General features: G+C 46.8%; 51 protein-coding genes, 12 tRNA genes and 4 pseudogenes. 24 read left to right on the forward strand and 43 right to left on the reverse strand.

Translation table 11 applies throughout. The features are described from left to right. Positions 1–116: 116 nt before the first annotated feature. A pseudogene (locus HPY31_RS07495) lies at positions 117–1526 on the reverse strand (helix-turn-helix domain-containing protein). 255 nt (positions 1527–1781) lie between these two features. After that, a pseudogene (gene istB / locus HPY31_RS29165) lies at positions 1782–2320 on the reverse strand (IS21-like element helper ATPase IstB). Between the two features lie 22 nt (positions 2321–2342). On the opposite strand from istB, the pseudogene HPY31_RS29290 reads away from it, so the two are divergent. Further along, positions 2343–2441, forward strand: a pseudogene (locus HPY31_RS29290) (DUF4062 domain-containing protein); the annotation flags it as partial. A gap of 41 nt (positions 2442–2482) precedes the next feature. Here the strand turns inward: HPY31_RS29290 and HPY31_RS07505 are convergent. The 4 genes and pseudogenes from HPY31_RS07505 to HPY31_RS07520 form a co-directional block, all read right to left on the reverse strand. Further along, positions 2483–2682: pseudogene (locus HPY31_RS07505) on the reverse strand (phage tail protein); the annotation flags it as partial. Positions 2683–2747: 65 nt separating this feature from the next. Then, the gene (rlmH, locus tag HPY31_RS07510; protein WP_048035457.1) at positions 2748–3227 is read right to left on the reverse strand and encodes a 23S rRNA (pseudouridine(1915)-N(3))-methyltransferase RlmH; all 480 of its coding nucleotides are present in this window, start codon (positions 3225–3227) and stop codon (positions 2748–2750) included. A 4-nt stretch (positions 3228–3231) separates the two neighbouring features. Beyond that, positions 3232–3498, reverse strand: a complete 267-nt coding sequence (locus tag HPY31_RS07515) for a CxxH/CxxC protein (protein ID WP_253901711.1) — start codon at positions 3496–3498, stop codon at positions 3232–3234. A 547-nt stretch (positions 3499–4045) separates the two neighbouring features. Beyond that, the gene (locus HPY31_RS07520) at positions 4046–5284 is read right to left on the reverse strand and encodes a S1C family serine protease (RefSeq protein WP_172139792.1); all 1239 of its coding nucleotides are present in this window, start codon (positions 5282–5284) and stop codon (positions 4046–4048) included. 265 nt (positions 5285–5549) lie between these two features. Here HPY31_RS07520 and HPY31_RS07525 point away from each other — a divergent pair, with 265 nt between their 5' ends. After that, entirely contained in the window at positions 5550–5786 is a 237-nt protein-coding gene (locus tag HPY31_RS07525) for a hypothetical protein (RefSeq protein ID WP_172139794.1), read from the forward strand. Here HPY31_RS07525 and HPY31_RS07530 read toward each other — a convergent pair. The 6 genes from HPY31_RS07530 to HPY31_RS07555 all read right to left on the reverse strand — a co-directional run bounded on the left by HPY31_RS07530 (position 5781) and on the right by HPY31_RS07555 (position 13122). Continuing rightward, the gene (locus tag HPY31_RS07530) at positions 5781–6569 is read right to left on the reverse strand and encodes an MBL fold metallo-hydrolase (RefSeq protein WP_015894070.1); all 789 of its coding nucleotides are present in this window, start codon (positions 6567–6569) and stop codon (positions 5781–5783) included. The genes HPY31_RS07525 and HPY31_RS07530 overlap by 6 nt on opposite strands. Before the next feature lie 43 nt (positions 6570–6612). After that, positions 6613–7386 (reverse strand): two-component system regulatory protein YycI, encoded by a 774-nt coding sequence (locus HPY31_RS07535; RefSeq protein ID WP_015894071.1) that lies wholly within the window; start codon positions 7384–7386, stop codon positions 6613–6615. Further along, positions 7373–8755: a YycH family regulatory protein gene (locus tag HPY31_RS07540; protein WP_172139796.1), complete on the reverse strand. Its 1383-nt coding sequence runs from the start codon at positions 8753–8755 to the stop codon at positions 7373–7375. Before HPY31_RS07540 ends, HPY31_RS07535 begins: the two co-directional genes overlap by 14 nt. Continuing rightward, positions 8752–10575: a cell wall metabolism sensor histidine kinase WalK gene (walK, locus tag HPY31_RS07545; protein WP_172139798.1), complete on the reverse strand. Its 1824-nt coding sequence runs from the start codon at positions 10573–10575 to the stop codon at positions 8752–8754. The genes HPY31_RS07540 and walK overlap by 4 nt, the downstream gene beginning before the upstream one ends. Then, positions 10572–11282 (reverse strand): response regulator YycF, encoded by a 711-nt coding sequence (yycF, locus tag HPY31_RS07550; protein WP_007720203.1) that lies wholly within the window; start codon positions 11280–11282, stop codon positions 10572–10574. Before yycF ends, walK begins: the two co-directional genes overlap by 4 nt. 343 nt (positions 11283–11625) lie before the next feature. Then, positions 11626–13122: a LysM peptidoglycan-binding domain-containing M23 family metallopeptidase gene (locus HPY31_RS07555; protein ID WP_016739393.1), complete on the reverse strand. Its 1497-nt coding sequence runs from the start codon at positions 13120–13122 to the stop codon at positions 11626–11628. A gap of 173 nt (positions 13123–13295) precedes the next feature. Here HPY31_RS07555 and HPY31_RS07560 point away from each other — a divergent pair, with 173 nt between their 5' ends. After that, positions 13296–13751 (forward strand): hypothetical protein, encoded by a 456-nt coding sequence (locus HPY31_RS07560; RefSeq protein ID WP_015894075.1) that lies wholly within the window; start codon positions 13296–13298, stop codon positions 13749–13751. A gap of 68 nt (positions 13752–13819) precedes the next feature. Here the strand turns inward: HPY31_RS07560 and HPY31_RS07565 are convergent, their stop codons facing one another. From HPY31_RS07565 to ychF, 10 genes are all read right to left on the reverse strand, one after another. Next, the gene (locus HPY31_RS07565; RefSeq protein ID WP_007720197.1) at positions 13820–14035 is read right to left on the reverse strand and encodes a hypothetical protein; all 216 of its coding nucleotides are present in this window, start codon (positions 14033–14035) and stop codon (positions 13820–13822) included. 132 nt (positions 14036–14167) lie between these two features. Continuing rightward, positions 14168–15454: an adenylosuccinate synthase gene (locus tag HPY31_RS07570; protein ID WP_172139800.1), complete on the reverse strand. Its 1287-nt coding sequence runs from the start codon at positions 15452–15454 to the stop codon at positions 14168–14170. 181 nt (positions 15455–15635) lie between these two features. After that, positions 15636–16985: a replicative DNA helicase gene (gene dnaB, locus HPY31_RS07575; RefSeq protein ID WP_015894078.1), complete on the reverse strand. Its 1350-nt coding sequence runs from the start codon at positions 16983–16985 to the stop codon at positions 15636–15638. A gap of 24 nt (positions 16986–17009) precedes the next feature. Further along, on the reverse strand, positions 17010–17453 hold the full coding sequence (gene rplI / locus HPY31_RS07580) for a 50S ribosomal protein L9 (RefSeq protein WP_015894079.1): 444 nt from the start codon (positions 17451–17453) through the stop codon (positions 17010–17012). A gap of 26 nt (positions 17454–17479) precedes the next feature. Beyond that, on the reverse strand, positions 17480–19417 hold the full coding sequence (locus tag HPY31_RS07585) for a DHH family phosphoesterase (protein ID WP_016739389.1): 1938 nt from the start codon (positions 19415–19417) through the stop codon (positions 17480–17482). 4 nt (positions 19418–19421) lie between these two features. Next, complete coding sequence (locus HPY31_RS07590) at positions 19422–20330, reverse strand: DUF2232 domain-containing protein (protein WP_172139802.1); 909 nt, start codon at positions 20328–20330, stop codon at positions 19422–19424. Between the two features lie 92 nt (positions 20331–20422). Next, complete coding sequence (rpsR, locus tag HPY31_RS07595) at positions 20423–20653, reverse strand: 30S ribosomal protein S18 (RefSeq protein ID WP_016739387.1); 231 nt, start codon at positions 20651–20653, stop codon at positions 20423–20425. Positions 20654–20693: 40 nt separating this feature from the next. Then, on the reverse strand, positions 20694–21173 hold the full coding sequence (locus tag HPY31_RS07600; protein WP_016739386.1) for a single-stranded DNA-binding protein: 480 nt from the start codon (positions 21171–21173) through the stop codon (positions 20694–20696). A 29-nt stretch (positions 21174–21202) separates the two neighbouring features. Continuing rightward, positions 21203–21490, reverse strand: a complete 288-nt coding sequence (gene rpsF, locus HPY31_RS07605) for a 30S ribosomal protein S6 (protein ID WP_007720183.1) — start codon at positions 21488–21490, stop codon at positions 21203–21205. Between the two features lie 143 nt (positions 21491–21633). Then, positions 21634–22734, reverse strand: a complete 1101-nt coding sequence (gene ychF, locus HPY31_RS07610; RefSeq protein ID WP_015894083.1) for a redox-regulated ATPase YchF — start codon at positions 22732–22734, stop codon at positions 21634–21636. A gap of 214 nt (positions 22735–22948) precedes the next feature. Between ychF and HPY31_RS07615 the strand changes: the two genes are divergently transcribed. After that, complete coding sequence (locus HPY31_RS07615; RefSeq protein WP_172139804.1) at positions 22949–23572, forward strand: NAD(P)-dependent oxidoreductase; 624 nt, start codon at positions 22949–22951, stop codon at positions 23570–23572. 64 nt (positions 23573–23636) lie between these two features. Here the strand turns inward: HPY31_RS07615 and pepF are convergent, their stop codons facing one another. Next, positions 23637–25547, reverse strand: a complete 1911-nt coding sequence (pepF, locus tag HPY31_RS07620) for an oligoendopeptidase F (RefSeq protein WP_016739384.1) — start codon at positions 25545–25547, stop codon at positions 23637–23639. A 356-nt stretch (positions 25548–25903) separates the two neighbouring features. Here pepF and HPY31_RS29170 point away from each other — a divergent pair, with 356 nt between their 5' ends. Then, complete coding sequence (locus HPY31_RS29170) at positions 25904–25990, forward strand: YjcZ family sporulation protein (protein WP_017246824.1); 87 nt, start codon at positions 25904–25906, stop codon at positions 25988–25990. 216 nt (positions 25991–26206) lie between these two features. On the opposite strand, the gene HPY31_RS07630 is transcribed toward HPY31_RS29170, so the two are convergent. The 4 genes from HPY31_RS07630 to HPY31_RS07645 form a co-directional block, all read right to left on the reverse strand. Then, positions 26207–26986, reverse strand: coding sequence for an Ig-like domain-containing domain (locus HPY31_RS07630; RefSeq protein WP_172139806.1), 780 nt, complete (start codon positions 26984–26986; stop codon positions 26207–26209). Positions 26987–27100: 114 nt separating this feature from the next. Continuing rightward, the gene (locus HPY31_RS07635; RefSeq protein WP_007720174.1) at positions 27101–27310 is read right to left on the reverse strand and encodes a DUF951 domain-containing protein; all 210 of its coding nucleotides are present in this window, start codon (positions 27308–27310) and stop codon (positions 27101–27103) included. A 15-nt stretch (positions 27311–27325) separates the two neighbouring features. Further along, positions 27326–28201, reverse strand: a complete 876-nt coding sequence (locus tag HPY31_RS07640; protein ID WP_016739380.1) for a mechanosensitive ion channel family protein — start codon at positions 28199–28201, stop codon at positions 27326–27328. Beyond that, positions 28198–28479, reverse strand: coding sequence for a putative Se/S carrier protein (locus HPY31_RS07645; protein ID WP_172139808.1), 282 nt, complete (start codon positions 28477–28479; stop codon positions 28198–28200). Before HPY31_RS07645 ends, HPY31_RS07640 begins: the two co-directional genes overlap by 4 nt. 214 nt (positions 28480–28693) lie before the next feature. On the opposite strand from HPY31_RS07645, the gene yyaC reads away from it, so the two are divergent. Next, on the forward strand, positions 28694–29299 hold the full coding sequence (gene yyaC, locus HPY31_RS07650; protein WP_015894089.1) for a spore protease YyaC: 606 nt from the start codon (positions 28694–28696) through the stop codon (positions 29297–29299). A gap of 90 nt (positions 29300–29389) precedes the next feature. Here yyaC and HPY31_RS07655 read toward each other — a convergent pair whose 3' ends face one another. The 16 genes from HPY31_RS07655 to rpmH form a co-directional block, all read right to left on the reverse strand. Continuing rightward, positions 29390–30289 (reverse strand): diacylglycerol/lipid kinase family protein, encoded by a 900-nt coding sequence (locus tag HPY31_RS07655; RefSeq protein WP_172139810.1) that lies wholly within the window; start codon positions 30287–30289, stop codon positions 29390–29392. A 167-nt stretch (positions 30290–30456) separates the two neighbouring features. Then, the gene (locus HPY31_RS07660) at positions 30457–31170 is read right to left on the reverse strand and encodes a DUF554 domain-containing protein (RefSeq protein WP_172139812.1); all 714 of its coding nucleotides are present in this window, start codon (positions 31168–31170) and stop codon (positions 30457–30459) included. A 30-nt stretch (positions 31171–31200) separates the two neighbouring features. Beyond that, a complete protein-coding gene (locus HPY31_RS07665; RefSeq protein ID WP_172139814.1) occupies positions 31201–32355 on the reverse strand; it encodes an aminotransferase class V-fold PLP-dependent enzyme in 1155 nt (384 codons plus the stop codon). Between the two features lie 15 nt (positions 32356–32370). Further along, positions 32371–33216: a ParB/RepB/Spo0J family partition protein gene (locus HPY31_RS07670; RefSeq protein ID WP_172139816.1), complete on the reverse strand. Its 846-nt coding sequence runs from the start codon at positions 33214–33216 to the stop codon at positions 32371–32373. Next, the gene (locus HPY31_RS07675; protein WP_015894094.1) at positions 33213–33971 is read right to left on the reverse strand and encodes a ParA family protein; all 759 of its coding nucleotides are present in this window, start codon (positions 33969–33971) and stop codon (positions 33213–33215) included. Before HPY31_RS07675 ends, HPY31_RS07670 begins: the two co-directional genes overlap by 4 nt. A 505-nt stretch (positions 33972–34476) precedes the next feature. Next, positions 34477–35331 (reverse strand): nucleoid occlusion protein, encoded by an 855-nt coding sequence (gene noc, locus HPY31_RS07680; RefSeq protein WP_172139818.1) that lies wholly within the window; start codon positions 35329–35331, stop codon positions 34477–34479. A gap of 637 nt (positions 35332–35968) precedes the next feature. After that, complete coding sequence (locus HPY31_RS07685) at positions 35969–36205, reverse strand: MgtC/SapB family protein (RefSeq protein ID WP_253901712.1); 237 nt, start codon at positions 36203–36205, stop codon at positions 35969–35971. A 650-nt stretch (positions 36206–36855) separates the two neighbouring features. Continuing rightward, positions 36856–37572 (reverse strand): 16S rRNA (guanine(527)-N(7))-methyltransferase RsmG, encoded by a 717-nt coding sequence (gene rsmG / locus HPY31_RS07690; RefSeq protein WP_172139820.1) that lies wholly within the window; start codon positions 37570–37572, stop codon positions 36856–36858. An 11-nt stretch (positions 37573–37583) separates the two neighbouring features. Then, positions 37584–39482: a tRNA uridine-5-carboxymethylaminomethyl(34) synthesis enzyme MnmG gene (gene mnmG / locus HPY31_RS07695; protein ID WP_172139822.1), complete on the reverse strand. Its 1899-nt coding sequence runs from the start codon at positions 39480–39482 to the stop codon at positions 37584–37586. A gap of 15 nt (positions 39483–39497) precedes the next feature. Further along, positions 39498–40874 (reverse strand): tRNA uridine-5-carboxymethylaminomethyl(34) synthesis GTPase MnmE, encoded by a 1377-nt coding sequence (mnmE, locus tag HPY31_RS07700; protein ID WP_172139824.1) that lies wholly within the window; start codon positions 40872–40874, stop codon positions 39498–39500. A gap of 286 nt (positions 40875–41160) precedes the next feature. After that, complete coding sequence (jag, locus tag HPY31_RS07705) at positions 41161–41790, reverse strand: RNA-binding cell elongation regulator Jag/EloR (protein ID WP_015894101.1); 630 nt, start codon at positions 41788–41790, stop codon at positions 41161–41163. Next, positions 41787–42545 carry a membrane protein insertase YidC gene (yidC, locus tag HPY31_RS07710; protein WP_016739366.1) on the reverse strand — a complete coding sequence of 253 codons (759 nt, stop codon included), beginning with the start codon at positions 42543–42545 and terminating at the stop codon, positions 41787–41789. Before yidC ends, jag begins: the two co-directional genes overlap by 4 nt. 39 nt (positions 42546–42584) lie before the next feature. Then, positions 42585–42809, reverse strand: coding sequence for a membrane protein insertion efficiency factor YidD (gene yidD, locus HPY31_RS07715; RefSeq protein ID WP_205669431.1), 225 nt, complete (start codon positions 42807–42809; stop codon positions 42585–42587). Positions 42810–42813: 4 nt separating this feature from the next. Further along, positions 42814–43194, reverse strand: coding sequence for a ribonuclease P protein component (gene rnpA / locus HPY31_RS07720; RefSeq protein ID WP_015894104.1), 381 nt, complete (start codon positions 43192–43194; stop codon positions 42814–42816). Between the two features lie 140 nt (positions 43195–43334). Beyond that, positions 43335–44303 (reverse strand): nucleotidyltransferase domain-containing protein, encoded by a 969-nt coding sequence (locus HPY31_RS07725; protein ID WP_172139826.1) that lies wholly within the window; start codon positions 44301–44303, stop codon positions 43335–43337. A 160-nt stretch (positions 44304–44463) separates the two neighbouring features. Then, positions 44464–44598, reverse strand: coding sequence for a 50S ribosomal protein L34 (gene rpmH, locus HPY31_RS07730; protein WP_007720125.1), 135 nt, complete (start codon positions 44596–44598; stop codon positions 44464–44466). A 583-nt stretch (positions 44599–45181) separates the two neighbouring features. Between rpmH and dnaA the strand changes: the two genes are divergently transcribed. The 18 genes from dnaA (at position 45182) to HPY31_RS07820 (ending at position 52929) form a co-directional block, all read left to right on the forward strand. Continuing rightward, a complete protein-coding gene (gene dnaA, locus HPY31_RS07735) occupies positions 45182–46543 on the forward strand; it encodes a chromosomal replication initiator protein DnaA (RefSeq protein ID WP_172139848.1) in 1362 nt (453 codons plus the stop codon). Positions 46544–46750: 207 nt separating this feature from the next. Continuing rightward, positions 46751–47890, forward strand: a complete 1140-nt coding sequence (dnaN, locus tag HPY31_RS07740) for a DNA polymerase III subunit beta (RefSeq protein ID WP_172139850.1) — start codon at positions 46751–46753, stop codon at positions 47888–47890. Positions 47891–47922: 32 nt separating this feature from the next. After that, positions 47923–48138: a S4 domain-containing protein YaaA gene (gene yaaA, locus HPY31_RS07745; protein WP_012683786.1), complete on the forward strand. Its 216-nt coding sequence runs from the start codon at positions 47923–47925 to the stop codon at positions 48136–48138. Between the two features lie 16 nt (positions 48139–48154). Further along, on the forward strand, positions 48155–49273 hold the full coding sequence (recF, locus tag HPY31_RS07750) for a DNA replication/repair protein RecF (RefSeq protein WP_012683787.1): 1119 nt from the start codon (positions 48155–48157) through the stop codon (positions 49271–49273). A gap of 11 nt (positions 49274–49284) precedes the next feature. Beyond that, positions 49285–49572: an extracellular matrix regulator RemB gene (remB, locus tag HPY31_RS07755; RefSeq protein ID WP_007720118.1), complete on the forward strand. Its 288-nt coding sequence runs from the start codon at positions 49285–49287 to the stop codon at positions 49570–49572. Continuing rightward, on the forward strand, positions 49572–51497 hold the full coding sequence (gene gyrB / locus HPY31_RS07760) for a DNA topoisomerase (ATP-hydrolyzing) subunit B (RefSeq protein WP_172139852.1): 1926 nt from the start codon (positions 49572–49574) through the stop codon (positions 51495–51497). The genes remB and gyrB overlap by 1 nt, the downstream gene beginning before the upstream one ends. A 220-nt stretch (positions 51498–51717) precedes the next feature. Further along, positions 51718–51794 (forward strand) — tRNA-Ile (locus tag HPY31_RS07765). A gap of 45 nt (positions 51795–51839) precedes the next feature. Further along, positions 51840–51915: transfer RNA gene (locus HPY31_RS07770), tRNA-Ala, on the forward strand. A 17-nt stretch (positions 51916–51932) separates the two neighbouring features. Next, positions 51933–52008 (forward strand) — tRNA-Asn (locus tag HPY31_RS07775). A gap of 7 nt (positions 52009–52015) precedes the next feature. Continuing rightward, positions 52016–52089 (forward strand) — tRNA-Glu (locus HPY31_RS07780). Positions 52090–52122: 33 nt separating this feature from the next. Next, positions 52123–52198, forward strand: a tRNA-Val gene (locus HPY31_RS07785). A 25-nt stretch (positions 52199–52223) separates the two neighbouring features. Further along, positions 52224–52300 (forward strand) — tRNA-Asp (locus HPY31_RS07790). A gap of 35 nt (positions 52301–52335) precedes the next feature. Next, positions 52336–52411 (forward strand) — tRNA-Phe (locus tag HPY31_RS07795). A gap of 14 nt (positions 52412–52425) precedes the next feature. Continuing rightward, positions 52426–52501, forward strand: a tRNA-Thr gene (locus HPY31_RS07800). Positions 52502–52548: 47 nt separating this feature from the next. After that, positions 52549–52633 (forward strand) — tRNA-Tyr (locus HPY31_RS07805). A gap of 18 nt (positions 52634–52651) precedes the next feature. Beyond that, a tRNA-Gln gene (locus HPY31_RS07810) sits at positions 52652–52726 on the forward strand. 8 nt (positions 52727–52734) lie between these two features. Next, positions 52735–52810 (forward strand) — tRNA-Lys (locus HPY31_RS07815). A 32-nt stretch (positions 52811–52842) separates the two neighbouring features. Beyond that, positions 52843–52929: transfer RNA gene (locus HPY31_RS07820), tRNA-Leu, on the forward strand. The last annotated feature ends 7 nt before the right edge of the window (positions 52930–52936 follow it).

The raw sequence follows: 52936 nt of genomic DNA on the forward strand, positions 1-52936 counted from the left end.
AAAAAATCATCCTCAAAAGAGGATGATTACCTTCGGTCAGTATTTACCCACCAACACCGTGTTCATATTGTATAACGGTTCCTTTAGGGATTGCTGCTTGTCCACTCGTGACGCTGCTACACAGTCCCAAAACTAAAGCTATTGATAGCAAAATCGACCTCTTCATTTCGTATCCCCTCCATGATTCGCTTGTACTCCCTTTTTTGTTGATCTGTTGCATGTGATCGGAAAGCTTCGAATAGTGTAACGCAACGTATGAAGGCACTGTCATTCTTCATGATAGTCGATAAAACCAAGCAGCTTAAAGTATCCTCCATTCCGTTCACGTACTGACCATTGTGAAGTCGATACATAGCTAGTTCATATCGAAAACGAAAATAGCGATCCGTCTGGATGAGGTTAGCGTAATCATTAAAATCATTGATCTGATTTGAAAATTGTTTGAGAATCCCATCCACTAAAAATCCATCCTTATTGGCCGATTCCATTATGGCTATTAGGCCAGAAAGGATCTCTTTTGGGTGATCCATAAGGAAACGAGTGTAAGTTGGCAGAACATCGATGTCACCCAGGAGAACATCTAACGTATAGTGATTAGCCGTTGCCCACAGTCGAAACTTTTCTACCTCCATCTGTCCTGTTTCATCCAACAGTTCAAACCCACTCAGATCAGCGTAACCAGAGATGTATTCCTTCGCTTCTTCATACAATCCTTGCTTTTCCAAGGCAGCACTCTTCAAAAGGAATCCCTGACCGTAGTATACAACTAAATGCCGCTCTGTCTTCAGAGGAAGGATTTTTCTGTTGATATTTCGCCCGCGCAACTGATCCTGATAAACAGCAGTTGCCAACTCTCTTAGCTCATCTGCATAACGCTCTACCTCTTTCCATTTGTGAAGCGAAAAGCATACATTAGCAAGCTGTAATAGAGCATCCAATTGATAGTTTTCCGGCAGTCTCTTTCGATATGGATCAAATTGTATGACAGCCCCCCAATTTTTCTCGGAATCAGTACCTTGTAGAGCTCGAAATAATCGATACTGTGCGATGACAAAGCGCTCATTGTGACTGTTTTTATCCGTATCAATGACGAGCTGATAAAAAAGAACCGACTCCTTAGGTTTCCCTTTAGTAAAGAGTTGCTCGGCTACCAGAAAGAGAATGGATGTATTTTTCTGATTGTCCAGTAGCTTCGAGACAATCGAATCAATACAATCCCGCCGACCAATTTCCGCGCACCGAACTAGGTAGGGGATAACCCTTGATCGCGACACTCTTCCGTCCACAAAACACTCTGCCGCGTACAATTCGTACAGCCACCCTTGAGATTGCTCAAACGCATGAGCAAATGCATCCAAGTGACCAATCGTCATTGCCCGTGGTGGAATTCGATTTAAGAGGTCGCTCAATACTCCCTAATTAATACCTGTTATCTCGCTAAGTCTAGTCAGTGTGTAACCACGTTCTTTCAGATGATGTTCAATCTCTGATCGTAATGATCGTTGAACTGTCTTACCTTCCCCTATATGACATCTACTCCTCCTTAACACAAGAAACACCGAGCTTCCTATATTTTACAGAAGGCGCGAGTGGATGTAAATATTTTACAAAAACAGCTATTGCCCTCAAGATTTGTTCATTTAGAGTTCACCCTTGTGAATGCTAATCAAAAAGTTGACCATTTTTGGGGCAAATGCTCATCTTCGAGTTGATGTGTATTTGACAAGTAAAAAGTGTAGAGTTCGGCAACCATTATGTGCATAAGGCTAAATTTTAAATTATTAACGATGGGAAAGAGCATTCCGAAGACGATAACTCTCTCCTGTGAAAGATACGATGTGGGCATGATGCACAAGACGGCCAATCAAGGCAGCGGTTAAACGGTTATGTCCGAAAACCGTATTCCATTGGCTGAATTCCAAATTCGAGGTAACAATGACACTGTTTCGCTCATAACATTCTGAGATTAGATGGAAAAGTAGGTCAGCACCATCATTGTGAAACGGAACAAATCCTAACTCATCTAAGATTAGTAAATCAGCATCCATTAATTCTTTCTGAAATCTCGGTAGATTACCAGCATGAAACTTGGTTTGCAATTGGAAACCAACTCTGCAACCCGATAGAACCTCACATTTTTCCCCTGTTTACACGCCTCTACACCAATTGCCGTGGCCAGATGCGTCTTTCCTGTGTCTACGGCACCCAGCAAAATAACATTTTCCTTCCGTTCTACAAACGAGCCTCTCTTCAATTCCTCAATCGTTACACTGTCAGGTAACGAAACCGACTCGAAAGAGTACCCTTCAAAAGTCTTTATTTGCGTAAATCTTGCTTTCTGTAATTTGTATGGCTGGTTTTCCGGTAAGGATGTCCCGGACGTTCAGAAACTGTTCGAAGAGAATGCAAGATTAAAGGCGGAGTTGGAGAAAAAGAAATGAAAGAGGGGCTGGCACAACCAGCCCCTTTCTTCCGTCTTCCATTAATATTCTTTAATACCAAAGAACGAACCCCGAATGGTCCCCGTCAGCTTAGACTTCTGGCTGGCAAACTTAAACTTCCTAATTCCACAGGTACCTCTATCCCCTCAGAATGCTTAAACCCAACGGCCCGCATCTTAGGGTCATCAACCGTATAGATGACATTAAGCCCAAGTCCGTCCTCATAGAAGAGATTAAGGAAAATGGGAATTTCGCATCATGTTGCTTCCCACACCTGGCAAGCAGCTAATTTCAGAAATTTCGCCGTCATTTATGGTACGGTTCCCCCCGACTAATACGAAACGCCCGATAAACCTGCTCAAGCAATATTAACCTCACCAACTGATGCGGAAAAGTCATCTTCGAAAACGACAGCAACGCATCCGCCCGCTTCAACACCTGATCAGCCAACCCCAACGACCCGCCAATCACAAACGCCACCTGACTGCGCCCATGCAAAGCCAGCTTGTCCATCTCCGCAGACAGCTTCTCCGAAGACCACATCTGCCCATCAATCGCCAGCGCAATCACATACTGATCCTGCTTGATCTGCGCCAGGATGCGCTCGCCTTCCTTGCGCTTCACCTGCTCCATCTCTGCCGCACTCATCTCTTCCGGCGCTTTTTCATCATTGACCTCGATCACTTGCAGCTTGCAGTAAGCAGACAGACGCTTGCTGTATTCATCAATGCCCTCACGCAAATATTTCTCCTTCAGCTTTCCTACTGTAATAATCGAAATTTGCATGATCCTACATTCCCTTCTCTTTCAAAAGCGCAATCTGCCCAGGCTTTCCACATTCCCGGCAACGCTTGTCTACTCCATCGCCCTCAATCGCCTGTGCTGCATACGTATCCGGCGCCGCCTCAAAATCATTTACGTAATCATCCAACTCCTGCTCCAAATGCTCCATGCAAGCAAACCGCACCGGATATTCCACCAACAGCTCAACTTCTTTACCTTCTATTTGCAAGCTTTTCATCTTCATGTCCATATCAAATGCCTCTTTTCCGTTCATAATTGTCGCTTCCTATTCTACCCCAGAACCGCAACAAAACAAATGAATCCACCAAAAAGACCTCGATGTGTTTGCAATCATACGCCTTTATATTTTATAGCTTATATTTTTTAACTTCCGACGAACATTTAAAGCTGTAGAGAGAAAAAAGAAGAAAACGGCGAAAGTCTTTGGGATACCATCCGAAGCGCAATGGAAAAAGGGAAACCTGCCTTTAGCGTCCACCTCTGAGACACTACGTAGCTGCGCGACTTTGGACGCGGGTTTCTTTTTTTACATGGAGCTGGGCAGAACCGCCTCCCAGCAGGTATCCCAAGAACTTGAGCGTTTTCTTCTTTTTTCTCTCCTCCACCGAAAGCTCGAAAACGAACAAAAAAAGAGAGCGCCGTATCAGCTCGGCGCTCTTAAGAAGGGATCTATTTAAAATAGATAGAGGGGGGAACTTAGATACTGCATATATGCAAACGGGACAAAATGCATCCCGGAATTGCCCGTCAACGTTTGATTCCTTCACATACTGCCCGCAAAATGGCTTGGTCAGTGCTTTTTACTGCTGTGGTGGAGCGGTCAGCTTCACTTTGGCAGTCTTTTGGAGACCGTCACGATAGTACGTAACGTCCATCGTATCGCCCGGCTTTTTGTTCATCGTCAAATACTTCCGCAGCTGTGCACTGCTGGAAATGTTCTTGTCATCCAGCTTGACGATGACGTCGAATTGTCTCAAGCCCGCTTGACCCGCAGGAGAGAATTTGCCTACCTCTGTTTGTACGACGACGCCAGTATTCACATTGTCAGGCAGATTCAAGGTTTCTTTCCATTCGTAACGTGGCACATTGGCCAAGTCGAGTGGCTGCACACCGAGGTAAGAACGTTGCAGCGTGCCTTTTTCCATCAGCTGGTCCACGATTACTTTGACATCATTGATCGGGAGGGCAAAACCTAACCCTTCGACACCTGCTTTGGAAATTTTCAAGGTGTTAATCCCGATGACCTGACCCTCGATGTTTACGAGGGCACCACCGCTGTTACCAGGGTTGATCGCTGCGTCTGTTTGAATGACGTCCAGCTCCCAGTCGTCCTGGCCATCCTCGTTAAAGTCCATGGGCATGGAGCGTTCTTTGGAACTGATGATACCTTGGGTAACGGTCCGGGAGAACTGCATACCCAATGGGTTCCCGATAGCAATAGCCGGTTCGCCCACCTGTAAGGTTGAGGAATCCCCAAACTCAGCAACGTCCGTAACCTTAGAGGCGTCGATTTCCAGTACAGCCAGATCGGCGTAACCATCTGCGCCGACTACCTTCGCCGATACTTTTTCCCCTGTTGGCAGGGCGACTTCCAGCTTTTGCGCCTTATCGATTACGTGGTAGTTGGTAACGATGTAGGCTTTCCCGCCTTTTTTCTGAAAGATGACACCAGAGCCTTGGCCCTGCTCTACATCCATCGAGTTCTGCATCCAACTGTTTCTGCGCTGACCGATGTTGATTACACCAACAATCGCATTTTCTACTTGTTTCACCGCCTCTACTGTACCCGATCCCACACTTACAGATACTGGCTTGGCAAACAGGTTAGAAGCAGAAGCGGAGGCATTGCTGCTTATCGCATTTTCTGTTCCAGGCTTAACCATATTAATATATCCCGCATTGGAGAGAGTCGGCAGCGTGAGCAGGACGACCATCCCCCCAATTACCGCGGACGTTACTGACGTTACGACCATACGTCCAATGTTAGAACCGCGTTGTTTTTTTCGCTCCACGTGAGTGAAATCATCATAGAAACCCATGATTCATACCTCTCCTTTCTATCTTCTACCTTTACTAGCTTTGCAGGTTTTTCATGCTCGTATACACAATGACATGCTCCGTATTTGGTTTGTATGATTGATTCCGTTAATGTCTGTTCCTTTTGACACCCTTAGTATACGACCCGCTTTCGGCAAAATGGCGTGAGAATTATGGAAAGGTTGTGGAATACAAAAAAGCTCCCGGAATATTTCTCCGAGAGCACGGATATGATAGATTAGAAGCTTTTAGAAAGGATTGATAGACTTGAAAGAAGTCCACCTCATCGCCAAACTGGCTGATCTTCAGGAAGTAGACTACCACAATACGCTTGTCCTGCATGCCCTAATCGAGCTGCTTGTAGCAAAAGGACTGCTGACACATGACGAGCTAACTGCCAAAGTGAATGAGCTCGATACACAATTAACTTTCCATATCCATACGTATGCGGAGCTCACAGAGCGCATCGCCAGTCGTCAAGCAGGGATCAAACCAATCTTATAGCTCTTCCAGCTTGGTAGGTCGATCCGGGTACGTATCGCGCAGATGCACATCGTTACCAACAGACAACCCCCGCTCCTCCAAGATGTTTTTGACCGTCAGTCGGGCCAGATCAATCATGTTGTTTTCCTTACTCAAGTGAGCGAGGTATACACGCTCTGCTCCACCTGTTAGACAATCGAGCAAAGCATCGCCCGCCGCTTCATTGGACAAGTGCCCGACATCACTCAAGATACGTCGCTTGATGCTCCAAGGATACTGGGACATGCGCAGCAGCTCAACGTCATGATTGGACTCGAACACATATGCATCTGCTCCACGAATCGTCTCCTTGATCCGATCGCTGACATACCCCAGATCTGTCGCGACACTGAGCTTTTTCTTGCCATCATAAAAACAGAAGCCCATGGGCTCGGCGGCATCGTGCGAGATTCCGAATGACTCGATGCCCAAATCCTCCAACTCTTTCTTTTCCCCCACAGAAAAGAAGCGTCGCTGATCTTCCTTGATCGTCCCGATTTGCCCATCCAGCTCCGACCATGTCTTTTCATTGGCGTAAATCGGCAATCCATATCGCCGCGCCATGACGCCGACTCCTTTAATATGGTCGACGTGCTCATGGGTGACGAGAATGGCGCTGAGCTCTGCTGGATTGACACCAATGGTCTCCAGTGCCGCTTCTGCCTGCTTTCCAGTAATCCCTACATCGATCAACACGGAAACACGGTCTGTTGCCACATAAATGGCGTTGCCCGTACTTCCGCTTGCTAACACACTAAATCTCACCGAACATCCCTCTTCCCGTATCTATCCCAGGTTGTCTATCTATTCAGCGCTGCGTGACCATCGGACGCTCCAGAGCCCCTGTAATCGCGTTGACAAAATGCCATTTGCCATCGTGAACCACACGCCATACAGGCACCAGCGTCTGAATATCTGCATCGTAAGAACCGTAATAACCCAAGCTCACATTTTCAATCCGTTCCCCTGGTGTAATAATTTGCTTGTCCACCAGAGAGCGTAAGGCCGCATAACCAGAGATCACCTGTCGTTCCCCCTGCTGCTTCCGAAGGTGGAAAAAGGTCTGCCTGTAGCCAAGTACCGCTCCGTTGTCCAAATACATTTCTAACGGTGCAACGAATACTGGCATTTTATCATAGACCTGCCAATACAAAAGCCGCGCTTGATTCGATTGATACGGATCGGCTACGTATTGATCGGAATAAATCAGCCTCGGCCCAATTTGACGCAAGAGCTCCTGAGGATTCAACTGACCACGAATCTGCATCGGTGGGTTCAGCTTGGCAGCCAACGCCATTTTTTCTACCGTTGCCTGAAGCTCTGATATCTCATGCAAGGAAATCGGATTAATCCCGACATACTCTGCATCCAAATTGGACATTGCCGGTGTATCCTGCGGCACTTCTGTATCCAATGTGATATTTTGCTGATTCAAGTACAGCTCTGTATTCCATTTCTCACTCTGTGCGACTTCCTTATCATTCCACAGGCTAATGCGCGTCACATACACCTGATACAGGAGAAACAAATCGAGGAGAAGAAAGGCCCAGATCAGAATCGTCTTGGTTCTACTCCAATCCATGCGACTTCCCTCCTCCCTGCTTGGTGTGCGCAGGAATATACAGGCTCGCCTGATTCGCCAATTCCACAACCCAGATCGGCATCAAGTCCACGTTTCCCTCGCCTACTTTGGTATGGTAAGCCAAATAAGCGTTCGTGATTTTTTCTGTGTCCGCCAGTTTTTTGTCCCGAATATATTGATACAGCTCCGGACCGGACATGATCGTCCACTCTTTATTGTCGATATACTTGTCCAAATCCAGCAGCGATCGGCTCATCGTCACAACCTGGCCTGCCTCTGAGGTCATTTGGATCGTATCGATTTGCTTGGCCTCCCCCTCGCTAATCAAGGGATACGCCCCCACGTACTGGCGGAATGTGATCAAGTCTTTTTCATTGTAGCTCTTCTTGATTCGTTCAAAATGATACTCATCAAGCCAACCCAAGTGTTTATTCATGAAGGTAACGGCACTCTGCACCTTTTCTTCATCAGACAGCTGCTGATCACGCTGTTGATACGCCGGATCAGTAAACGTGAACGCCTGCTGTTCCGACCTCAATTGAATCGATCTGCTGCCATCTGTAAAAATAACCGTTTTGTCCCGCTCCATGATCTGTCTGACGAGCGATTGATCGATAAAGTAAGACTCGATTAGTCTATCATTCGTAACAGGTACGTAGCTGTAGCGGAATTGCTGCATGCGCATCTGATTCTTGGGCAAATAGTAAGTGCTCCACATCAGCGCCGATCCTTCCAAATCTACGAAGCTTCGCTCTGGTTTGACGATTTTCATGATTTGCTCAGGCATTAAATCACCAGAAGCCAAATACGATTCTCTCAAATCCTTAGGGCTGATCGATGTTCGAGAACGCATCATGCGACCTTCCTCCGTCGACAAAAACAACGCGTAGACGACATCCTCGTCCTTCTCGTAATACAGCCACAATCGGTCAATCCCTTTCATTCGGTTGTCAAACTCATCCCGAAAGGTTACCAGCCGACCTACAATTGACAAGGGAACCGTGCTCCGAAAGCGCACTTCCAACCCCATCTTTTCCCGGGCAATATCTTCCCATTTCTCATTGGAGATGGTGAGCGGAGAAAAATCGAGGAAGATCCATTTCGACATTTCTCGCACGATCAAACTGTAAGGAGCATCGGTTGCGGATGCTTTCGTATGGCGATCTTCCCCATAGTGAAAAACAACGGATTCCGGCGTAACGAGCTGTTCGAGTTGCTTTTCCTGAACGGGCTTAGACTGCGTGTACTCTGCCGGTTCAATAAATTGAAGGTTGGGTTGATTCGACCACAACATCGCTGTCAAAACAAAGCTGGCTAGCACTAGCAGATTGAGTAAGACGGTCTTGGCAGGCTCTAGCATCCGCTTCATCCCGTTTTTCCTCCTTGGGCAAATGGCACCCAGAACGTGACTGTCGTTCCCACGTTCCATTCACTCGTAATCTCGATATCTGCACCGTGTGCCTGTACTAATTCGCGGGCAATCGCCAATCCCAGACCTGTTCCACCCTGACCGCGCGAACGCGCCTTGTCTACGCGGTAGAAGCGCTCAAAGATTCGCTTCAGATCGCGGCTCGGAATACCAATTCCTGTGTCGGTGATAGAGATTTGAACCCGCCTTTGCTTGTGATTCTCTTTTGCCATGAGAACCACAGTGCCTCCTTGAGGCGTATACTTAATCGCATTGGACAAAAGATTATCCAATACTTGATTGATCGCATCCGGATCAATGTAAACCAGCGGAAGCTTGCTCGGCATATCCAGACTGAGCTGAACCTCCTGTTGCTCACTGAACATGGAAAAACGATCAGCAGCATAGTGAAGCAATCGATTGAGGTCCGCTTCCTTGCAATGCAGACGGACCCCTTGCGAATCAAAACGCGATAGCTGCAACAAATCGTTTACCAAGCGAATCATGCGCTCTGTCTCGGACGATGTAACCTTCAAGAACCGTTGGGACAGCTCCGGCTCTTCCACTGCACCATCCAGCAGCGCTTCCACGTAGCTTTTAATGGTCGTCAGTGGTGTCCGCAGCTCATGCGATACATTCGCTACAAATTCACGACGCTGCTGCTCCAGGCGCTGCTGATCCGTCACATCGGCTACAACAGCAATGATCCCACCCATTTTTTTGCTATCGTGCTGCAAGGGCGTAAACGTCACACGCAGGATGACTTCTTCCTTATTCGGCAGCGTCATCTCAATGATAAGCGGTTCTTCCTGCGCATAGAGCGACATCTCATCTTCTGGCGGCAGACCCAACAGATCGTACAAGGTGCGTCTCTTGAGAAGGACGTCAGCCATCGTCACCTGCAACATATCTTCTGCGGCCCGATTAAACAGGATGATCTGTCCATTTCGGTTAGCGGCAATAACACCGTCCGTCATGTTGCTCAAAATTCCTGCGAGCTTCTCACGCTCTTCCTCTTGCTGCAAGATGGCTTCCTGTAAACGCAAGGTCATATGATTAAAGGCCATACCGAGTTGGCCAATTTCATCATCGCTATAGATTCGTACACTACTGTTAAAATCCCCATCTGCCACCAATCGTGCCTGACGGGTCATCTCCTTCACAGGCTTGGTGATGGTGCGGGCCAATACGACCCCAAGCACCGCCGTAATGGCCATCGCGATCATCGTACCTGTCCCCAAGATGCCGTTCATTTTCCCAATCGTCGCATAAGTGCCTTCCATCGAAGCGACCATGTAGACCGCACCGTATACAATCTGATCGCCCTTAACCGGTAATGCCAATACTTTCACCCGCGCCCCTGTCTTCGGGTCGATCCGCATCGATTCACTGCGCGTCCCGAGCAAGGCAACCGTCACCTCAGGCTGCGAGGTTCGCTGTCCAATTGTACTTTTGTCCTCTGTCGTCGCAACCACCGTTCTTGTCTGATCGATGACCTGTACATTGGCTCCATTGATTTTTACCAGGTTGTTGATCAGGTTGTCGATGTACTGGCGGTTTTGTTCGGTGTTGGATTCCTTCCCGTCATGCGGGCGCAAATCGCTTTCCAGCAAACTCGCTAACAAACTGGCTTGTCCATTCAAGGCCTCGGAAAAGTTGTTGATGTAGTAGCTCTCGACTTCCCGGGCAAAATACGCGCTAATAAATTGCATCGCAAGCAAAATCAACAGCATGTAAATGATAACCATTTTCCACTGAACGGTTTTGAACAGCCGCCTCATCCAGGCTGGCCTCCCATGCCGGGATTACGTAATGTATAGCCCAAACCACGCCGCGTGATAATGTACTTCGGCTGGCTTGGATCATCCTCGATTTTTTCACGCAAACGACGGATGGTCACATCTACCGTCCGCACATCGCCAAAATAGTCAAATCCCCAGACCGACTGCAGGAGATGCTCTCGCGTCAATACTTGCCCTTGATGGCGAGCGAGATACACTAGCAGCTCAAACTCACGGTGTGTCAGCTCTAATGCTTCTCCCACCTTTTCGACGGTATACGAGTTCAAATCGATTTCTAGCTCATGCACGCGCAGTACATGCTGGCTATCCTTCTCTTCCACTTTCGAGCGGTTACGGCGCAAATGAGCCTTTACACGGGCTACCAGCTCACGCGTACTAAATGGCTTCGTCACGTAATCGTCCGCGCCCAATTCCAGCCCGAGTACTTTATCCAATTCAGAGTCTTTGGCAGTCAGCATAATGATCGGAACATCATACGTTTGGCGAACGGTTCGGCATACGTCCATTCCGTCTCTGCCCGGAAGCATAACATCTAATAAAATCAGATCTGGTCGCTCATCCTTGACCACGACAAGTGCCTCATCACCATCGTAGGCGCATACGACCTGATATCCTTCTTTTTCAAACGTGAATTTCAAAATATCTGCAATCGGTTTTTCATCGTCAACTACGAGGAGTTTTGCCATCCTGCGCCCTCCTTTTTCTAAAAATAGTTCGTTCAAAAAGTCGGCTTTTCAGCACCGAGAAAATGGCGAGAACCTGAAGAAAGAGGAGCGGAGTGTAGGGGACCTACATGAGCACCGGACTTCGAAGGTGAACGACAGTTTCGATGTCGAATATGCTTTCAGTGTTACTTCGTGATCAAAAGACGACTTTTTAAACTTCCTATCAAGGATTCCACTTTGACCGTCACTATTCCTCTACAATACACCATGTATGCCACGTAAAGAAGGGCTTGGCATTCAATCCCTGCCAGCAAAAAAAGGGCCCCTCCTAAGAGTTGCCCTTTCTTATCCATAAATTACTAGTCTATTTTAAGTAACGAATCGGGTTTTGATTTCGTCCATTCTGTAGAACCTCAAAATGCAGGTGGACGCCGGTCGATTGCCCAGTAGAACCCTTTACGCCGATTTTCTTTCCTTGGCTAACAACATCGCCGGCCTTCACACTAATAACACTCATGTGACCGTACAATGTCTTCATTCCATTGCCGTGGTCGATGATAACCGACTTTCCATAGTCACCATTCCAACCAGCGAATGTGACACGTCCATTGTCTGCCGCCATGACAGAACCAGCACCGGCAATATCAATCCCTTTATGCATGCTTCCCCAGCGTTGTCCGAAGCCGCTGCTGATATAACCACTAGCAGGCCAGCTCAAACGACCTGTACCGCGCGATGGGATAACTTTTGTACCGCGCTCCATAATTTGGGTTACAGGCTGCACAGTTACATCTTGTTTGATGACTTTGCGATTAACGACTTGTCCATTTTCTTTCACAACTTCGTACTTAACTGTTTTACTGCCGTTTTTACCTTCTTGTACGACCTTCGTTTCGCCTTTAGGAACCTTGTCATTGTTTTTAATTTGAGTATTAAAAGCAATAACCTCTTGCTGATCTACTTCTTCTTTGACTTGTACAGTAACCAGTGGACGCACTGCGGTTACATTGATTTCTTGTCCTAATTTAAGGACGGTATTTTCCGTAACGCCTGGGTTGTTCGCGTAAATATCTTTTGAGGTAATGCCGTATTTCTTCGCGATGCAACCGATGCAATCGCCTTCTACGACCGTGTGCTTCATGTCCTTGAAGGTGCCTTTTACCAGCAACTCCTCGAGTTTTTCGGCAGACAAAATTTGAGATGCATCAACTGTTTCGGTTTGCATCTCTACGTTTTCTTTAAATGCGACTTCTTTTACCGGATTTGGTTTGACTGGAACTGTGGATGCTGCTGCTACAACAGCCTTATTCCCTGTCGTTGCAGGAACTCCGGAGTATTTTTGCTTCACTTCAGCCAGTACTTGATCAGCCGATTGCTGATCAGGCATGTAACCTACCACTTTCCCGTCAATCGTCAGCTTAACGCCCTGAACCTTGATATCCGCTACGGATGCCAGAGCTTGTACAGCAGCATCGTTATTGAACGGTGCCTTGAACTCACGCTCTTCTTCGAATGTGATATAGTCAGCCAATTGCAAGTTGAGACCTGTTTTTGCCTTTTCCTCTTCCAGCTTTGCTACTGTCCAGTTATGTATCACATTTGGATCATTTACCACGCCAATCTCTTTGCCGTTTACACTGACATGGTAGACAGAATTGACATTGCTTGTGTAATAGTATTGTGCAGATGCTCCAGCAGCAATCGTCAAAACTAGACCTGCCGCAATTGAAAGCGACTGTTTTTTATGTGACTGGATGTAAGAGCTTGTACGTTTCATTGTACGTTTCGCCAGATCACTGCAATCCCGAACGATTCGTGATGACCGTTCCTGCAGCTTGGCCTTCCATTCCGACCAATGCATAACTTGTCCCTCCTGAAAACAGATACAACTTGCTCGTTCCATTTCCTGAAAATTTTTAATTTATCGACTAGGTCGTAAATCCCAAAATTTAGTTTCCATTTATCTGCCAAATTGCCTAAAGAAACCAACTATGTCGACTTTACCATAAGATTAACGACAACATCAAGTGTAAATTGCTGTCGAATAAAAAAATAGACATAGAGTCACTATATGTACAAACAATTGGTAGTATTTATCATATCTGGAGGCTGATATACGTGAAGGAACGTAACATTCTTGCAGGATTTCACACCGAAGATGATGCCCAAAAGGCAGAAAAAGCACTTCGACAAGCTGGTTTTTCCACCATTCAGATCGACAGAATCGGACAATTCCCTGGTGACGGAAATGAACAGATCCTGAATCCCATATCCGGAGATTTTCCCAGCTTGGGCAACCTTACACTGGCAGCTGACTTCCCAAGCGGCAGGGATGCAAGTGTCATGGCCGCAGTAGATCCTGACGCCAGCGGTATGGCTGATCGAGGCGATGACAATTTGAATCGCAGTGTCTTGTTAACGGCAGTCGTACCAGAGGAACAAGGTGATCTTGCGACTGAGATCATCCGATCATATGGAGGCATGATCTAAAATAAATATAGCCATCTTCCCTTAACTGACTAGGAAAGATGGCTTATTTCGTTATGAACATCTGTGACTCACACCTCTTGCATCGAGGTAACGTCTTTTAACGCAAGTCTGCGTATTTTCGTTTTCTCGGCGTCATTTGGTTGCTTGTATGTGGTGATAAAGCATAAGTAGCCATTATTGAAATGAGTCATGGTTCCCTTGATGACGACGCCATTGATCATCTTTACCTGTACATTTTTGCCCAGCAGCTTCATGGCTTTTTGGTCAAATCCAAAACCCATCATCATGATCACCTCTCCATTTCTCCCTATGTCTAACCATATGCCCAGAGGGTGCTGTTTCGTGTCTGTCCCTTGCAAAAAAAAGAAAGCTGCCGAATACTCGACAGCTTTCTCTTCTATTATATAGCCGATAGCTTATCCGTAAATGCCACGGACAATGACTGTTTGTTCACGATCTGGTCCTACGGAGAAGATCGACATTGGAATACCAGTCAGTTGCGTGATGCGCTCAATGTAGTGACGAGCGTTTTCAGGCAAGTCGTTCAGATTGCGAACGCCTGTGATATCCTCTGTCCAACCTGGCAGCTCCTCATAAACTGGCTCGCATTTCGCCAGCAGATTGAGGTTCGCAGGGAACGACTCGATGATTTCTCCATTGTATTTGTACGCTGTGCAAATACGCAATGTCTCAATGCCAGACAATGTATCCAGCTTGGTGATCGCCAAACCGGTGATACCGCTGACACGACGAGCATGACGAACGACAACACTGTCAAACCAGCCTACGCGGCGTGGACGACCTGTTGTTGTACCATATTCGAAACCGACCTCACGAATATGATCGCCGGTTGCATCATTCAGCTCAGTCAGGAACGGACCATCACCTACACGTGTTGTGTAAGCTTTTGCCACCCCGATTACTTGGTGAATCTTGGTCGGTCCTACACCAGAACCGATAGTCACGCCACCCGCAATTGGGTTGGAGGACGTTACGTAAGGATACGTACCTTGGTCAATATCGAGCAATACGCCTTGTGCACCTTCAAACAATACGCGGTTGCCGCTATCAATAGAATCATTGAGGACAACAGATGTATCGGTTACGTAAGGACGAATGATTTCTGCCAGAGCCAAGTATTCATCCAGAATTTCTTGAAGCTCAAAGCCAGTTGTGTTGTACAGCTTCTCCAGCAGCATGTTTTTCTCTGCCAGGTTGCGCTCGAGCTTGCGAGCAAACTCATCGCGATCCAACAAATCAGCGATACGAATACCGATACGCGCAGCTTTATCCATGTAAGCAGGTCCGATACCTTTACGGGTCGTACCAATTTTGTTAGCACCGCGGCTATCTTCCTCTACGCCATCCAGCTTGATGTGGTATGGCAGGATCACATGCGCGCGATCACTGATTTTCAAATTGCTTGTAGAAAAACCGAAGCTGTGAATGTACTCCAGCTCTTTTACCAATGCCTTCGGATCGATTACCATACCGTTTCCGATTACGCAGGTCTTGTCACTATAAAAAATTCCGGATGGAATCAAATGCAGCTTATACTTGTTACCATCAAAAATAATGGTATGGCCTGCGTTGTTACCGCCTTGATAACGAGCCACTACCTCTGCACTTTCAGCTAGATAGTCTGTAATTTTACCTTTACCTTCATCGCCCCACTGGGTTCCGACGACAACGACTGTTGACATCGAAAAACACCTCCTGATATTATCATGTCTTTTCGGGCCTGAAACAATCTAAGTTTACTAAACGAGACTCCCTATGTCAACGCTAAATACGAACATTCATATAGTTAATTCTTAATATGTTCGGCAATTCAATATAGAAAAAAAAGCCGGAATTTCTCCGGCTTTTCTTCCATTCCAACTATTAACCTGCTTGATTTCGAAAGCGATGATCCAAGTTAACGAATTTGTTGAATTCCTTCAGAAACGCCAACTCTACCGTTCCGGTCGGGCCGTTACGCTGTTTGGCGATAATGACTTCGATGACATTCTTGTTTTCTGATTCCTTGTCATAGTAGTCATCACGGTACAAGAAGGCAACGATATCGGCGTCCTGCTCAATCGACCCCGACTCACGGATATCGGACATCATCGGTCGCTTGTCCTGCCGTTGCTCTACACCACGGCTCAACTGCGACAGGGCGATAACCGGCACGTTCAGCTCACGCGCGATCCCTTTAAGCGTACGAGAGATCTCAGATACTTCCTGCTGACGGTTATCTCCTTTGCCTCGTCCATGAATCAGCTGAAGGTAATCGATCAGGATCAGGCCCAAGCCCCTCTCTGTCTGAAGGCGACGGCATTTTGCCCGGATGTCCTGTACAGTAACCCCAGGTGAATCATCGATGTAAATCGGCGCTTTCGCCAGCGTACCGATTGCCATCGTCAGCTTTTGCCAATCGTCTTCCTCCAGTGTACCGGAACGCATCCGGGACGCATCCAGATTGCCCTCCGCACAAATCATACGCTGAACCAGCTGAGAAGCACCCATCTCCAAGGAGAAGATGGCTACGGTCTCACCTGCACGGGCTGCTACGTTTTGCGCGAGATTCAAGGCAAAAGCCGTCTTCCCTACGGAAGGACGGGCCGCCAAGATAATCAGGTCACTGCGTTGCAATCCTGCTGTCATCTTGTCTAAATCTGTATATCCCGTAGAAATCCCCGTAATATCACCGCGTCGCTGACTCAAAAACTCAATCCGCTCATACGTTTCCAGAAGGGCATCACGAATCGGTGTAAAACCGCCACTGTTGCGATTTTGACCGATCTCCATGATGTACTTCTCCGCATCCGCGATGATCTGCGTGACATCATCCTCACGGGAGTAGCCGTCATTGGCAATCTTGGTAGCTGTATGAATCAATCGACGAAGCAGTGATTTTTCTTCTACAATTTTTGCGTAGTATTCGATGTTGGCAGCCGTTGGAACCGAACTGGCGATTTCCGTGAGATACGTGACCCCGCCGACTTCATCCAGCAGCTTGTGATCCTGTAGATCCGCTGTAACCGTAACCAGATCGACAGGTTCGCCTTTTTCATACAGGTCCACCATCGTTTGAAAGATGCGCTGATGCGCTGTCTTGTAAAAATCCTCCGGACGGAGAATCTCAATGGCCGTGATTAAAGCTTCCTTAGACAAGAACACGGCACCCAGTACCGATTGTTCCGCTTCCTTGTTCTGTGGCGGCACACGATCCAAAAACAGGTCGCTCACGTCACACCCCCCACAATTGAGACATTATTCTTCCACAACGTGTACTTTCAGAGTCACCGTTACTTCGTTGTGCAGTTTTACTTTGATTTGCGTCACACCCAAAGCACGGATTGCATCCATTTCGAGCTTACGCTTGTCTACTTTGATTTTATACTGATCTTCCAGCGCTTGCGCTACTTGTTTACTGGAAATTGCACCGAACAAGCGACCACCTTCGCCTGCTTTTCCTGTTACTTTCACTGTCAGCTCTTCCAGCTTTTTACCCAGCTCCTGAGCATCCAGCTTTTCCTGCTCCTTGCGCTTATCTTCGCTGCGCTTTTGAGCGTCGAGCGTTTTCACGTTGCTATCTGTCGCTTCTTTTACCAGCTTCTTTGGCAACAAGAAGTTGCGTACATAGCCCTCTGACAAATCCTTAACTTCGCCTTTTTTCCCTTGGCCTTTTACATCTTGAAGAAAAATGACTTTCATCATCGTTTCCCCCTTTATATTTTGGCCTATACGACCGAGTCAATCGCTTCTTTCAAACGACGTGTTGCTTCTTTAATTGATATGCCTTGAATTTGTGTCGCAGCACCAGTGAGGTGACCGCCTCCACCCAGCAGTTCCATGATCGACTGAACATTGATGTCGCCCAGAGAACGTCCACTGATCAAGATCGTATCGTCGGATCGCTCTGCAACAACAAACGACGCCTGGATACCTGACAAAGTGAGTAGCTGCTCAGCAGCTTGCGCCACCTGTACCTGCGTGTAATCCTCAGACGGATCGCCTATGGCAATCGCCATGTTGTCACGGTACGTTTCCGTATTCATGATAATTTTTGCCCGCTTTACATACTGTCCCAGATCTTCCTTCAACAGGCGCTGGACAGCCGCGGTATCAGCCCCGTTACGGCGAAGGAAAGACGCCGCTTCGAAGGTCCGTGAACCTGTGCGGAAGGCAAAGCTTTTGGTATCCACCACAATCCCTGCTAACAGTGCCGTTGCAATTAGATTGTCGATATTCAATCGCTCGCTCTGATATTGCAAGAGCTCCGTAACAAGCTCGGCCGTCGAAGAAGCATACGGTTCCAGATACAAGAGTACTGGCTCAATGAACTCCTCTGAACGTCGATGGTGGTCGATCACCACAATTCGGCTCGTTTCCGTCAACAGCTTCGGCTCAATCACCAGCGATGGTCGATGCGTATCGACGACTACCAGCAATGTGCGACCGGAGATGAGTCGGATTGCCTGTTCTGGCGTGATAAAGGTCTCAGCCAACTCTTCATTGGCATAAATCTCTTTCATCAGACGCTCGACAGAATGATTGCCTTCATCCATGACAATATAAGCCGTTTTGTTGTGCAGCTGCACAGCCTTCAATACACCGAGTGATGCCCCGATGGAATCCATGTCAGGCTGTTTATGCCCCATGACGATGACGTGCTCCGCCTCATGAATGAGATCACGCAAAGCATGTGCAATAACACGAGCCCGGACACGTGTCCGCTTTTCCACCGCATTCGATTTCCCACCGTAAAAAGTGAGCTTGTTGCCAATCTTGACAGCGCACTGGTCGCCACCGCGCCCTAATGCGATATCCAAGCTTGATTGCGCCATTTGTCCCAACTCAATGTAAGTGGTAGCTGCCGCTCCAACCCCGATACTGAGCGTAATCGGAATCTTGTTGTCAGCCGTCATTTCCCGTACTACATCGAGAATGTCAAATCGCGATTCTTCCAATTTATCAAGTGCTTCCCGTTCCATCAGAGCCAAAAACTTGTCGGCCGTGATTCGGCGAAGATATATGCCATGTTTGTTGGCCCACTCTGTAATCACACCAGCCACGCTTGTAGAGAGCAGCGTACGGCTCTGATCATCCATGACTTGTCCTACCTCGTCCAAGTTGTCGAGGTGAATGATGGCAAGTGCAGCCTTTTCTCGATGGTAACGAGTCGTCAATTCTTTGAAGTCCGTAATATCCTTGAAATACAAAAGGCGCTCATCGGACCGCACAATGACTTCGTATACCCGCTCGTTATAAGTAAACTCCAGCCGTTTTTGCTCCGGCTTCCAAACCAGTTGGGGGAATACCTCTTGAAGGCTTTTCCCGATTATGGATTCATCCCCGGACATATGCGTCATATACGGGTTTACCCACTCAATTGCCTTTTCCTCGTTGTATAAAAGAATTCCGATCGGCAGTTCCTGGATAACGCCTTCTCCCGCCTTCTTCACGCGATGGGTGACCGTCGCCAAGTACAGGCGCAAGTCTCGTTGAAACCCCTTTTCTGCTTGAAGAGCGTAAAGAACCAAGCCAATCAAGCAAACCATGCCGATCGCCCCGTACATCCAATGGAACAAGGTCAAAATCCCCAACAACAGCAAGCTAAAGCTGAGTGCCAGGACCATGTGCATCCCGTACCAACGCTTTAACAGGAACTTGGGCATTTCCTCAGCCCCTCTTCACTCTTGTTTCCAGTTTTTCACGCAAACGAATTCCTAGGTCAAATATCCCTACTAGACTAAGTATAGTACTTAGGGGTGGAAAAATAAATAGACAGACAACCAGTACAGGAGTCAGTCTCTTCCAGCCGTATAAATAGGCAGCAAACAGACAAAAACTCAAGCCCTGCAAAACAAAAATCGCATCCAGCATGACTTTTAGGTTCATCAAGGCGATTTCCCAGAACGTTCCCTGCATGCTTTCGGCAAACAACAAAAGACTGATCATCGCAATGAAGTAGTAATAAAGCAATGATCGCGGGAAGTTCCATTCCCGAATTGGCTTCAATGCTGGAATCGGTCTGTGTAGACGCCTACCAAACAGACGCGCCAATCCATGATTAATGGCGCTAGATAAGAAGCTGAGCATCACGAGACTCGCAGGCATTATCATTTTGCCCAGTGCAATCATCTGATCAAACTGTTCTTTTGACATCATTGCAGGACGTAATTTAGAAGTCTCTTGCAAGACCGCATTCAAATCTACATTCATTCCGAATGTCAAGAATCCAAGATAGGTAATCACACCTAGAAAAGAGACACCAGCACCTGCCACAATGGCTGGTAAAGCTGCCTTCTTCTTCGCGTAAACGATCCCCATTACTGAACCCCAAGCAGCACTGTAAAAAGCGAGTGTGGCTTCGATGGGACCGGTAATGATCCATCCTAGAAACGTGAAGGCCAACGTAACCCACACCATGTTAGGTACTGTTCGATTTACAGCCAAAAGAATAAACGGCAGAGGCATCAAGAAGCTGAGGAACAATCCCAGTATGGTATATGTACCGAGAAACAGCAGCACCAGTGCGATACCCAGCATAAGGGCATTTTCAGCCAAGTGTTTCGTTTTGGACGGCATGTCAGCACCTCATTATTCATGTCTCATGTACAGAAAACTATGGAAAAAAGAGGGCCACGCAATTGTGCCCCCCTTTTTATAGCTTTTGCAACTTATTCAGCAGTGTAAGGCAACAGTGCTACTTGACGGGATCGCTTGATTGCGATTGTCAGTGCACGTTGATACTTCGCAGAAGTACCAGTTACACGACGTGGCAAGATTTTGCCGCGCTCGCTGATGAACTTTTTCAGCAAGTCAACATCTTTATAGTCGATGTGCTTGATTTTGTTCACTTTAAAGAAGCATACTTTACGACGCTTATTAGGACGTCCTTTGCGTGCCATGATAGTCCCTCCCTCTTAGGAATGTGAAAGTTATACGATACTAGAACGGCAAGTCATCATCTGAAATGTTGATCGGCTTGCCTGCACTCGCGAAAGGATCACCAAACGGATCATAGTCATTATTTCGTTGACCGGATGGTTTGTTACCGCCACCCATGCCTGGTCCTGGATCGTATCCCGAATTGTCTCCGCCAGATTCATTGCCTCGACCGCCCAAAAATTGAACGTTCTCCGCAACGACTTCCGTCACGTATACCTTTTTACCTTCTTTATTATCATAGGAGCGTGTTTGCATACGTCCTTCGATGGCTGCTTGTCTACCTTTACGCAAATAGCTTGCGCACAGGTCGGCAAGTTTTTGCCAAGCGACAATGTTAATGAAGTCCGTTTCTCTCTCTCCCGCTTGATTGGTGCGGGGACGATTAACGGCCACAGTAAAAGTAGCAACGGCAACGCCATTTGGCGTGTAGCGAAGTTCAGGATCTTTCGTCAGGTTGCCGATGAGAATGACTTTATTCATCTTGGTTCCCCCTCTGATCGCGACAATGATTACTTCTCATCACGAACAAACATAAAGCGGATTACGTCGTCATTGATTTTCATCAGACGCTCAGCTTCCGCAACAGCATCGGAGTTCGCTTTGAAGTTCATCAAAACGTAGTAACCTTCACGGAACTTGTTGATCTCGTACGCAAGACGACGTTTACCCATTTCTTGAAGCTTAGAGATTTCGCCACCATAGTTAGTTACAACATCGCTGTAACGAGCTACATTGGATTTTACTTTCTCTTCTTCAAGGTCTGGACGCAATACATACATTACTTCGTATTGGCGCATACCTTTTCACCTCCTTATGGACTTTAGCGGCCCTGTTCGGGCAAGGAGCGAGTGCTAAAACGAAACGCACAAAACATGCACTCCATAAATACTCGCATTATCGTATTATAGCAAACCGCCTAGTTCGAATCAAGAATTTCGTACTAAACATTGAAACGGAAATGCATAACATCTCCATCTGCCACTACGTACTCTTTCCCTTCAAGACGGTACTTCCCGCGTTCTCTCGCCACTGCCACGGAACCAGCATCTACCAGATGATCATAAGCAATCACTTCCGCACGAATGAATCCGCGCTCGAAATCGGTATGAATCACGCCTGCCGCTCCCGGAGCCTTTGTACCCTGACGGATGGTCCATGCGCGAACTTCTTGTACACCTGCAGTGAAATAAGTTACTAATCCCAACAGTTTGTAAGCAGCACGAATCAAGCGATCGAGACCGGACTCAGTAAGACCGAGCTCTTCCAAGAACATCTCTTTGTCTTCGCCCTCGAGTTCAGCGATTTCCGCCTCTACTTTCGCGCTGATGACAACCACTTCTGCACCTTCACTCGCTGCATGCTGGCGAACTGTCTGCACATGCGGGTTGTTGTCTGCATCGTTAATGCCGTCTTCCGCTACGTTGCACACGTACAGCATTGGCTTGATTGTCAGCAGATGCAAATCGCGAATCCATTTGCGCTCTTCGTCATCGAGTTCAACGCTGCGAGCAGATTGACCCTCTTCAAATGCTGCTTTCAATTTTTCCAGCACGTCCAGCTCTTGCTTGGATTCCTTGTCGCCCGATTTCACTTTGCGTGCAATGCGGTCAATACGACGATCAACAGAGTCCAGGTCAGCAAAAATCAGCTCCAGGTTGATTGTCTCGATATCGCTCAAAGGATCGACACGACCTGCTACGTGCGTGATGTTCTCATCTTCAAAGCAACGAACAACATGGGCAATCGCGTCCACTTCACGGATGTGACCCAGGAACTGGTTGCCAAGTCCTTCACCTCTGCTCGCGCCTTTTACCAAGCCTGCAATGTCTACGAATTCAAACGCAGTTGGAACTACCTTGTTCGGTACAACGATTTGTGTCAGCTTTTCCAGACGCTCGTCTGGCACCTCCACGATCCCTACGTTCGGGTCAATCGTACAGAACGGGTAGTTAGCCGATTCAGCGCCCGCTTGTGTAATGGCATTAAACAATGTCGATTTTCCTACGTTAGGAAGACCTACAATCCCGCATGATGCACCCATCTATATACACTCCCTTATCATCGTCCTGATATCCTTTTAAGTATATAGATTTGGTTTTCAGATTACAATTGTCTCCTTGTGGAAGCTTTTTTTACTTGTCTCCTCCTGTCTCTTAATCATAGCTCTATGTGGTGGGACAAAAAAAGAAATGATAGACTAGACAAACAGAATCTGTTTGCTACGGTAAAAGGAAAGGTAACGAGGTGACTAAAAATTGAAGCTCTTACTCCTTGGTGCCACTGGTCGCGTAGGAAGCCATATCCTCGACTATGCATTAAAAGATGGGCATGAAATAACCGTTCTCGTTCGCTCGGCAGACAAGCTTCTTCTTCTGGCTGCTGAAAATCTTCGTGTTCTGACCGGAAACGTCCTCGATCAAAAGGATGTTGCATCAGCCATGCGTGGAGTTGACGCGGTCATTAGCGCGCTCGGGACAGACAAGGCAACGACGTTATCCGAGGGAACCCCTTATATAATTGAAGCAATGAAACGAGAAGGTGTTTCACGCATTATTACGGTGGGCACCGCCGGCATCTTGCAAAGCAGAGTTTCTCCTGACCTGCTCCGCTATCAATCCAGTGAGTCCAGACAAAAACTGACGCGTGCTGCCGAGGAACATCACAAGGCATACTCGCTCTTGGAACAGTCCGAGCTCGATTGGACCATTGTTTGCCCGACCTATTTGCCTGATGGCGAGTATACAGGCACTTACCGGGTCGAGGCTCACCAGTTGCCTCTAGATGGGATGCAAATTTCCGTGCCCGATACGGCGGAGTTTACGTATCAGCAGCTTTCTCGTTCCGAATACATTCGGGCGCGAGTAGGCATTGCCTATTGATACATACAAAAAAACAGGCTCCTCTCCGTAATGGAAGGGGGCCTGTTTTGCTTCTATTGCTTCTTTACTTCTCGTTTACCAGCTTTTCCAGCTCATTCAATGTCTCTTCAAAGATTTCCATTGCTTGCTCGATTGGCTGGGACGTGGACATGTCCACACCTGCTGCTTTCAGCACCTCGATAGGCGGAGCAGAGTTACCCGCTTCGAGGAAGTTTTTACGAACTCGATCCACAGCTGGCTGACCTTCATCCATGATTTGCTTCGCTAATGCTTGTGCAGCGGCAAAGCTGGTCGAGTATTGATAGACGTAGTATTTGTAGTTGTAGAAATGGCTCACACGTGCCCATTCCATACCGATTTCCTCATCGGAAACCATGTCTTTTCCGTAGTACTTCTTGTTGATGTCGAGGTAAATCTTCTTGATCGCTTCTGCATTCAGAGATTCTCCCGCTTGCTCTTTCTCGTGAATCGCTCTCTCAAACTCCGCGAACTGCGTCTGACGGAACAGCGTGGAACGGAAGTTTTCCAGATAGTGATTCAAGAGATACATCTTCTCTTCTTTCGTCTTCGCCTTCGCGTACATGCTCTTGAACAGCAGAGTTTCATTCATGGTAGAAGCCACTTCTGCCGTGAAGGTTGGGTAGTTGGACGAAATATAAGGTTGATTTTTGTTCGTATAATACGACTGCATGGCGTGTCCCATCTCATGGGCGATAGTGTACACATCATCGAGCGTACCTTGGTGGTTCAACAGTACATATGGATGTGTATCATAAGCACCCCATTGGTAGGCACCCGTGCGCTTGTCATCGGTCGAATAGACATCTACCCATCCGCCATCCAGGCCATCAGACATTGCCTTCACATAGTCATCACCCATTACTCCCAAACCATTAACGACGATTTTCTTTCCTTCGTCGAAGGAAATATATTTGTCATCAGATGGAACGATCGGCACGTAAATGTCGTACATGTGCAATTCCTTCACGCCAAGCATTTTCTTTTTCAAAGAAATGTAGCGATGCAGCAATGGCAGATTATCATTCACCGTGTCAATCAGCTCATCATACACCTTCGTCGGTACGTTGTTCGGTGTTAGGCTTGCTTCCAGCGCAGAATTGTAATTCCGTACCGTTGCGTAGAAATTATCACCCTTTACTTTGGCAGCCAATGTTGATGCAAACGAGTCTTGGAAATCGATCAGAGCCCCATAATAGGCCTTGAACGCTTCTCTGCGCACATTTTGATCTTTGCTTTCCATATAGGAAATGAAATTGGCACGAGTTAACTGAACTTCCTTGCCTGTCTCATCTTTGATTTTAGGGAACCTCACGTCCTTGGACAGCATGCTGTAAATGTTGGTCGGTGCACCTCCCAAAGGAGACGATTTCGCCAAGAGCTGCTCCATATCCGCAGAGAGTGAGTACGGCTTCGTTCTTAGCATGTCCTCGATAAACAGTTTGTAAGGCTCAAGCTCCTTTTTAGACAGCAAGCTCTTTATTTTGCCATCAGGAATCGCTACGATTTCAGGCTGTACCCATGAAGTTTTTTCTGTGACAAGCGTGGACATTTTCTCAGCGCGGTCTCCCAGCTTTTGCAGATCAGGATTCGCGGAGTTTACATCGAGAGACATGTTTGCGTACACGTATGCTTTGTCATTTAAGCGCATCAACTCAACATAGTCATCGAATGCTGCCTGCATCGCACCAGACGATGTACCCAGCTTGCCTTTGTGTTTAGTGAAAGCGTTTGCCAAAGACTCAACCTTTGCAACATCCTTTTCCCATTCCTTAACAGTTGGATAAATATCATCCAGCTTCCACTTGTACGCATCTGGGATCTCAGCGCGAGTTTGATAAGAAGGCTTTTCAGCAGCAAGAGCTACCGCCTGCGTGCTGTAAGGAATAAATGGTACGGATACTGTCGACAATGCAATGGCCAAAGCCGTAACTGATGCAAATACTTGCTTCTTCAAATCTCAATCGCCCCTTTTCTTCTATCTATTTTTGCCAAAATTATAAGTGTGTAATTATATTTTCACCTGCCAAATTCCTTCTTACTAATAAAAATTTTTAAAATATTCAATAATAACCGTCGATTTATCCAGAGAAAATCCCCTTTTGTGGATAAGTCTGTGGATAAGTATTTACTAACAACTTCTTGTCTCCCACATCGTTTGCAGACACTCCTTTTCTTCGCAAAAAGTTGTCCACATTTTCTGTGGATATGCTGTGCATAACTTATTTTCTTGGAACCGGGGCATCCGCCTATACCCCGTTGTGGGTTCTTACATAGCATGAGTATTGAAACTACGGTAGGAGGTGTTAGCAAGTGGGTATCTTTAACGGCTTCGACGATTTCGCGCTGATCTTGGTTCTGTTCATCCTTCTCGTTATCGTAGGTTGCGACTGCGACTAACCTACTCCGCTGCCATCCAGCCTATCTGAAGGTAAGCTTGCATCCTCAGCAGCCTTACCTTCTCCAATTCCACATAGATCATAGCCAAGGCAATGCAGCCTGGGGATAATGATCAGTCATAACCTAAGTACCATCACCGGGAGATACATTTGATCGTACAAAAGGAAAAAGGATGCGCCTCAATTGGTGCATCCTTTTTTTACCCACATGCTTGAATTACTTCGACCCGGTCTGAAAAGTTATCCACTGCGCTTGATTTAAATTACCTGCTGTATCCTTAACCAAACCCGCAATGAGACTTACCTGGTATCTCGTATGTGGCTGCCATTTTCCTTTTGGCTTCACAGACAGCATCCGCTTGCTTTTGTTCCATGTAATTGTGTGCGGAACGACAGTCCCTTTTTCATCTGTTACACGAACTAATGGCCCAGCCGTTTTGCTGGATAGGGCTCCACCATCAACCAAAGTAATCTCTTCTGCAAACTGGAGTGTCACTTTATCCTGGAGCCTTACATTTTTAGCCCCGTGACCGGGCAATATGACTGCTTGTGGAGCGATATTATCCACAGGTTTTTTCGTTTGAAACGTGCTAACTAGCTCTGGATTCAAATTGCCTCGCTGATCCTTCACTTTTTTGGCCAGCAAGCTAACTCGATAGGACGCCCCTGCTTCCAGATTTCCTTCCGGATCAATGGTCATGCTTCGATCTGTTTTGTTCCACTTCACCGTAAAACGAACCTTCTTTTTTTTCGCGTCCGTGAGCGAAATAATCGAGAGACCAGACTTGTCGGAGAGCTCTTGCCCATTTTTTAACGAAACCGGCCCCGAAAACGTCAGTGTAATGATTTGATTCGGGTCTATTTCCGCCGATTTGTCAGCCGGGGATATTCTCACTCCCCATTCGTTCACCGACTTTGCCCACACTCCCTGTGATGGAAGTAGGAAAAGCGCAAGCATTACTACCCATTGCAACCACCGAACACTCATCTTTTTCATCGAACCCCTCCCGTCTAAAACGACAAAGCCGCTCCCTGAAGCATATAAGCGCGTCGCTTCATCGTTTACAGGCATTGTAGAAAAAGACAGAGGGGTTGATCAAAGAAATATGGTCTATGCTTGCGGTTCTTCCTCCGCGCGAATCAGTATCTTTTTCAGCTTGCGTTCAAATTCTAGTCGTCCAATCATCACACTATGATCGCAGCCCGTACATTTGATCCGCACATCCATGCCCATGCGTATGACCTTCCACGCATTCGTGCCACATGGATGCGGCTTTTTCATCTGCACGACATCCCCCAGTCCAAATTGCTTGCGTTCCATATCTCTTTCTCCTCTCTACACTGTTCCCTTTCCAGACACCGCGACGATTTTTGGATACGGAATTTGAATGCCTCGGTTGGTTAATTCCGTTCTGATCTTCGCACGCAAATTTCTATTGACTCCGTGATGTGTGTTCGGCTTACACTCAGCCGTAACCCGGATGATGACTTCAGAAGGCCCCAGTGCATGTACTCCCAAAATCTGTGGCTCAGCTACGATATCCGTCAATTCTGTCTTAGCTGAAGCCAATACTTCTTTGAGCACAGACTCAACTTGATTCAGATCTTCTTCATATGCTACAGATACATCGACAACCGCTAACGTATTTTGCAATGAAAAGTTGGTCACTTGATTAATCGTGCCGTTTGGAAAGATATGTACCTCCCCCGTCCAGCTTCGCACCTTTGTAATGCGCAGACCAATCTCCTGCACCGTACCTGTCAAGTTGTTGATCGTTACAACGTCTCCAACAGCAAATTGATCCTCAAAAATAATGAAAAATCCTGTAATAATATCACGCACGAGACTTTGCGCCCCGAAACCAACTGCCAGCCCCAGTACCCCTGCGCTTACCAAAACCGGGCGCAGATCAATGCCCAACAGCTGCAAGATCATGAGAATCGCCAAAAAGTAAATGCCGTACTGAACGATATGGTTGACGAGCACCCGCATTGTGTCCACTCGGCGTTGATCCATTTGAATCTTGCTTCCGTGGCGATGCTGGAACACTTTATTTACGCCTGATTGCACAACAGAAACGACGATTCGCGATAACAGGATGATCGCGACTATTTTCAGTACAGCCATCCCTATATTTACCCACATATCTGCATCTGTCATATACGCATGTACCTGGGTATAAATTCTTTCAAAGAAACCAGCTTGCTTCATTCCTCCCGCTCCTTCTGCTCCCCGCTTTCGTCCACCTCGCAATATTGGCCGAAAAACTGACGGAAGTATCCTCGTATTACCACTTGCTGTTCCATCATGATCGCTTTCGCTCGTAAGTAATCCGACAGTGGGAACTCAATGGAAAGGGCACAGCCTGCCGTTATTTCTTTTGGCGTTGGTCTTGTATCGATCTCAATATCTTCGTACTCCAGCAGCATTTCTGCCCGCAAGGCTTGCTGCGTGGAATCAAACGCGATCAGCACTGTCTCTCCTCCCATTTCACTCCCCCTCATCTCTTTCACACAAACTGCTATAAGCTCCTCTTATTTTACCTGTTCGTTTTCATGCATGCCAGCCTTGCTGAGTTTTCAAAACCTACGTAACTTTCCCATTAGCAGGTATAAAAATGTCATATCGGTACGATACTGTGAATACTTTTATATAACCTTTTACAGGTTGGTTTAAGCCAAGTCGGCAAGAGTGGGGGTTTCCATGAGTACATCCGATAATCGCAAGGATTATTCTTTGCCACCTTTTAAAGTGGAATACCGCAGTGAAAACGCAGACGAGCATCTCGCCGGTCACCTTGCCCAGCGCTTTCGCTTAAATCGGTTCGATGACGACCTTGTCATTGTATGTATTGGGACAGACCGTTCTACTGGTGATGCTCTAGGCCCATTAGTAGGAACCAAGCTCATCGCACAGTCACCTCGTTTTTTGCAAGTGTACGGAACGCTTGAGGATCCTGTACACGCCATGAATCTCAAGGAAAAGTTAGAGCTCATCCAGGCGAATCATCCGACAGCTACACTTATTGCCGTCGATGCCTGTTTAGGTCAATTTAGCCACGTCGGAAACATCAATGTGATGAATGGTCCACTAAAACCAGGGGCTGGTGTTAAAAAAGAGCTGCCTCCTGTTGGTTCCTTCCACATTACCGGGATTGTCAACGTAGGAGGATTCATGGAGTATTTTGTCCTTCAAAATACCCGCCTCTCCATCGTCATGAACATGGCAGATACCATAGCTTCCGGACTGGCAAAAGCCGTAACACTGGCTTCTACGCCTAGTCGATTCGATAGTGTCTTATATGATTGACCGTTTCTTTCTGCAAAAGGTTCCATCCCTCTTTAGAAAACTTGCTTTTTGATCTGTTCTCTCCCTCAACGGATGACAGGTCTATTTTTTTTACACATAAATCGTCAGGCACTTTTCGATCACTTGGGCACTGATCGGTGTTGGCGCTACGCTTTCCCCATCTGCATGGACAGGTAGCTGTCCCGCTGCTTGTATCGTTACATGCTTGCCCCTATAAAAGCGGACACCCGGATGATGACGGTGAGCTCCTGTGAATATTTTCGGAAAAGCAGCTAACAATCCCAGCCGACTCATACCACTTACTACGCAAATATCTGCTATGCCATCATCCGGTATAGCATCGGGGCATATTAACATTCCGCCTCCGTAATTTGGAATATTGGCAGCGACGACTAGCCAGACTGCCTCTAAACGATCCTCAAGACCATCAACGTTCAGTACGATGTCACGTGGCTGATACGTACATACGACGCGAATCACCGATATAATGTAGGCAAGTGCTCCTAGCTTGTACTGATTCAGCCAAGCTTTGTACACAGCTTGATCCGTTACCTTTGCTACCTGTGCATCGAATCCAGCCCCGATTGAATTCGCGGCTACTTTCCCATTCAATAAAATCAGATCGATTCGCTTTTCCCCTTTTTCCGACAGAATTCGCTCTAATGCCTGTAACGGTTTCATCGGAATTCCATGTCCGCGAGCAAAATCATTCCCGGAACCAGCCGGTACCAATCCAAATCGACAATCTTGTTTCGAATCGTATATCCCATTTATCACGCCTCGGACAGTTCCATCCCCTCCGACAGCAATGATTTTTTTTACTCCCTCTTTTTGTATCAGCTCTTTTGATAATTTCTCGTCGTCCCCCTCTCCAGATGTCAACCTGACATGAAAAGGCGTTCCCTGACGTCGTAGCGTCGGTTCAATTTGCCTCCATACTTTCAATCCTGTGCCATTACCTGATACAGGATTGATGATAACACCCAACATAATCATTCTCTCCCCAACATGCTGGCGTACTCTACTGTCACGTCCCAATTATCCATCCTTGCTCGCAAATCAAGTTTTTGTATCATATTATCGCATGCTATTTTTATCGATGATAGTTGATTTTTCATAAAAAAAGACTCCTCCCGAAGGAAGAGCCTCTGTGCCAACTATGAAAACAGCTTTGAAACCCAATCAATAAAGGGAACTCCGACTGCTGCGATCACTAATGCTGGCATCATGTTGGCTACCCTGATCTGTTTGATCTCCAAAACGTTTAACCCAATGGCAATAATCATCAAGCCACCTACCGCCGTTACTTCTACCAGGATCGCATTCAGCATCGTTTCGCTCACCACACTGTAAATGCTCGTAGATAATAACGCAATCATGCCTTGATATAAAAACACGGGTACTGCCGAAAAGATGACGCCGATTCCTAACGTTGATGCGAAAATGATCGCAGAGAATCCGTCTAGCATTGCTTTCATAAACAGTACTTCGTGGTTGTTGCGCAAACCACTGTCCAATGAACCGAGTACAGCCATGGCTCCAATACAATACACCAGCGTTCCCGTGATAAAACCAGTGGCGATACTGCCTTGGCTCCCCCCAACTTTCCTCTCCAGCCAGAGCCCCAGATTGTTTAAGCCTTTTTCAATCCCAATCCATTCACCTATTACTGTTCCTAGCACAATACTGATAATCACGAGTAAAAAGTTATCCGATCCCAGGCACATTTTAATACCCAATATGAATACGGCCAGAGCAATTCCTTGCATGACGGTTTGTCGCATCGACTCCGGAATTCGCTTCAACATTCTGCCTAACAATGCTCCTAAGATGATTGCTCCGGCGTTGACCAATGTTCCCAGCAAGATCACTTGCGCTGTCCCCCTACAGATGCCTTACCCTTACACAAACGCTGCTGCTATTTCCCGAACAGCGTTATGAAGCGCTTCTACATCTTTCTCTGAGTTGAAAATTCCAAAGCTGGCTCGAACGGCTCCACGTTGTTCGGTACCGGCAGTCTGGTGACCCAATGGCGTGCAATGAAAACCCGATCTGGTCGCAATTCCGTATTGTTGATCCAGGATAAACGATACCTCCGCCGCATCCACGTCTCCGATATTAAAAGCAACCACGCCCACACGTTCGCTCTCAATCCCCGGTCCGTAGACATGTACACCCTCGATTTGCTGCAATCCAAGGATCGTTTGTTTCACCAATTCCCATTCGTGCTGACGAATGTTGTCCACACCTTTTTCCATGACAAAATCAACGCCTGCCTGCAGCCCTGCCAAACCAACCGTATTGAGTGTCCCGCTTTCGTATCGGTCTGGACGAGTTGTCGGTTGATCAATGGCTTCAGACTGACTGCCTGTCCCCCCATGAATCAAGGGCTCGAGGTCAATATCACTACTCACGTACAAACCACCTGTACCTTGTGGACCGTAAAGCCCTTTGTGCCCAGGAAAAGCAAGCATATGAATATTCATTGCCTCTACATCAATGGGCAAAACACCAGCAGACTGAGAAGCATCCACCAAAAGCGTAATTCCGTGCTCTTTTGCCAGTTTCCCTAGTTCAGCAACAGGCAGGATGACACCTGTCAAATTGGAAGCATGGCTCACAGCGATTAACCGCGTTGAGGGCGTAATTGCCTGGGCAAAATCCTCTACATAGAATTGATGGTCTTCTCTTGGCTCTACAAAAGTAGCTTCTACTTGGTTGTTTTTGCGCATGAACTCGATGGGACGTCTAACCGAATTATGCTCAACAGACGAAGAAATAACATGATCGCCTGCTTGTAAGAACCCTTTTATCGCCTGATTAAGCGCTTGAGTGGCATTGAGATAAAAAAAGAGGTTATTCGGGTTTTGAATCCCAAACAACCGCGACACTTGCACCCTTGTCCGAAATACAGCTTTACTCGCTTTCATCGCCAGTGCATGTCCACCTCGGCCAGGATTTGCTGCAAAATCCTCGATGACCTCCGCCATCATTTCTTTAACTGCTGGTGGCTTCGGCCATGTAGAAGCTGCGTTATCCAAATAGATGATCGCCATGACTACCTCCTGGACTTACTTCTCTATATTCAGCATTTCGATGATTCGCTCCAAGTCTTCCTGTGAATAGAAGTCAATTTCGATCTTGCCGCGCTTTGACCCTTTTTTAATCTTGACCGATGTCCCAAAACGGCTGCGTAGCCGTTCCTCCATCTCGATTAAAACTGGCTCATTTTTCGCTGACTTTTTCTTTTTTGTTTCACGTGAAACATTGAGCTGCTTCACGAGCTCTTCCAGCTGACGTACACTCAATCCTTTTTCCACCACGTCATTTGCAAGCTGTTGTTGCAATTTCTTATCCGTTACCCCAAGCAAAGCACGCGAATGTCCCATGGATAGTTCAGCTGCCGATACCATTTTTCGAATCTTCTCTGGCAGTTGCAGCAGACGAAGCATGTTGGCTACATGTGGTCGACTCTTCCCTATCTTTTGTGCAAGCTGTTCTTGCGTATAATCATGGTGAGAAATCAGCTTGTCATAAGCCTCTGCCTCTTCGAGTGGATTCAGATTTTCCCGTTGTAAGTTCTCAATCAGGGCAATCTCCATTAATTGCTGATCTGTGTACGACTTTACGACTACCGGAACCTCTTTTAACCCCGCTACCTTTGCAGCACGCAATCTTCTTTCACCAGCTACCAGCTCGTAACCTTTGATGCTTTTTCGAACAATCAGCGGTTGAATGATTCCATGCTCTTTAATTGACTGTGCCAGTTCCTCAATAGCTGATTGCTCGAATTCTTTCCGGGGCTGATAAGGGTTAGGACGAATCTCATTGATGGAAACCTCTTTTACCTGTTCCCCTTCTTCGATGAGATTGGAAGTAATAAGCGCATTCAGCCCTTTTCCCAATCCTCTACTCATACCCCTACCACTTCCTTCGCCAAATCAGTATAGACTTCCGCTCCTCGTGAGCGTGGATCGTACGTAATGATGGCTTGTCCGTGTGATGGTGCTTCACTCAAGCGTACATTTCGAGGAATAATTGTCTTGTATACTTTGTCCTGAAAATATTTTTTCACTTCTTCAATCACTTGCAGACCGAGATTCGTACGTGCATCGAGCATCGTCAGCACGACGCCTTCGATGGCAAGCTGCGAATTCAAGTGTTTTTGGACCAAACGAATGGTATTCAATAGTTGGCTTAATCCTTCTAGCGCATAGTATTCACACTGGATTGGAATCAAGACCGAATCAGATGCTGTCAAAGAATTTACGGTCAAAATCCCTAAGGATGGCGGGCAATCGATGATGACGTAATCGTACTTGTCCTTAACAACTTCCAGCGCCTTTTTCAGACGAACCTCACGAGAAATCGTAGGGACCAGCTCAATTTCCGCACCTGCCAGTTGAATGGTGGCAGGAATGATCATTAATCCTTCAATTTCAGTTGGCAAAGTCGCATCGACAGGGTTGATATCATTGATCAGGACATCATAAATGCAGTACTTAACATCTGCCTTATTTACCCCGATCCCACTGGTTGCATTTCCTTGGGGATCAATATCAACCAGCAGCACCTTTTTCCCCAATGCGGCCAAACAAGCGCTTAGATTGACGGACGTAGTCGTTTTCCCGACGCCGCCTTTCTGGTTCGCAACCGCAATGATTTTTCCCAACTTCTCCACCTCTTTTTTGTCGTGTAGGAAAGCTTGTGGCTTGACCAGTACACTCTCCAGTACGTCTTTCAAAGTCATCTTCTGTATCCTCATCTAGTTAGTCATTCGAGTCTATTTACGATTTGCTCGTATTCTTGTAAAACGATGATCTTTTATACAAATTCCTTCGTCCGTTGCCATTCAGTACCTTTACATGGCCTGTACATGATAAGACGAAAAAAGCCCCTGCAAAGTCATCCTCATTGATTATCGAGTAAACCTGCAAGCATGCACCGGTTGGTACTCTCCATGTTATCAGATTTACCGCTTGGTCGTACGCTGTTTTTTTAAGATAGTGAGACAAAAAAGCCTGATTTTTGTCCCGAAAATGCAGATTTACCTAGCCTTTTTACAGAAAATGCATATTTTTGGAAATCAAATAGTACTGAAAGCCTCATTTTCCTATAAATAATCAGTATTTGCCCAAAAAGAAAGGCGACCTTGTCGCCTTGTTTGTTACGATCACTTATTTCCCTGTTTCCTTGTTTTTTGGAATGCGAATCGTGAATTGATAGAATTCATCAAGATCTTCTTCTGCTGTTTCTACAGGTAGGCCTGTCTGGATCACCATATCGATCGATTGACGTACAGTATTAATCGCAATCCGCGTATCTCTTGAGAATGCTTTCCAGCGTGGCTTCGCATCTTTTTCCGATTTAGGGTTCTCGGCCAGTTCTAGAAGCTGCTTTACGCGCACTTCTGTCTGTTTCACATTCCATTCCCGCTCCAAAATCTCCAACAGGACTTTATTTTGTAATTCTGGATCTTTTAACGGAATCAGAGCCCTTGCATGACGCTCTGTTACTTGTCTGGACAACAAGGCATCTTGAATTCCTTGTGGTAAATGGAGCAAGCGCAGTTTGTTTGCGATTGTCGATTGCCCTTTACCCAAACGTTGAGCAAGACTCTCTTGCGTCAAATTGTGCAAATCAATCAGCTTTTGATATGCGACTGCCTCTTCAATAGCTGTCAAACCTTCTCGTTGCAAATTCTCAATCAATGCGATAGAGGCTGTTTGCGAGTCATTAAACTCTTTGACAATCGCAGGAATCCTCTCCATGCCCAATTTTCTAGTTGCGCGCAAACGTCGTTCCCCAGCAATCAATTCATAACGACCGTCGCGAACTCGCACGACAATCGGTTGAATGAGCCCATGAGTTCGTATCGTTTGACACAACTCATCAATTTTCTCGTCATCAAATACAGTACGAGGTTGATATGGATTCGGTACAATCTCCTCGACTGGTATTTGTTTGATTTCTTCGTTATCTGTCTTGTCCGTCAAGCCAAAAATCCGAGAAAATGAATCTTTAACTGCCATAGAAAAATCCCCCACTTCTACCCGTTCCATCCGTGCTATTTTAAAGTCTTTGAAGAGGTGTTCAAAAAGTCATTTTTGATCACGAAGTAATCCTGAAAGATTGCTCAAAAACGATACAAGCGTTCACTCTCGAAAGTAAGGTGCTCATGTAGCTCCCCTACATCCCGCTCCTCCTTCTTCAGCTTCTCACCGCTTTCTTCGTGCTGAAAAGACAACTTTTTGAATACGTCCTAGAAACTGAAAAAGGTCCTGTCCAATCAACGACAGAATCTTTCTAGAAACATTTTGTTATCCCCGCCAATCCATTGTCCGGATATGACGGATTGAATATGTTCTTTGATTGTTGCTGCTAAGGAAAAATGGCATATTGGCGTCGTAAGTGAGTTCAGTCCTACTCTTTTAACATAGGTCCTCCTCTTACATCGTTAAGGACAGCATGCACCTTCTTTAAAAAAAGCTTCACAAGCCCTATAGTACATACTGCTTAACAGACTCTTCTTGCCCATCCGATCGGTTTGTAAAATTGCCTTTGACCTAATCTTCTTTCCCTATACGCTTTCTTCAGGTTCATTTATATATATGTAATTCTGCAAGATTCGCCCAATTCCTGCTAACGAAAAACGTTTCACGTGAAACATCAATCGTGATCCTCGGCATAAAAACTGTGATCGTCACGGTGATTTGGCCTCTCATCACTTCCAATGCTCTCATCAATAGGATGTGAAATCTTGGTGACAGAAAACAATCGAGGAAAAAGTCTATGAACGGCTACTATCAGATACGGAAAAATCGCGGCAACGATCGCAGCGACATTTATCCCTGCATTGAACATCAAACCAATGGCTGAAGCAACCCACATCCCTGCCACCGTCATCAGGCCTTTTACCGTACCATTAAATTTAATAATCCCTCCCCCAAAAATCTCATTCCCGTCACGATTTGTGCAGCTACCCTCCCAGGATCATGATTTACGTCACTCGAAGAAAACCGTAAAAAAACTTCTATCGAAGCCTATTCATAGAGGAGCGACCGCGTTTTTGCGGAATGTTTTACCGAGGTTATGCCAGATGCGGACGCTGAGGTACCTTGTTATGCGCTCCAGAAAGTTTAAACTTTCTTTCACGTTAAATAGAGGCTAGTCCAAAAAGAAACGAACCAAAACAAACGAGACTATACTTTCGAAAACCAGCACCTCTTTGCCTGCTCACATCCTTTATAATTCTCTCACGCCCCATCCCATAATGATACCTGCTAGAAAAGCAAGAAAGTGTCAAAGCAATATGGTCGGCAGTTCCGACGGAAAAAGGAAGAAAGTACTGTTGCTTGCATCGTCTAATCACTCTCTCACACGATGTCATTCTTTCGAAGGAACTAGTACGAGTTGTAGACTCCATGATCCAAGAAACCTGAGAGACTACTTTTGAGACATACTTTCCATTTCATCAGAAACGAACAATTTGATTTAAACTTTCCATACGAAAAAAGGCCGCAGCACGTGGCTACGACCTCACTTATGATTGACTCCTACACTAACGGCTTTTTCGCAGGAACTCCTGCTTTACGCGGATAGCTTTTCGGCGTCGCTTCTATTTTTTCCATGATGACGATATTGCGTTCTCCCGCTTCCTCTAGAAGCTGGAATGTCTCGACCTTTCTCGTCTTTCCACCAAGCGTCTTGATTGCCTTTTTCGCTTCAGCAAGCTCTGGAGTAATCTCCGCTCCCTTGAGAGCGACGAAGTGTCCTCCGACTTTGGCAAAAGGAAGGCAGAACTCCGATAACAGATTGAGTCTCGCAACAGCACGTGCCACTACGAGATCAAAATTCTCCCGATACATCGCTTCTTGCCCACGATCTTCGGCACGCCCATGTACGGGATTTACGTTCTCCAAGCCCAGTTCCTTTGCTACATGCTGCAAAAAGCTCATTCGCTTGTTCAAGGAATCAATGATCGTCATTTTCAGATGCGGGAAGCAAATTTTTAAAGGAATGCTTGGAAAGCCTGCGCCCCCACCGATATCTACAACTGATTGCACCTGGTCAAATGGGAAGTAAAAAGCCGGCGTAATCGAATCATAAAAATGCTTGTTGTACACTTGCCCCTCTTCGGTAATCCCGGTCAGGTTCATCTTCTCATTCCATTCCACCAGCAGGCGGAAAAAATGATCAAACTGCTCCTTCTGACGATCCGTCAAAGAAATCCCCTGGGCTGCAAGTACCTCGGCAAACTGTTCTTTCGTCATAGCTTTTCTCCTTACTCGGCTACTCCCACGCGTTTGTACTCCAAATATACCATCAACACGGAAATGTCTGCTGGAGTAACCCCTGCGATACGAGCCGCCTGCCCGATGTTCAACGGACGGATTTTGGTCATATTGTCGCGGGATTCCTTGGACAAACCGGAGATTTGGTGGTAGTCAATATCCGTTGGGATGCGGCGCTCCTCCATTTTTTTCATCCGTTCAACCTGTTGCAATGACTTTTTGATGTAGCCATCGTATTTAATCTGGATTTCAACCTGTTCGGTCACATCCTCTGGTAGTGCTTCTGGTGCCGGGACCATTTGAGCAATGTGGCTGTAGTTGATTTCCGGACGACGCAGCAATTGAGCCAGCTCGATGACATCTGTCAGCTCAGGAGAGCCTGCGTTGCGCAAAACCTCTTGAACATGTGCCATTTCAGGACGTACGCGCGTGTTGGCTACACGTTCTTTTTCTTGCTCGATCAGCTCGCGTTTTTGGTTAAATCGATGGTAGCGCTCCTCGCTAATCAGACCAATTTCATGGCCGATATCCGTCAGGCGCAAGTCCGCATTGTCATGACGCAGCAGCAAGCGATATTCTGCGCGAGAGGTAAGCAAACGATAAGGCTCATGCGTTCCCTTTGTAACCAGGTCGTCAATCAAGACACCGATGTACGCCTCTTCCCGTCCCAAAATAACGGGCGGTTTCCCTTGAACGCGGCGTGCTGCGTTAATCCCTGCCATGAGACCTTGACCCGCTGCTTCTTCATAGCCAGAGGTACCATTGATTTGTCCTGCTGTGAACAAGCCAGGCAAGGTTTTGGTTTCCAAAGAAGGCCAAAGCTGCGTCGGCACGATCGAATCATACTCAATCGCATAGCCAGGGCGCATCATTTTGACTTCTTCCATTCCAGCCATGGAGCGCAGCATGGAAAGCTGAACATCCTCCGGCAAGCTAGTCGACAAGCCTTGTACATACATTTCTTCGGTATTGCGCCCTTCTGGCTCCAAGAAAATTTGGTGACGCGGCTTATCGTTAAAACGGACTACTTTATCTTCAATTGAAGGGCAATAACGCGGGCCCGTTCCTTCGATCATTCCCGAATACATAGGGGCACGATGCAGATTACTATTGATGAGTCCATGCGTTTCTTCATTTGTATAGGTCAGCCAGCAAGGGAGCTGGTCCATGATAAATTCCGTTGTTTCATAAGAAAAAGCACGTGGAACCGGATCACCAGGCTGAATCTCCATTTTGGAGAAATCCACACTGCTGCTGTGAACACGCGGTGGCGTCCCCGTCTTGAAACGAGTCATTTCAAAACCGAGTTCCTTCAAATGATGTGCCAGACGAATAGACGGACGCATGTTATTCGGTCCACTTTCGTATTGAAGATCCCCGAGGATGATCTTTCCGCGCAAATAGGTTCCGGTCGTCAATACAACGGATTTGGCCATGTATCGCGCCCCAGTTTGCGTGATAACCCCTTCACAAACTCCATCGTTCACGATCAGCTCTTCCACCATCGCTTGACGCAGGATCAAATTCGGAGTATTTTCAATCGTTTTCTTCATTTCATGCTGATACGCAAATTTGTCTGCTTGCGCGCGCAAGGCATGCACAGCAGGTCCTTTCCCTGTATTCAGCATACGCATTTGGATATGGGTTTTGTCGGTATTGCGTCCCATCTCTCCACCAAGCGCGTCCAATTCGCGTACAACGTGTCCTTTGGCAGGACCACCTACGGAAGGATTACATGGCATGTACGCCACAGCATCCAGGTTAATCGTCAACAGCAATGTACTACAACCCATACGTGCAGCCGCCAATGCCGCTTCCGCACCGGCATGACCCGCACCAATGACAATGACGTCAAAAGAGCCCGCTTCATATGCAGGTACAACGTTCATTTTTTGCCCTCCTAATCACTTACCCAGACAGAACTGGGAGAAAATCTGGTCAATCAAATCTTCGCCGACGCTTTCTCCGATGACTTCACCAAGTAGTTCCCACGACTTTTTAATGTCGATCTGAATCATGTCTACTGGCATCAACTCATCGATTCCACCCAGCGCTTCATCCATGGCTCGTTCTGCCTGACGAAGCAGTTGAATATGTCTGGCGTTACTCACGTAGGTCAAGTCATCCTGCTGCACACGGCCACTGAAGAAAATCTCCCCAATAGCCTGCTCCAGAAGATCGATCCCCGTCTCCTCACGCGCGGACGTCATAATCAACGGCTGCTGAGGGAAATGACGCTTGATCTCTTCCAAATCCACTTTTTGCGGCAGGTCGAATTTATTGACAATCACAATCACATGGAACCCTTTTGCTGCTTCAAAAATCGCGTAATCATCAGCGGAGAGAGGCTCGTTGTAGTTGATCACGAGCAACACGAGGTCAGCCTTTTGCAGCAGCTGTCTGGACTTCTCTACCCCGATTTTCTCCACGATGTCCTCTGTATCGCGAATTCCTGCGGTATCGATAAGTCGCAAAGGAACCCCGCGCACATTGACATACTCTTCAATGACATCGCGTGTCGTTCCCGCAACGTCAGTTACAATCGCCTTTTCCTCTTGAACCAGACTATTTAATAGAGAGGATTTCCCTACATTCGGACGTCCAATAATCGCGGTCGACAAGCCTTCACGCAAAATTTTTCCTTGCTGTGCGGTCTGCAACAATCGTTGGATTTCACCTTTAACCTCCAGGCACTTTCCTCGCAAGAAATTTTGTGTAAACTCCTCGACGTCATGCTCTGGATAGTCCAATGTTACTTCTATATGGGCCATCGCTTCAATCAAGTTTTGGCGCAGCTGCCGAATGAGTCTGGACAGCTTCCCTTCTACTTGATTCAATGCGACCTTCATCGCTCTGTCTGTTTTGGCCCGGATCAAATCAATGACGGCCTCAGCCTGAGACAAATCGACACGTCCGTTTAAGAACGCACGCTTCGTGAACTCCCCCGGCTCCGCCAATCTTGCTCCATTATCCAAGATTAACTCCAGAACCTTTTCAACGGAAACAATTCCTCCGTGACAGTTGACCTCCACTACATCCTCCCTCGTAAATGTACGGGGAGCCTTCATTACGGAAACCAGTACCTCTTCCACTCGTTCACCTGTGTTTGGCTCATACAAGTGCCCATAATGGATCGTATGGCTGTCCACAGTGGACAACTGCTGCTTTCCTTTATATATCTTATCCACAACTTCGATCGCTTCCGTACCGCTTACCCGGATCACGGCAATACCGCCTTCACCCATCGGTGTTGCGACCGCCGCTATTGTATCGAATTTCATGCTGTTCACCTCAAGCTTTCCACTCTTACAAGTCAGCCACTAACTTACTAGCATAACAGATCGTCTAGAAAAATTCCAAAAGAAAGTGCAGCCAATCCATCTGCTAAACACACAATAGGAAAAAGCAACCCTATCTCCAAGGTTGCTGTCCATTTTGGTTATCCACAGTATAATCATTTTCGCAAATCCTCAACCATTTGGTCAATTATCCACAGTGGACAACTTTTTGACGAGATGGTTCAAAATGTCATCGCTTGCTCATTTAAATTAGGCAAAAAAAAGAAGCCTAGCGAGAGGCTTCTTTCGGTGCAATCACGATATAACGATTTGGCTCGTCTCCTTCACTGAAGGTAACCACATCCGCTCTCTTTTGCAAGAAGGCGTGGATTACTTTCCGTTCAGCAGCAGACATTGGTTCCAGACGTACATCCCGTTTGGTCGATAACGCTTTTTTCGACACACGATCTGCGAGCTGCTCCAATGTTTCCTTGCGACGAAGCCTGTAATTTTCGGCATCCAGAGTGATACGTACATGTTTGTCCGCATGACGGTTCGCTACGACGTTTACGAGATACTGTAATGAATCAAGAGTTTGTCCCCTGCGGCCAATAATGATTCCCAGATTGGTTCCCTGGATGTCAAACAGCATGCCCTCTTCATTTGTACGCGTCTCCACTTTGGCATTCACCTTCATGTTCGACAAAACGTCTTGAAGAAAGTCACGTCCCTGTGCAACCGGATCAAAGTGAAATTCTACTTGCACTTTAGCGTCCTTTGCTCCAATCAGTCCAAACAATCCTCTGCTTGGTTCCTCTAGAACTTGGATCGTTGCCCGCTCACGCGGCACTCCCAATTCCAGTAAAGCTTTTTGCACAGCATCGTCGATCGTTTTTGCCGTAGCTACCACCTTTTTCACTTGGAGGCTCCCCCTTTAGGAGTAGGCATTTTCCCTTTATCACGATACAGGAAGTAGGTTTGTACAATGGTAAACAGGTTACCGTATACCCAGTACAGAGACAGCGCTGATGGCAATGTGACAGCAATCGCCAAAATCATCAGCGGCATCATGATGATCATCATTTGCATTTGTGGATTTCCTTGATTTGCTTGACCCATCATCTTGGACTGCAAATAGGTCGTAATCGCAGCAATGATTGGCAAGATGTAATACGGGTCTTTTTGTCCCAGCGTCAGCCACATGAACGTTTGCGAGTTAATCTCGGACGTACGAATGATCGCATGGTAGAACGCGATCAAAATCGGCATTTGTACCAACATTGGCAAGCATCCAGCCAACGGATTGACACCGCTCTTCTGGAACATAGCCATTGTTTCCGCTTGCGCTTTTTGTGGATCATTTTTGTACTTTTCACGGATCTTTTGCATCTCCGGTTGAATCTCTTGCATTTTCTTGGAGCTCTTGATTTGTTTGACCATCAATGGAAGCACAATGATTCGAATGATGATCGTTGCAACTAGGATACCCAGACCGTAGTTGTTTCCGAGTATCAATGCGCTCTCTTTAATTAGCCAGGACAGTGGATAGACAAAATACTTGTCCCAAATGCCGGTTGCGTCAGGGCCAATTGGTGCTGCTGCTTGGGGGTTACAGCCCGACAAAACTAGAACCAGCATAGTCAGCATAAGAATGCTGAGTGTACGTCTACTCAAGGGTGATCCTCCTTTTCCCCGCTTCAATATGAGGTAATCTTATTTGTGCTGATCCGGGACTGGATCATACCCGCCCGGGTGGAACGGATGGCATTTCAAGATGCGACGAAGGGCCAACCAGCCTCCCCTCCACGCTCCAAATCGACGAATCGACTCGATTGCGTAATGGGAACAGGTGGGCGCGAATCTGCATGAAGGTGGTTTATACGGAGAAATCATCAGTTGGTATCCCCGAATCAACCAAACCATGATCTTCACCATCATCGTTTCACCCTCTTTTTCCATCTCTTTTTCCATTATGTACGGGTGCCTGTTTGATCACTTTGGCTCGCTTCATCACATGTAACAGAGATTGCTCAATGGCTTCAAGCGTCATCGCTTCCACACCCGGACGGGCGATGATGACGAGATCGAGACCGACTGGGATATCAGACTCCATTCGAGCTACTGCTTCGCGTATAAGCCGCTTGACTCTATTGCGGACAACAGCATTGCCAATTTTTTTACTGACGGAAATCCCAGCGCGAAAAGCCGCTTGTCCCTCTTGCTTTGCTGAATACAAGACAAACTGCTTATTAGCCGCTGAACTTCCTCGTTGAAACACAGCTTGGAATTGCTCATTTTTTTTGAGCCGGTGTGAACGATGCAAGGTAAACAACCCCTAACATCACAATTATAGTAGAAAACGTAAACAGCATCTACCAGTATATCCTTGTTTCGTTCACTTTTTTCCCTAAGTATACTCGGTTTAGAACAAAATCAAAAATTCGGTGTAAAAAATATAGACCATCAGCCAATTTTCGCGATGATTTCTGTACTTGCATGGCGCAGGTGAGCGAGCAATTTCCCATCTGCTTGGAAAAAGCCCAATTTTTGAAGGGACAAGGAAAACTTGGCAGGCAGATCCGCCCAATGATTCTCCAGCCATTCATCAAGACCCACACTATGATATAACCAAATCGCCTCAGAAAATATTAAAAACCCGGCCATATCCAGCTGATTTCTCTCCTGCAATCTTTGAACCTTCCTCTTTACTAACCAATCATTTTCAGCCGCCAGCGCAATCTCAATCCCCTTATTTATTGACCGTAGATGAGTCCGGTAGTCGGCCAATAGCATAAGTGCATCCTGTACATCCTGGTTACTCCTGTATGTCTCCAGAAAAAAGCCATCCAATCCGTCCGAACGTCCTGCTTTCTGTAGAAGCTGGTACAACTGTGCATCACTCAATGAATACCCCTGGAAAAAGGCACTCATTTGTAGCGCACCAATCCATCCCGCCCATGCAGCCAAATAAGCGGAGTACGGAAAGCCTTCCATTAAGGCAGCCTGCGCCTCTTCGTGGAACGATTCTACCTCCGCTTTTGCCTGTGCGAACATTTTCGCTTTTCCAGCCGGGGAATCCATATACGCGCATATGTCATTCATCCAGGAAATGAAACGATCCTCTGGGTCCAGAATAATCTTTGCTTCCTTAAGGTAACGCCATGCCCACAGATTCTCGTATACTTCTTCATCCGTAGGAGCAGATTGAACCTGCAGCTGTATCATATGCCCTTTAAACAGACGATTTTCACAGGAAGGATCATCTTCTCCCTCCACAAAGATGTGTAAATCGAGGTCGCTGTAGGTGTCCGCTTCCCCCCTCCCGACAGATCCACCAGCATAGGCACATACCAAGCCAGCTACAGGCCATTCATCAAGAAACTCGCGTGCCAACGATACAAAAAAGTCAGTTACGTCCTTCCTCTCCTCCATCGGCCCCCTCCTATCTCTTCAATAAATAACAGGATTTCGGTAGCTAGGTAATGATTATCCCCCAAAAGGTTTCCACATCGGAGAAAACCTTCCTCTTTTTATGACAACAAAGAATTTTCAGACATATGTAAGCAAACAAAAAGGCCACTAAAAGTGTGGCCTAAGCGGAAAGAACTTTTCTACCTCTTTGACGACGAGCAGCCAAAATTTTACGGCCGTTTTTTGTGCTCATGCGCTTACGGAATCCATGATCCTTTTTGCGCTTGCGGTTGTTAGGATTGAAAGATGGTTTCATTACGTATACACCTCCGTCTTGCAAAGACATTCTTTTGCATTATAAGAACATATGCCTAAAAAGTCAAGCAACAGTGGAATTTCGTTACCAAGGCAAATATCCCCATAAAACTATTTCCCGGGTCTGTGGATATCATTTTATCCACAAAAACAGATTTCGACAAGTTTATCTACAGCTTGTACACAAAATATAGGGATGTGAATATGTGGCAAGTACCAGAAGTTGTGTTTGTGGATAAGTATGAAAAAACCATTGATACCACGCTTTATATCTGTTATCATGTTTTTGTTTTGAAGCGTGAATAACTCCGATACGTGAATCGGTTTTTCCACAGGGTGTGGATAAGTTTGTGGACAGATTCTTTCCTATGTGTATGTCGTTACTCACAGGATTGAGGATAACCGTCTGCTTTTTTTCACTTCTACGAGCGGAATCCCTATATTTCGACTTTTTTTATCCACAGTCGCTCTTAACGGCTGTGTTGACAATTAGGTCACAACAACGTAGGTTTTTGCACTTTTTCTCGATCATAATGGATCGGTCTTCATCAATTTTTCGGATAGCCCAGAGGGAGGGATTCTGGTTGGATGCAGCGATTAGCGAACTATGGCGCAAAGTACTCGCCAAGATAGAAAAATCGCTAAGCAAACCCAGTTTTGATACCTGGCTGAAGGCGACAAAGGCAACTACATTAGAAGAGGATGCACTGATCGTCGTCGCACCAAACGACTTTGCTCGTGATTGGCTAGAAACCAGGTACGCACAACTGATTACCGATACACTATATGAAGTGACGGGTATCAATATGAAAGTAAAGTTCGTCGCGATGCAAAACCCTGATGCGGCTTTTGCTGACGAACAACCTGCCCCACGGGTGAAAATGAGTGAACCGCCAGCAGTCGCGGATGACCAGCCACCCAGCATCTTAAATCCCAAATACACCTTTGACACGTTCGTCATCGGCTCAGGGAATCGATTCGCTCACGCCGCATCGCTTGCGGTTGCTGAAGCTCCTGCAAAAGCTTACAATCCCCTCTTCATTTACGGAGGAGTCGGACTTGGCAAAACCCACTTAATGCATGCAATTGGCCATTATGTCATTCAGCACAACCCATCGGCGAAAGTGGTCTATTTGTCGTCTGAGAAATTCACCAATGAATTCATCAACTCTATTCGTGACAACAAAGCCGTCGAATTCCGCAATAAATACCGGAGTGTTGACGTTCTTTTAATTGATGACATTCAGTTTTTGGCAGGCAAAGAATCGACACAAGAAGAGTTTTTTCATACGTTCAATGCCTTGCATGAAGAAAGCAAACAAATCATCATCTCCTCCGATCGGCCTCCTAAGGAGATTCCGACACTGGAGGATCGCCTCCGCTCACGCTTCGAATGGGGACTGATTACTGATATTCAGCCGCCAGACCTCGAAACGCGGATTGCGATTTTGCGCAAAAAGGCAAAAGCAGAAAATCTTGATATCCCTAATGAGGTAATGGCGTACATCGCCAACCAGATCGACAGCAACATCCGCGAGTTGGAAGGCGCATTGATTCGTGTTGTTGCCTACTCCTCCTTGATTAATCGCGATATCGACACGCAGCTGGCAGCGGAAGCACTGAAAGACATTATCCCTTCCTCCCGCCCACGCGTGATTACTATTATGGACATCCAACGAACGGTCGGAGAAGCGTTCAGCCTGAAACTAGAAGATTTCAAGGCGAAAAAACGGACAAAAACCGTTGCTTTCCCCCGTCAGATTGCGATGTATCTCTCCAGAGAGCTGACGGATGCCTCTTTACCGAAAATCGGTGATGAATTTGGTGGTCGTGACCATACGACAGTCATCCATGCCCATGAGAAAATCTCTCGTGCGCTGGCAAATGACCCTCATATGCAAACAACCATTCAGTCGCTCATTGAAAAGTTAAAAGCAAACCATTGAACCTGTGCATAACGCAAAAAGCCTATACACAACTTACCCACATGTGTATAGGCTCTCTTTTACGTACTGGACCCACATATCCACAAATCCACAGGCCCTATTACTACTTCTGTTAAAAAGATCTATCCTAATAAGTTATGATAAAGGCGCAGCCATTATGCAGATTCCAACCAAAAATAATGGCGCCGGAGAGGGAGGCTCACGTCGATGCATATTACCGTTCAGCGTGAAAAGCTATCGAACGCCGTATCACATGTTAGCAAAGCAGTTTCTAGCAGAACTACGATTCCAATTTTGACCGGGATTAAAATCAAAACCGATGACGAAGGCTTGACACTAACAGCAAGCGATTCTGATGTGTCTATTGAAGTTCAGATCCCGCTGGAAGAAGCCGGAGAATGGGGAGTAACCGTACATCAACCTGGTAGCATTGTGTTGACTGCACGTATTTTCAGCGAAATCGTGCGCAAGCTGCCAAGCAATGAAATCGATATTCAAGTGGATGATCGTCTCGCAACCAAAATTCGTTCCGGACAAGCTGAGTTCACCATTAACGGAATGGATGCCAACGAATATCCACAATTGCCGCATCTGGAAGAAGATAAAGTCTTCAGTGTTCCCTGTGATTTACTGAAGGCAATGATTCGCCAGACGGTTTTTGGTGTTTCCACTTCCGAAATGCGCCCGATCTTGACCGGTTTAATGTGGTCGCTTGATCAAGGCAAGCTGCGTTTTGTGGCAACCGACAGCCATCGCTTGGCTAGCCGTACTGCAATGGTTGAATGCCCAGAAGATCTTTCTTTCCACAACGTGGTAGTTCCGGGTAAAAGCTGCAATGAATTGGTAAAAATATTAGATGACGACCAAAATCTCGCGGATATCGTTGTTGCGGACAACCAAATTCTTGTGAAGTCCAAGCATATCCTGTTCTATTCCCGTCTCCTGGAAGGAACCTATCCGGACACGACCAGAATTATTCCACAAGGCAGCAAAACGGAGATCACTGTGAGCACCAAGGAGTTTTTGCAATCCATCGAGCGCGCTTCCTTGCTGAGTCGCGAAGGCAAATCGAACGTAGTCAAACTCGTTACTATGCCTGATGGAACCGTCGAAATTACGTCCAATGCACCTGAGATCGGGAAAGTAACGGACATTTTGATGCCAAAAGCAATGAATGGCGAAGAATTGAAAATTTCCTTCAACGCCAAATACATGATCGATGCGCTGCGGGCAATTGATAGCCCAGAAATCAAAGCGAGCTTCAGCGGCCCGATGAGTCCCTTTGTGATTCGTCCGACCGATCATGACTGGATGCTCCATCTGATTTTGCCGGTTCGTACGTACTAAAATGTTTTTACGTAAAAGAAAGGAGCCAAGCCATGCGTGAGGTTTCCATTAGCACAGACTATATTGCTCTCGGCCAATTTTTGAAGCTGGCTGAAATCATTGACACGGGGGGAATGGCCAAAGCTTTTTTGGCTGAGGTTCCGATCCAAATTAATGGAGAGCTGGACAACAGACGTGGACGCAAGCTATATCCTGGCGATGAAGTGGCGATTGAAGGCTATGGTCGCTATCAAGTGGTACGCCCCTGAGAGGAGAGCGTGATTCTTGTTTCTCAAGAACCTGTCGCTAACCAACTATCGCAACTACGAAACGATGTCCCTGTCGTTTGACGGTCCCATTCAGTTATTTATTGGCAACAACGCTCAAGGGAAAACGAATGCTCTCGAATCGATCTATGTTTTGGCACTGGCCAAATCCCACCGAACGCCTCGTGACAAGGAGCTCATTTCCTGGGATGCCGATTATGCCACGATCCGTAGCGATGTTCTTCGTCGCTACGGTTCTGTTCGTTTAGAGCTGCAGTTGACAACCAAGGGAAAGCGGGCCAAAATCAACGGAATGGAACAGCAGAAGCTGAGCGCCTATGTGGGGGCATTGAATGTCGTCATGTTTGCACCCGAGGATCTTTCCATTGTCAAAGGCGCACCTGCCCAGCGCAGACGCTTCATCGATATGGAAATCGGTCAGGTTTCACCTACGTATCTTTATTATTTAAGCAATTACAACAAAGTGCTGGCCCAGCGAAATCAGCTTTTAAAGGATTTGGCCATGAAAAAAAGTAACTCGCTGGAAATGCTGGCAATTTGGAATACCCAATTAGCCGATTTAGCGGTAAAATTGTTACGGAAGCGTTTTGAGTTCATTCGGAAGCTGGAGACGTGGGCACAGGAAATCCACACCGGCATCACCGATGGCAGGGAAAGACTTTCTTTGCATTACGTTAACTCATCGCCCGTTACAGAAGAGATGACGATAGATCAGGCTGTAGATAAAATGCTTGCTGCCTACGAAGAGGTTCGCGACCGGGAAATCATGCGGGGGAGCACCCTTATTGGGCCACACCGTGATGATTTTTCACTTAAAGTGAACAACATGGATGTGCAAACGTATGGTTCCCAGGGACAGCAACGCACCAGTGCGCTGTCCATTAAATTGGCCGAAATTGAGCTGATTAAAGAAGAAGTGGGAGAATACCCGGTTCTGTTGTTGGATGATGTCTTGTCAGAGTTGGATGAACATCGGCAAACATTGCTGCTCGAAACCATTCAGGATCGAGTACAGACGTTTGTAAGTACCACAGGTGTGGAAGGCTTAAAGCATCAGGTTCTCCAGCAAGCCTCTCGTTTTTACGTGAGGGAAGGGAAAATCTCCGGAGAAAGGTAGGGGATACAGGGATGTTTATTCACATTGGTGGAGATACTGTGGTGAGCACGAAGGAAGTTATTTCCATCCTCGATCATCAGACTGTGAAATCCTCAAAAATCAATAAAGCGTTCTTACTCGAAAAAAGTAAGACAGTTGTTGACCATAGCGAGGAAGAAACGAAGTCTTATGTAATCACCCAGAATGCCATTTACTGTTCACCTATTTCTTCTCTGACGCTGAAGCGACGCGCTCAGTTCGTGGACAGCTTGGATCAGTTTCCCTTTGTACAAGCTGAAGTGGAGGAGTTGACAGAGTAGTGGATCAAGTGACGACGAAAGATACAAACTACGATGCGAGTCAGATTCAGGTACTGGAAGGGTTAGAGGCAGTTCGGAAACGTCCCGGCATGTACATCGGGTCGACCAGCAGCCGGGGTTTGCATCACCTGGTATGGGAGATTGTCGACAATGCCATTGACGAGGCGTTAGCCGGTTATTGCGACGAGATCTTGGTGGTCATTCATCCAGACAACTCCGTATCTGTAACCGATAACGGTCGAGGAATCCCGACTGGCATTCATGAAAAAACCGGGAAGTCCACTGTTGAAACCGTTTTGACTGTATTGCACGCCGGTGGTAAATTCGGCGGTGGCGGATACAAAGTGTCCGGCGGTCTTCACGGGGTAGGTAGCTCGGTAGTGAACGCGCTATCCGAATGGATGGAAGTCGAGGTTAAACAAAATAATCAGGTATACTACATGCGCTTTAAAGTAGGCGCACCGGATGCCGATCTTGCTGTTGTGGGCGAGACCGAAGAGACGGGAACAAAAGTTACCTTCAAGCCCGACCCGACTATTTTTACCGAAACAACGGTATTTGAGTACGAGATTTTGCAAAAACGTATTCGCGAGCTGGCGTTCCTGAACAAAGGGTTGCGCATCACGCTGAAGGATACGCGCCCAGATCATGAGAAGGAAGAGTCCTTCCACTACGAGGGCGGTATCATCCAGTTCGTAGAATACTTGAATAAAAACCGGGAAGCCCTGCATGATGATGTGATTTATTGCGAAGGGGAAAAAGAAGGTCTTGTCGTGGAGGTTGCCCTTCAGTACAACGACAGCTACGTGAGCAACATCTACTCTTTTGCCAATAACATCAACACGCATGAGGGCGGGACTCACGAAACCGGATTTAAAACGGCTCTTACGCGTGTTATCAACGACTACAGCCGCAAGTTTAACTTCCTGAAGGAAAAGGATCCGAATCTTTCCGGGGACGATGTGCGTGAAGGCATTACCGCGATTATCTCCGTAAAAATTCAAGAGCCTCAGTTCGAAGGACAAACAAAAACGAAGCTGGGCAACTCGGAAGCGCGTAGCATTACCGAGTCTGTCTTCGGTGACCGTTTTAACACCTTCATGGAAGAAAACCCGGGTGTAGCCAAAAAAGTTGTGGAAAAAGCGCTCATGGCATCTCGTGCCCGTGAGGCAGCTCGTAAAGCACGTGAAATGACTCGTCGCAAGAGTGCGCTGGAAGTAAGTGCTTTGCCGGGTAAACTGGCGGATTGCTCTTCCAAGGACGCATCCGAATCTGAACTGTTCATTGTAGAGGGTGACTCTGCGGGCGGTTCTGCGAAGATGGGACGCGATCGTCATTTCCAAGCTATTCTTCCTCTTCGCGGGAAGGTATTGAACGTAGAAAAAGCGCGTCTGGACAAAATTCTCGGCAACAACGAGATCCGTGCCATTATTACGGCTTTGGGAACGGGTGTTGGCGAAGATTTTGATATTACAAAGGCACGCTACCACAAAGTCGTTATTATGACGGACGCCGACGTCGACGGATCGCATATTCGTACGCTTTTGCTGACGTTCTTCTTCCGTTACATGAAACAGTTGATTGAAGCGGGGTATATTTATATTGCGCAGCCGCCTCTCTACAGCATCAAGCAAGGGAAGACGCTGCATTATGCTTATACTGACAGGCAGCGTGATGAGGTTCTCGCTACCTTAAAGGCTCAACCGAAGCCGAACGTCCAACGCTATAAAGGACTAGGTGAGATGAACGCCGATCAATTGTGGGAGACTACAATGGACCCAGAAGTCCGTACGTTGCTTCAGGTAGATCTTGAGGATGCTATGGATGCCGATATGGTGTTTGAGACGCTGATGGGTGACGAAGTAGAGCCTCGCAGGGAGTTTATTGAGCAATACGCGGCAAATGTACGCGATCTAGATATTTAAATTGGGAACGAAGAAAAAGCTTGTCCTTTACCGGGCAAGCTTTTTCTTAATGAAAATATAAAAATACATTTGAAATATACGATGAACATGACTTATAATAGATTTTGCTTTTGTTAACCTCGTCTTTCACAAAAAAGTTCACCCACACAATAAAAAAAATCAAATTTTCTATTGCAATGAACTTGAAAGTGTGATAGATTAAAGTTCCGGAAGTAATTACGGGCCTATAGCTCAGTTGGTTAGAGCGCACGCCTGATAAGCGTGAGGTCGGCTGTTCGAGTCAGCCTAGGCCCACCACTTACATAACTGACATGACAAAGCGTGTCACGGAAGCGTTAGGATGGGGCTGTAGCTCAGTTGGGAGAGCGCCTGCCTTGCAAGCAGGAGGTCATCGGTTCGATCCCGTTCAGCTCCACCATTCTAAAACACTATTATTCCTCGGTAGCTCAGTTGGTAGAGCAATCGGCTGTTAACCGATCGGTCGGCGGTTCGAGTCCGTCCCGAGGAGCCATTCAAATGGCCCGTTGGTGAAGCGGTTTAACACAGCAGCCTTTCACGCTGTCATTCAGGGGTTCGAATCCCCTACGGGTCACCTAGCAAAACGTCCTGCTATCGCAGGAGTTCTGGAGGCTTAGCTCAGCTGGGAGAGCATCTGCCTTACAAGCAGAGGGTCGGCGGTTCGATCCCGTCAGCCTCCACCACTTTTAACAACTGAATGTTTTACATGGAGCTGTGGTGAAGTTGGAGTTCACGCCGGTCTGTCACACCGGAGGTCGCGGGTTCGAGTCCCGTCAGCTCCGCCATTTTTCTCAAGCGATGGCGAAACAATTACGCTTGAGGCTCGGTAGCTCAGTCGGTAGAGCAGAGGACTGAAAATCCTCGTGTCGGCGGTTCGATTCCGTCCCGAGCCACCATTTATACAAAACACGCCGGTATAGCTCAATTGGTAGAGCACCTGACTTGTAATCAGGGGGTTGTGGGTTCAAGTCCTATTGCCGGCACCACTTTTTCTTTGAAAGTTGAATAAGCTTTGCTTTTGAAGGACAAGCTTGGGGAGATAGTGAAGTGGCTAAACACGGCAGACTGTAAATCTGCTCCCTCCGGGTTCGGCGGTTCGAATCCGTCTCTCCCCACCATCTTTACTTCATGGCTATTGGGGTATAGCCAAGCGGTAAGGCAACGGACTTTGACTCCGTCATTCCTAGGTTCAAATCCTAGTACCCCAGCCATTTTTCGAGAGCCATTAGCTCAGTTGGTAGAGCATCTGACTTTTAATCAGAGGGTCGAAGGTTCGAGTCCTTCATGGCTCACCAGTTTTTAAAAAGCGAGAGATTGAATGTCATATGCGGTCGTGGCGGAATTGGCAGACGCGCTAGATTCAGGTTCTAGTGGTGGCAACACCGTGGAGGTTCAAGTCCTCTCGACCGCACCAACAAATA

Source organism: Brevibacillus sp. HB1.3 (assembly GCF_013186635.1).
Classification (GTDB): Bacteria; Bacillota; Bacilli; order Brevibacillales; family Brevibacillaceae; genus Brevibacillus; species Brevibacillus brevis_D.

What these genes read in the sequence shown, in the direction of transcription:
- rlmH (WP_048035457.1), bottom strand. Translation starts at nt 3,227, where the DNA reads ATGCAAATTTCGATTATTACAGTAGGAAAGCTGAAGGAGAAATATTTG.
- HPY31_RS07515 (WP_253901711.1), bottom strand. Translation starts at nt 3,498, where the DNA reads ATGAACGGAAAAGAGGCATTTGATATGGACATGAAGATGAAAAGCTTG.
- HPY31_RS07520 (WP_172139792.1), bottom strand. Translation starts at nt 5,284, where the DNA reads ATGGGTTTCTATGATGATTTCACTCACGTGGAGCGAAAAAAACAACGC.
- HPY31_RS07535 (WP_015894071.1), bottom strand. Translation starts at nt 7,386, where the DNA reads ATGGATTGGAGTAGAACCAAGACGATTCTGATCTGGGCCTTTCTTCTC.
- HPY31_RS07540 (WP_172139796.1), bottom strand. Translation starts at nt 8,755, where the DNA reads ATGAAGCGGATGCTAGAGCCTGCCAAGACCGTCTTACTCAATCTGCTA.
- walK (WP_172139798.1), bottom strand. Translation starts at nt 10,575, where the DNA reads ATGAGGCGGCTGTTCAAAACCGTTCAGTGGAAAATGGTTATCATTTAC.
- yycF (WP_007720203.1), bottom strand. Translation starts at nt 11,282, where the DNA reads ATGGCAAAACTCCTCGTAGTTGACGATGAAAAACCGATTGCAGATATT.
- HPY31_RS07555 (WP_016739393.1), bottom strand. Translation starts at nt 13,122, where the DNA reads ATGCATTGGTCGGAATGGAAGGCCAAGCTGCAGGAACGGTCATCACGA.
- HPY31_RS07565 (WP_007720197.1), bottom strand. Translation starts at nt 14,035, where the DNA reads ATGATGGGTTTTGGATTTGACCAAAAAGCCATGAAGCTGCTGGGCAAA.
- HPY31_RS07570 (WP_172139800.1), bottom strand. Translation starts at nt 15,454, where the DNA reads ATGTCAACAGTCGTTGTCGTCGGAACCCAGTGGGGCGATGAAGGTAAA.
- rplI (WP_015894079.1), bottom strand. Translation starts at nt 17,453, where the DNA reads ATGAAAGTCATTTTTCTTCAAGATGTAAAAGGCCAAGGGAAAAAAGGC.
- HPY31_RS07585 (WP_016739389.1), bottom strand. Translation starts at nt 19,417, where the DNA reads ATGCCCAAGTTCCTGTTAAAGCGTTGGTACGGGATGCACATGGTCCTG.
- HPY31_RS07590 (WP_172139802.1), bottom strand. Translation starts at nt 20,330, where the DNA reads ATGCCGTCCAAAACGAAACACTTGGCTGAAAATGCCCTTATGCTGGGT.
- rpsR (WP_016739387.1), bottom strand. Translation starts at nt 20,653, where the DNA reads ATGGCACGCAAAGGACGTCCTAATAAGCGTCGTAAAGTATGCTTCTTT.
- HPY31_RS07600 (WP_016739386.1), bottom strand. Translation starts at nt 21,173, where the DNA reads ATGAATAAAGTCATTCTCATCGGCAACCTGACGAAAGATCCTGAACTT.
- rpsF (WP_007720183.1), bottom strand. Translation starts at nt 21,490, where the DNA reads ATGCGCCAATACGAAGTAATGTATGTATTGCGTCCAGACCTTGAAGAA.
- ychF (WP_015894083.1), bottom strand. Translation starts at nt 22,734, where the DNA reads ATGGGTGCATCATGCGGGATTGTAGGTCTTCCTAACGTAGGAAAATCG.
- HPY31_RS07630 (WP_172139806.1), bottom strand. Translation starts at nt 26,986, where the DNA reads ATGAAAAAGATGAGTGTTCGGTGGTTGCAATGGGTAGTAATGCTTGCG.
- HPY31_RS07635 (WP_007720174.1), bottom strand. Translation starts at nt 27,310, where the DNA reads ATGGAACGCAAGCAATTTGGACTGGGGGATGTCGTGCAGATGAAAAAG.
- HPY31_RS07640 (WP_016739380.1), bottom strand. Translation starts at nt 28,201, where the DNA reads ATGAAGCAAGCTGGTTTCTTTGAAAGAATTTATACCCAGGTACATGCG.
- HPY31_RS07645 (WP_172139808.1), bottom strand. Translation starts at nt 28,479, where the DNA reads ATGGGAGGAGAGACAGTGCTGATCGCGTTTGATTCCACGCAGCAAGCC.
- yyaC (WP_015894089.1), top strand. Translation starts at nt 28,694, where the DNA reads ATGAGTACATCCGATAATCGCAAGGATTATTCTTTGCCACCTTTTAAA.
- HPY31_RS07655 (WP_172139810.1), bottom strand. Translation starts at nt 30,289, where the DNA reads ATGTTGGGTGTTATCATCAATCCTGTATCAGGTAATGGCACAGGATTG.
- HPY31_RS07665 (WP_172139814.1), bottom strand. Translation starts at nt 32,355, where the DNA reads ATGGCGATCATCTATTTGGATAACGCAGCTTCTACATGGCCGAAGCCA.
- HPY31_RS07670 (WP_172139816.1), bottom strand. Translation starts at nt 33,216, where the DNA reads ATGAGTAGAGGATTGGGAAAAGGGCTGAATGCGCTTATTACTTCCAAT.
- noc (WP_172139818.1), bottom strand. Translation starts at nt 35,331, where the DNA reads ATGGCAGTTAAAGATTCATTTTCTCGGATTTTTGGCTTGACGGACAAG.
- HPY31_RS07685 (WP_253901712.1), bottom strand. Translation starts at nt 36,205, where the DNA reads ATGACGGTGGCAGGGATGTGGGTTGCTTCAGCCATTGGTTTGATGTTC.
- rsmG (WP_172139820.1), bottom strand. Translation starts at nt 37,572, where the DNA reads ATGACGAAAGAACAGTTTGCCGAGGTACTTGCAGCCCAGGGGATTTCT.
- mnmG (WP_172139822.1), bottom strand. Translation starts at nt 39,482, where the DNA reads ATGAACGTTGTACCTGCATATGAAGCGGGCTCTTTTGACGTCATTGTC.
- mnmE (WP_172139824.1), bottom strand. Translation starts at nt 40,874, where the DNA reads ATGAAATTCGATACAATAGCGGCGGTCGCAACACCGATGGGTGAAGGC.
- yidD (WP_205669431.1), bottom strand. Translation starts at nt 42,809, where the DNA reads ATGATGGTGAAGATCATGGTTTGGTTGATTCGGGGATACCAACTGATG.
- HPY31_RS07725 (WP_172139826.1), bottom strand. Translation starts at nt 44,303, where the DNA reads ATGGAGGAGAGGAAGGACGTAACTGACTTTTTTGTATCGTTGGCACGC.
- rpmH (WP_007720125.1), bottom strand. Translation starts at nt 44,598, where the DNA reads ATGAAACCATCTTTCAATCCTAACAACCGCAAGCGCAAAAAGGATCAT.
- dnaN (WP_172139850.1), top strand. Translation starts at nt 46,751, where the DNA reads ATGCATATTACCGTTCAGCGTGAAAAGCTATCGAACGCCGTATCACAT.
- yaaA (WP_012683786.1), top strand. Translation starts at nt 47,923, where the DNA reads ATGCGTGAGGTTTCCATTAGCACAGACTATATTGCTCTCGGCCAATTT.
- remB (WP_007720118.1), top strand. Translation starts at nt 49,285, where the DNA reads ATGTTTATTCACATTGGTGGAGATACTGTGGTGAGCACGAAGGAAGTT.